55 protein-coding genes (1 of these 55 running past the window's edge) are annotated in these 57,671 nt (G+C 39.5%); 2 read left to right on the plus strand and 53 right to left on the minus strand.

Features of this window, described 5'->3' with window-relative positions; all coding sequences use genetic code 11:
* Nucleotides 1–559 precede the first annotated feature (559 nt).
* Nucleotides 560–1,042, plus strand: coding sequence for a DUF2621 family protein (locus DX933_RS04140; protein WP_223805871.1), 483 nt, complete (start codon nucleotides 560–562; stop codon nucleotides 1,040–1,042).
* A gap of 31 nt (nucleotides 1,043–1,073) precedes the next feature.
* Here the strand turns inward: DX933_RS04140 and DX933_RS04145 are convergent, their stop codons facing one another.
* The 6 genes from DX933_RS04145 to DX933_RS04170 form a co-directional block, all read right to left on the minus strand.
* Complete coding sequence (locus tag DX933_RS04145; protein ID WP_123315221.1) at nucleotides 1,074–1,559, minus strand: CcdC family protein; 486 nt, start codon at nucleotides 1,557–1,559, stop codon at nucleotides 1,074–1,076.
* A 32-nt stretch (nucleotides 1,560–1,591) separates the two neighbouring features.
* On the minus strand, nucleotides 1,592–2,296 hold the full coding sequence (locus DX933_RS04150; protein WP_123315222.1) for a cytochrome c biogenesis CcdA family protein: 705 nt from the start codon (nucleotides 2,294–2,296) through the stop codon (nucleotides 1,592–1,594).
* Nucleotides 2,297–2,513: 217 nt separating this feature from the next.
* Nucleotides 2,514–2,735 (minus strand): YneF family protein, encoded by a 222-nt coding sequence (locus tag DX933_RS04155; protein WP_123315223.1) that lies wholly within the window; start codon nucleotides 2,733–2,735, stop codon nucleotides 2,514–2,516.
* Nucleotides 2,736–2,975: 240 nt separating this feature from the next.
* Complete coding sequence (tkt, locus tag DX933_RS04160; protein ID WP_123315224.1) at nucleotides 2,976–4,979, minus strand: transketolase; 2,004 nt, start codon at nucleotides 4,977–4,979, stop codon at nucleotides 2,976–2,978.
* A 359-nt stretch (nucleotides 4,980–5,338) separates the two neighbouring features.
* Complete coding sequence (locus DX933_RS04165) at nucleotides 5,339–5,572, minus strand: DUF896 domain-containing protein (RefSeq protein WP_123315225.1); 234 nt, start codon at nucleotides 5,570–5,572, stop codon at nucleotides 5,339–5,341.
* 111 nt (nucleotides 5,573–5,683) lie between these two features.
* On the minus strand, nucleotides 5,684–6,334 hold the full coding sequence (locus DX933_RS04170) for a YneB family resolvase-like protein (protein WP_123315226.1): 651 nt from the start codon (nucleotides 6,332–6,334) through the stop codon (nucleotides 5,684–5,686).
* Nucleotides 6,335–6,611: 277 nt separating this feature from the next.
* On the opposite strand from DX933_RS04170, the gene lexA reads away from it, so the two are divergent.
* Nucleotides 6,612–7,235, plus strand: a complete 624-nt coding sequence (gene lexA, locus DX933_RS04175; protein WP_123315227.1) for a transcriptional repressor LexA — start codon at nucleotides 6,612–6,614, stop codon at nucleotides 7,233–7,235.
* 257 nt (nucleotides 7,236–7,492) lie between these two features.
* Here the strand turns inward: lexA and glnA are convergent, their stop codons facing one another.
* The 47 genes from glnA to infB all read right to left on the minus strand — a co-directional run.
* A complete protein-coding gene (gene glnA / locus DX933_RS04180) occupies nucleotides 7,493–8,830 on the minus strand; it encodes a type I glutamate--ammonia ligase (protein WP_123315228.1) in 1,338 nt (445 codons plus the stop codon).
* Between the two features lie 38 nt (nucleotides 8,831–8,868).
* Nucleotides 8,869–10,113, minus strand: coding sequence for a methionine gamma-lyase family protein (locus DX933_RS04185; protein WP_123315229.1), 1,245 nt, complete (start codon nucleotides 10,111–10,113; stop codon nucleotides 8,869–8,871).
* Between the two features lie 100 nt (nucleotides 10,114–10,213).
* On the minus strand, nucleotides 10,214–11,452 hold the full coding sequence (hflX, locus tag DX933_RS04190; RefSeq protein ID WP_123315230.1) for a GTPase HflX: 1,239 nt from the start codon (nucleotides 11,450–11,452) through the stop codon (nucleotides 10,214–10,216).
* Between the two features lie 78 nt (nucleotides 11,453–11,530).
* Nucleotides 11,531–12,448: an AAA family ATPase gene (locus tag DX933_RS04195; protein ID WP_123315231.1), complete on the minus strand. Its 918-nt coding sequence runs from the start codon at nucleotides 12,446–12,448 to the stop codon at nucleotides 11,531–11,533.
* A 147-nt stretch (nucleotides 12,449–12,595) separates the two neighbouring features.
* Nucleotides 12,596–12,820, minus strand: coding sequence for an RNA chaperone Hfq (gene hfq / locus DX933_RS04200; protein WP_123315232.1), 225 nt, complete (start codon nucleotides 12,818–12,820; stop codon nucleotides 12,596–12,598).
* Between the two features lie 55 nt (nucleotides 12,821–12,875).
* On the minus strand, nucleotides 12,876–13,811 hold the full coding sequence (gene miaA / locus DX933_RS04205; RefSeq protein ID WP_123315233.1) for a tRNA (adenosine(37)-N6)-dimethylallyltransferase MiaA: 936 nt from the start codon (nucleotides 13,809–13,811) through the stop codon (nucleotides 12,876–12,878).
* Between the two features lie 47 nt (nucleotides 13,812–13,858).
* Nucleotides 13,859–14,308, minus strand: coding sequence for a Dps family protein (locus DX933_RS04210; protein WP_123315234.1), 450 nt, complete (start codon nucleotides 14,306–14,308; stop codon nucleotides 13,859–13,861).
* A 73-nt stretch (nucleotides 14,309–14,381) separates the two neighbouring features.
* Nucleotides 14,382–16,247 (minus strand): DNA mismatch repair endonuclease MutL, encoded by a 1,866-nt coding sequence (gene mutL, locus DX933_RS04215; protein WP_123315235.1) that lies wholly within the window; start codon nucleotides 16,245–16,247, stop codon nucleotides 14,382–14,384.
* 24 nt (nucleotides 16,248–16,271) lie between these two features.
* On the minus strand, nucleotides 16,272–18,845 hold the full coding sequence (gene mutS, locus DX933_RS04220; protein ID WP_123315236.1) for a DNA mismatch repair protein MutS: 2,574 nt from the start codon (nucleotides 18,843–18,845) through the stop codon (nucleotides 16,272–16,274).
* 222 nt (nucleotides 18,846–19,067) lie between these two features.
* The gene (locus tag DX933_RS04225) at nucleotides 19,068–19,634 is read right to left on the minus strand and encodes an outer spore coat protein CotE (protein WP_123315237.1); all 567 of its coding nucleotides are present in this window, start codon (nucleotides 19,632–19,634) and stop codon (nucleotides 19,068–19,070) included.
* A gap of 155 nt (nucleotides 19,635–19,789) precedes the next feature.
* Nucleotides 19,790–20,224 carry a RicAFT regulatory complex protein RicA family protein gene (locus tag DX933_RS04230; RefSeq protein WP_123315238.1) on the minus strand — a complete coding sequence of 145 codons (435 nt, stop codon included), beginning with the start codon at nucleotides 20,222–20,224 and terminating at the stop codon, nucleotides 19,790–19,792.
* Nucleotide 20,225: 1 nt separating this feature from the next.
* On the minus strand, nucleotides 20,226–21,794 hold the full coding sequence (gene miaB / locus DX933_RS04235) for a tRNA (N6-isopentenyl adenosine(37)-C2)-methylthiotransferase MiaB (RefSeq protein ID WP_123315239.1): 1,569 nt from the start codon (nucleotides 21,792–21,794) through the stop codon (nucleotides 20,226–20,228).
* Nucleotides 21,795–22,053: 259 nt separating this feature from the next.
* A complete protein-coding gene (locus DX933_RS04240) occupies nucleotides 22,054–22,314 on the minus strand; it encodes a stage V sporulation protein S (protein WP_123315240.1) in 261 nt (86 codons plus the stop codon).
* A gap of 106 nt (nucleotides 22,315–22,420) precedes the next feature.
* The gene (locus DX933_RS04245; RefSeq protein WP_123315241.1) at nucleotides 22,421–23,218 is read right to left on the minus strand and encodes a TIGR00282 family metallophosphoesterase; all 798 of its coding nucleotides are present in this window, start codon (nucleotides 23,216–23,218) and stop codon (nucleotides 22,421–22,423) included.
* A 165-nt stretch (nucleotides 23,219–23,383) separates the two neighbouring features.
* Nucleotides 23,384–24,949: a ribonuclease Y gene (rny, locus tag DX933_RS04250; protein WP_123315242.1), complete on the minus strand. Its 1,566-nt coding sequence runs from the start codon at nucleotides 24,947–24,949 to the stop codon at nucleotides 23,384–23,386.
* Between the two features lie 252 nt (nucleotides 24,950–25,201).
* Nucleotides 25,202–26,245 carry a recombinase RecA gene (recA, locus tag DX933_RS04255; RefSeq protein ID WP_123315243.1) on the minus strand — a complete coding sequence of 348 codons (1,044 nt, stop codon included), beginning with the start codon at nucleotides 26,243–26,245 and terminating at the stop codon, nucleotides 25,202–25,204.
* 173 nt (nucleotides 26,246–26,418) lie between these two features.
* A complete protein-coding gene (locus DX933_RS04260; protein ID WP_123315244.1) occupies nucleotides 26,419–27,663 on the minus strand; it encodes a competence/damage-inducible protein A in 1,245 nt (414 codons plus the stop codon).
* Nucleotides 27,663–28,241 (minus strand): CDP-diacylglycerol--glycerol-3-phosphate 3-phosphatidyltransferase, encoded by a 579-nt coding sequence (gene pgsA / locus DX933_RS04265; protein ID WP_123315245.1) that lies wholly within the window; start codon nucleotides 28,239–28,241, stop codon nucleotides 27,663–27,665. The genes DX933_RS04260 and pgsA overlap by 1 nt, the downstream gene beginning before the upstream one ends.
* Before the next feature lie 224 nt (nucleotides 28,242–28,465).
* Nucleotides 28,466–29,374 carry a helix-turn-helix domain-containing protein gene (locus DX933_RS04270; RefSeq protein ID WP_123315246.1) on the minus strand — a complete coding sequence of 303 codons (909 nt, stop codon included), beginning with the start codon at nucleotides 29,372–29,374 and terminating at the stop codon, nucleotides 28,466–28,468.
* Nucleotides 29,375–29,391: 17 nt separating this feature from the next.
* Complete coding sequence (locus DX933_RS04275) at nucleotides 29,392–30,183, minus strand: DUF3388 domain-containing protein (RefSeq protein ID WP_123315247.1); 792 nt, start codon at nucleotides 30,181–30,183, stop codon at nucleotides 29,392–29,394.
* Nucleotides 30,184–30,529: 346 nt separating this feature from the next.
* Nucleotides 30,530–30,787 (minus strand): DUF3243 domain-containing protein, encoded by a 258-nt coding sequence (locus tag DX933_RS04280; RefSeq protein ID WP_123315248.1) that lies wholly within the window; start codon nucleotides 30,785–30,787, stop codon nucleotides 30,530–30,532.
* 87 nt (nucleotides 30,788–30,874) lie between these two features.
* Nucleotides 30,875–31,591 carry an elongation factor P 5-aminopentanone reductase gene (ymfI, locus tag DX933_RS04285; protein ID WP_123315249.1) on the minus strand — a complete coding sequence of 239 codons (717 nt, stop codon included), beginning with the start codon at nucleotides 31,589–31,591 and terminating at the stop codon, nucleotides 30,875–30,877.
* Nucleotides 31,592–31,599: 8 nt separating this feature from the next.
* On the minus strand, nucleotides 31,600–32,883 hold the full coding sequence (gene yfmH, locus DX933_RS04290) for an EF-P 5-aminopentanol modification-associated protein YfmH (RefSeq protein ID WP_123315250.1): 1,284 nt from the start codon (nucleotides 32,881–32,883) through the stop codon (nucleotides 31,600–31,602).
* Nucleotides 32,876–34,168: an EF-P 5-aminopentanol modification-associated protein YfmF gene (gene yfmF, locus DX933_RS04295; RefSeq protein ID WP_123315251.1), complete on the minus strand. Its 1,293-nt coding sequence runs from the start codon at nucleotides 34,166–34,168 to the stop codon at nucleotides 32,876–32,878. Before yfmF ends, yfmH begins: the two co-directional genes overlap by 8 nt.
* 243 nt (nucleotides 34,169–34,411) lie before the next feature.
* Complete coding sequence (locus DX933_RS04300) at nucleotides 34,412–35,365, minus strand: ABC transporter permease (protein ID WP_123315252.1); 954 nt, start codon at nucleotides 35,363–35,365, stop codon at nucleotides 34,412–34,414.
* Complete coding sequence (locus DX933_RS04305; protein ID WP_123315253.1) at nucleotides 35,366–36,412, minus strand: ABC transporter permease; 1,047 nt, start codon at nucleotides 36,410–36,412, stop codon at nucleotides 35,366–35,368. It abuts the gene before it with no gap.
* Nucleotides 36,399–37,940 (minus strand): ABC transporter ATP-binding protein, encoded by a 1,542-nt coding sequence (locus DX933_RS04310; RefSeq protein ID WP_123315254.1) that lies wholly within the window; start codon nucleotides 37,938–37,940, stop codon nucleotides 36,399–36,401. Before DX933_RS04310 ends, DX933_RS04305 begins: the two co-directional genes overlap by 14 nt.
* 151 nt (nucleotides 37,941–38,091) lie before the next feature.
* The gene (locus tag DX933_RS04315; protein ID WP_123315255.1) at nucleotides 38,092–39,201 is read right to left on the minus strand and encodes a BMP family lipoprotein; all 1,110 of its coding nucleotides are present in this window, start codon (nucleotides 39,199–39,201) and stop codon (nucleotides 38,092–38,094) included.
* A 102-nt stretch (nucleotides 39,202–39,303) separates the two neighbouring features.
* On the minus strand, nucleotides 39,304–40,029 hold the full coding sequence (locus tag DX933_RS04320) for a GntR family transcriptional regulator (RefSeq protein ID WP_123315256.1): 726 nt from the start codon (nucleotides 40,027–40,029) through the stop codon (nucleotides 39,304–39,306).
* A gap of 220 nt (nucleotides 40,030–40,249) precedes the next feature.
* On the minus strand, nucleotides 40,250–42,547 hold the full coding sequence (locus tag DX933_RS04325; protein ID WP_123315257.1) for an FtsK/SpoIIIE family DNA translocase: 2,298 nt from the start codon (nucleotides 42,545–42,547) through the stop codon (nucleotides 40,250–40,252).
* Between the two features lie 111 nt (nucleotides 42,548–42,658).
* Complete coding sequence (locus DX933_RS04330; protein ID WP_123315258.1) at nucleotides 42,659–42,880, minus strand: YlzJ-like family protein; 222 nt, start codon at nucleotides 42,878–42,880, stop codon at nucleotides 42,659–42,661.
* A complete protein-coding gene (locus DX933_RS04335; protein ID WP_123315259.1) occupies nucleotides 42,877–43,605 on the minus strand; it encodes a ClpP family protease in 729 nt (242 codons plus the stop codon). Before DX933_RS04335 ends, DX933_RS04330 begins: the two co-directional genes overlap by 4 nt.
* Before the next feature lie 156 nt (nucleotides 43,606–43,761).
* Nucleotides 43,762–44,649, minus strand: a complete 888-nt coding sequence (gene dapA / locus DX933_RS04340; RefSeq protein ID WP_223805872.1) for a 4-hydroxy-tetrahydrodipicolinate synthase — start codon at nucleotides 44,647–44,649, stop codon at nucleotides 43,762–43,764.
* Between the two features lie 37 nt (nucleotides 44,650–44,686).
* The gene (dapG, locus tag DX933_RS04345; RefSeq protein ID WP_123315260.1) at nucleotides 44,687–45,901 is read right to left on the minus strand and encodes an aspartate kinase; all 1,215 of its coding nucleotides are present in this window, start codon (nucleotides 45,899–45,901) and stop codon (nucleotides 44,687–44,689) included.
* A gap of 35 nt (nucleotides 45,902–45,936) precedes the next feature.
* Nucleotides 45,937–46,986, minus strand: a complete 1,050-nt coding sequence (locus DX933_RS04350; RefSeq protein ID WP_123315261.1) for an aspartate-semialdehyde dehydrogenase — start codon at nucleotides 46,984–46,986, stop codon at nucleotides 45,937–45,939.
* A 57-nt stretch (nucleotides 46,987–47,043) separates the two neighbouring features.
* Entirely contained in the window at nucleotides 47,044–47,649 is a 606-nt protein-coding gene (dpaB, locus tag DX933_RS04355; protein WP_123315262.1) for a dipicolinate synthase subunit B, read from the minus strand.
* A gap of 7 nt (nucleotides 47,650–47,656) precedes the next feature.
* Entirely contained in the window at nucleotides 47,657–48,535 is an 879-nt protein-coding gene (dpaA, locus tag DX933_RS04360) for a dipicolinic acid synthetase subunit A (RefSeq protein WP_123315263.1), read from the minus strand.
* 309 nt (nucleotides 48,536–48,844) lie between these two features.
* Entirely contained in the window at nucleotides 48,845–49,087 is a 243-nt protein-coding gene (locus tag DX933_RS04365) for a YlmC/YmxH family sporulation protein (RefSeq protein WP_123315264.1), read from the minus strand.
* A gap of 62 nt (nucleotides 49,088–49,149) precedes the next feature.
* Nucleotides 49,150–50,382: a M16 family metallopeptidase gene (locus DX933_RS04370; protein ID WP_123315265.1), complete on the minus strand. Its 1,233-nt coding sequence runs from the start codon at nucleotides 50,380–50,382 to the stop codon at nucleotides 49,150–49,152.
* A gap of 58 nt (nucleotides 50,383–50,440) precedes the next feature.
* The gene (locus DX933_RS04375; protein WP_123315266.1) at nucleotides 50,441–51,391 is read right to left on the minus strand and encodes a polysaccharide deacetylase family protein; all 951 of its coding nucleotides are present in this window, start codon (nucleotides 51,389–51,391) and stop codon (nucleotides 50,441–50,443) included.
* A 160-nt stretch (nucleotides 51,392–51,551) separates the two neighbouring features.
* Entirely contained in the window at nucleotides 51,552–53,663 is a 2,112-nt protein-coding gene (locus tag DX933_RS04380; RefSeq protein WP_123315267.1) for a polyribonucleotide nucleotidyltransferase, read from the minus strand.
* 179 nt (nucleotides 53,664–53,842) lie between these two features.
* Nucleotides 53,843–54,112, minus strand: a complete 270-nt coding sequence (gene rpsO, locus DX933_RS04385) for a 30S ribosomal protein S15 (RefSeq protein WP_123315268.1) — start codon at nucleotides 54,110–54,112, stop codon at nucleotides 53,843–53,845.
* A gap of 145 nt (nucleotides 54,113–54,257) precedes the next feature.
* Nucleotides 54,258–55,205: a bifunctional riboflavin kinase/FAD synthetase gene (locus DX933_RS04390; protein WP_123315613.1), complete on the minus strand. Its 948-nt coding sequence runs from the start codon at nucleotides 55,203–55,205 to the stop codon at nucleotides 54,258–54,260.
* 11 nt (nucleotides 55,206–55,216) lie between these two features.
* Nucleotides 55,217–56,119, minus strand: coding sequence for a tRNA pseudouridine(55) synthase TruB (gene truB, locus DX933_RS04395; RefSeq protein WP_123315269.1), 903 nt, complete (start codon nucleotides 56,117–56,119; stop codon nucleotides 55,217–55,219).
* A 123-nt stretch (nucleotides 56,120–56,242) separates the two neighbouring features.
* Complete coding sequence (gene rbfA / locus DX933_RS04400; RefSeq protein ID WP_123315270.1) at nucleotides 56,243–56,584, minus strand: 30S ribosome-binding factor RbfA; 342 nt, start codon at nucleotides 56,582–56,584, stop codon at nucleotides 56,243–56,245.
* A gap of 66 nt (nucleotides 56,585–56,650) precedes the next feature.
* The gene (locus DX933_RS04405) at nucleotides 56,651–56,929 is read right to left on the minus strand and encodes a DUF503 domain-containing protein (protein ID WP_123315271.1); all 279 of its coding nucleotides are present in this window, start codon (nucleotides 56,927–56,929) and stop codon (nucleotides 56,651–56,653) included.
* On the minus strand, nucleotides 56,926–57,671 hold the end of the coding sequence (gene infB, locus DX933_RS04410; RefSeq protein ID WP_123315272.1) for a translation initiation factor IF-2. Its footprint extends 1,492 nt past the window's final position; the window shows 746 of its 2,238 coding nt (coding positions 1,493–2,238); the start codon falls outside the window, past its right edge; the stop codon is at nucleotides 56,926–56,928. The genes DX933_RS04405 and infB overlap by 4 nt, the downstream gene beginning before the upstream one ends.

Below are 57,671 nucleotides of genomic sequence, written 5' to 3' on the forward strand. Positions count from 1 at the left end.
TCTAAGATACTTCTATAATAACATAGTACTAAATAGTACTCAATATTTTATTTTAAAATTTGACAAAAAAATAAAGCCATCACTGGCTCTAAGGGCAATTTATTATTAGTTAGGTGTCAAACTCCCGAATGTATATGTCATCAATTATTAAGATATGAAACTTGTTTATATGTATAATTCCTTTTATACTTATAGTAGCATAATAAATAATTAATAGTTATATGGGCGTATTGGGACAATTGATTCATTTAAACGGATTTCACTGTTATACATACTGTTAACGATTCACATCATCACTTTATTTGTAATATTACTATAAATTACTACAAATTAAAAATAATTATAAAGTGAAACTTCAATTAGTGGGATTTTTCACTTCCTCCACTGATTGTAAGTTGAACCAATCAGGCCTTTACCGGCTGTTGATCCACCACACTTACAATTCTTTTTTTCTACAAAAATGCTTGATGTGGGGGGCTTACAGCCAGTTAATCTGTGATATAGTAAATCTGCCTTTATTATTTCAAATAAGTGTAATGTTTTAGAAGGATGGTGAAATATGTCAATTTTAATGGATTATTTTATAATATTATGGGGATTTTTGCTGATTGGTTTAATGGCAATTGGTGGATCCTTCATGTTTCGAAAGTTTTTGAAGAAGTTGCCAAAAGCTGACGGAAAATCAGATATGGACTGGGAAGAATATTATATGGAAAAAACGCGTCATATGTGGGGACAGGAAGAAAAAGATTTACTTGAAAAGCTTGTCTCTCCTGTTCCAGAACTTTTTCGCGATGTAGCTAGACATAAAATCGCCAGTAAAATTGGTGAGGTTGCTTTAGCCAAACAAGAAGATAAAATCACCCGTGAAGCACTAATAGAAGGATATATTATTGCAACACCGAAACGAGATCATAATTTCCTTAGAAAGAAACTTCGCGAAGAAAAAATTGATGTGACACCCTATGAGCCTTTGTTTGAACTCTCTAAATCAAATTATGCTGAAGATTGGCGTAAAAAATATCATATGAATAAACAATAAATGCCCTGTATCCAAGAATACAGGGCATTTATTATGTTCTACTAGCCAATCTTCGCTGTAATTCAACTGTTAATTTCTTATATTGATATAACATGGCAAGTCGCCAGCTTATAATCATTGCAAAAGCAAGCAAAAAGAACATTCCACTTGTTTCGCCAAGGGTAATCGTACGACCAATAATCGATTTCGCAACCAGACGCACTACAAGTAATCCGACTAGAATGAATACAAACGCTTTGGATGGAATTAAATAGATTGCTTCATCACGAATTTCAAAACGCGAGCTCCGAATGAGGAAAACGGAGAAAAACACACCTACAATAATTGCCTCTGCTATTTCTGATCCACTCAATCTAAATTCAGGGAAAAGAAACATAAGCGCACCACTACTCATAAAAATTGGTGGTAAAATTATTTTTTTCACGGTTACAGGTTTTTTAGCGGCCTTCAAGCGGACAAAAATCATCGTCACGGCCATAAACGCTGCAACAACTGTACTTGCAATAACCCACATCAAACCATCACACTTTCAAACAGACTTGGATCCTGTTAAAATCCGTAGAAATTAAAGAATCCAGCCAAAAATGAAGTTAATTTTGTCATCCAGTCAAAAAACAAGGCTATACCAAGTAAGATCATCATATAGCCACCAACTTTAACAATGATTTGACTATGTTTCTTTATCCAATTCAGCTTCCCAACAAAGAAGGAAAGAACGAAGAATGGGATGGAGAATCCTAATACATAGCTAATCATTAACACCATACCCATCTCAGGTTGAGAGGCAGCCAATGTAATAACTATTCCCAAAATCGGTCCAGTACAAGGTGTCCAGCCAAGTGAAAATGCCAAGCCAATAATGAAGGAGCCGAAATACCCTGCAGGTCTATTTTTAAATGATATTTTTCTATTTTTCATTAGGAATTCGAAGTTCAATAAACCTACAATTACTAGTCCAAAGAATATGATTAAAATAGCACCTATCTGACGAATGAGTTCTTTATATGCTAGCATAAATTGTGAAATATACAAGCTGCCAAAGCCCATCATGATGAAGATAACGGAAAAACCGAGCAAGAAGAAAACGGTATGTGTCATACTCTTTCGATTTAGCATCTTGTTATCATCTTTTAGCTCACTGACACTCATTCCTGTTATATATGATAAGAAAGCAGGAAATAAGGGTAATACACATGGTGAGATAAAAGATAAAAACCCTGCCCCAAATGCTAGAAAAATGTTAACCTCGGACATATACACCCTCCTATATACAAGACTCCAACTATCATTTTAGCAGAATTAGGAAAGGCTGGTTACGTTGTTTATGACAATATACCAACAGTTCCAACGAAAACATCATATCACATTCACTTACTTAACACATATATGCTGCCCAAATCAAAAATACCCCTCTTGATGAAATCGTCAAGGGGTATCATGTGATGCTGTCCGAATATATAAGGAATAATTGCTATTTATCCGTTTGATTATTCATTGCACGCATCATTTGATTGATTTTCTTTTGCGATGGCTTTTGTCCCATCTGCATCATTAGCGTGCGCAGCATTTGTTCATTAATTGGTGGATTTTTTTTCAAGTAGTTCATCATATACTTACGAGCAATGAAAAATCCAAGTGCAACACCTGCAATGAGTGCTGCCAATGCAATTAAAACGACCCAAATCGTGCTCATGTAAAGATTTCCTCCTTCAACTTGTCTCTTATACAGTATAATAAATCATTGCCAGGAATACAATACGATTTCTTGCCGATCTTTTTACGAATCACGAAAAAAAGCAAGTCCAAATCCCTGAAATGGTAGCTCAAACAGTAGGAAGCCAGTGGAGAAGCCTTGTCTCCACTGGCTACATACAAAGATACTTGATTAAATGGACAATGATTGATTATTAAAATCAATCCACCCAACTGTCCTTTATTGTAATAAGGATTCTACATTTTTCACAACATTTTCAACAGTAAAGCCGTATTCCGCTATGACCTTGTCCCCATTTGCAGATGCACCGAACGTATCAATTCCCATGATAATTCCTTCAGTACCTGTATATCTTTCCCAGCCAAATGGTGAAGCCATTTCAATGGCAACCCGATTTTTCACTGCACTTGGAAGGACAGCTTCCTGATATGCTTTATCTTGCTGATGGAATCGATCCCAAGAAGGCATGCTGACTACACGTGTTTCAATTCCTTTTTCACGGAGTGCTTCATGCGCGCGCAAAGCAAGCTGTACTTCTGAACCCGTTGCAAGCAAAATGGCATCTGGTGTTTCTTTATCTGCATCACAAATCACATAGGCACCTTTTTTTACACCATCATAAGCTTTTTCCTGCGTACCATTTAACGTAGGTAAACCTTGTCTCGTTAACACCAATGCAGTCGGCTGGTCCGTTGATTCCATTGCCAATCTCCAAGCAGCTTGCACTTCATTCCCATCAGCAGGACGAATGACTGACAATCCTGGCATGGCACGGAATGCAGCTAAATGTTCCACTGGTTCATGTGTTGGACCATCTTCCCCAACTGCAATAGAATCATGTGTGAATACATAGGTTACCGGTGTTTTCATAATGGATGATAAGCGTACAGCAGGACGTAAATAATCACTAAAGACAAAGAACGTACCTGCATACACTTTTAACCCACCATGAAGTGCCATTCCGTTAAGTGCTGCTGCCATTGCATGCTCACGTACACCGAACCAAATATTTCTTCCTGCATATTGTTCGCGAGTGAAATCGTCATTGTCCTTCATCGTTGTATTATTAGAACCAGCTAAGTCAGCACTTCCTCCAAATAAGGTTGGTACTGTCTTGGCAATCGCATTTAACACTTCACCAGAAGATGCTCTAGTCGCCAATTTATCCTTACCGGCTTCATATACGGGCAAGTCCTTATCCCAATCAAGTGGAAGCTCTCCACGTATAGCTTGTTCCAGCTGAGCAGCTTCTTGTGGATACTTCTCTTTGTAATCTGCGAAAAGTTTATTCCATTCTTCTTCTGTTGCAGCCCCTTTGGAGATGATTTTTTCTTCAAAATCAGCATATACCTCTTCAGGAACATGAAATGGCTCATGTGACCAGTCATAAAATTCCTTCGTTAATACAACTTCATCTGTCCCTAGTGGTGCTCCGTGTGAAGCAGAGGAAGCGGATTTATTTGGGGAACCATATCCGATAATTGTTTTAATTTCAATAATAGTTGGCTGATCTTCATTTTCTTTTGCCTTTGCAATGGCTTGTCGAAGTTCATCAACATCATTTCCGTCTTCTACACGTAGGTATTGCCAGCCGTATGCCTGGAATCTTTCCTTTGTATTCTCAGAGAAAGAACGATCCAAATCTCCATCAAGCGAGATATCATTGGAATCATATAAAGCTATCAATTTACCAAGCCCCAAATGTCCAGCTAGAGATGCTGCTTCATGAGAGATTCCTTCCATTAAATCACCATCACTAATCAAAGCAAAAGTATGATGATCAACAACCTTAGCGTCTGCTTTATTAAATGTAGCTGCTAAGTGTGCTTCCGCCATTGCCATACCTACTGACATTGCGATACCTTGTCCAAGTGGACCAGTTGTAGCTTCTACACCATCTGTATGATGTACTTCCGGATGGCCAGGGGTTTTTGAATCCCACTGACGGAAGTTCTTTAAGTCCTCAAGTGTTACATCATAGCCTGATAAATGCAGCAAGCTATACAATAACATAGATCCATGACCAGCAGATAATACAAAACGGTCACGGTTGAACCATTTTGAATGCTTGGGGTTATGATTCATAAATTCTGTCCAAAGTGTATACGCCATGGGAGCGGCTCCCATTGGTAAACCGGGATGACCAGAATTAGCCTTTTCAATTGCATCAATAGCAAGCGTACGAATGGTATTAATGGAAAGCTGTTCAATATTTGTCGACATTGTGTATTCCCCTTCCTTCATCTCTTCTTTGGGATATATAATATTATTATTTTATCACAGATTAACTGGCTGTAAGACCCCCACATCAAGAATTTTTGTTGATAACCTGAATAGTCAGTGGGGGATCAACAGCCAGTAAAGGCCTGATTGGTTCAACTAACAATCAGTGGGGGAAGTACGCCCCCCCTGCTTGAAGTTTCACTTTATCACAGATTAACTGGCTGTAAGACCCATACTTCAAGAATTTTTATTGTTAACAAATATTGTAAGTGGGGGATCACCAGCCGGTCAAGGTCTGATTCACAAGTTATATGACAGGATTCAACCAGTTCCAATTTACTGTGTGATAAAGCATAATCTTATTGTTTCTTCTGCCTCGCTTGTAAATCTCTAACCTTCTGTGGTGTTACATCGTTACCTTCTGGATCTATAACTGTCATTTTCTTCAAGTGATTCGTAAAGGAGCTACGCACGTTTTTCAAGTATTCATCCCGAAGCGTCTGTTGTTCTTCTTTTTCTGCTTCAGTTAATCCTTCAGCTTTGGACTTTTTAGATAATTGATTGATGCGTTCCAGCTTTTCTTTTGATAGCATATTGCTCAACCTCCTATAAATGAAATCCAACACACCAAATAAAAAATGTAGGTGGTTCATGTTAAAAAAAGCAGGACCCGCGAAGGTTCCTGCTTGTTTATCTTACCTTTTCTATTTTCTATTTTCAAGTTTTTGATATTCTTGATACCTACGATGCACCGTAGCCTTTGAAACTTCATAACCAAAGCCGGTTAAAGTATGGGCAATTTCATCAAACGTAAGATTGCGATCCCGAAGCTTCAAGATTTCTTCTATTGGCAATTCTTTCCGTTCTCGTCCAGGAGACTGATTGATTCGCGATAAATTATTACCGGGAGTATAACCATTTGCCATAGCCTTTTTTATTCCTCGGGAGATCTTTGCATTATGAATTTTCCGCTGATATTCCTCCACAATCCCAACAATTTGCATGACCATTGAATCAGATTCCGATAACTCCAGCTCTCCATCATGCATGACTGTATAAATAGATATATTCATTCGCTCAAGTTGATGCAGTAAAGCGATTTTAGTATTTCCTCGCCCAAGCCGGGTCTCATCCTGAATCAATAGACAATCTGCTTTTCCATTCGAAAACAGTTCTAGTAATTCAAAAATACCATCTCGTTCTAATTCATATCCACTCGCTTTTTCCTCTATCGTCCTTACAATCGTTATATGATGACGAATGGCAAGCTTTCTCAATTCTTCCTGCTGTCTTTTCAAAGATGTTTCCTGTATTTGCTTATCTGTACTAACGCGACTATAAATAATTGCTTTCACTAGATGAACGCTCCATTTATTATATTTAGGCACCAATAAGTGAGAAGTAAATCATACCAATTGTTAGCATAAAGGCTACTAGATAAAACGCATCCGTCTTTGTAATTTTACCAAACATATGAATCCGTCCTTTCTCCCCAATGGGAACCTTTGTTCTGATATCATCTTACAACAGAACATATGGTCTGTCAACTGTTTTTTCGAACGAATGTTTGCATTATTATTTTCTTAATGATAAACTTATTACAATAAAACTTATGTGCGAGGTGTCCATGACATGACTAAATTATCAAATAGACAGCAAGCCATCGTCGAATTTATCAAACAAGAAGTTCGTGATAAAGGCTATCCACCTTCGGTAAGAGAAATCGCAGAAGCAGTTGGCCTTGCATCTAGTTCTACTGTTCACGGTCATTTATCCAGACTAGAGAAAAAAGGGATTCTGCGGAGAGATCCTACCAAGCCGCGTGCCATAGAAGTACTTGACCTATCAGAAGATACGGATGTCCCACGTGGAGAAGTTCGTTATGCGCCATTAATTGGTAAAGTTACTGCTGGTATTCCAATAACTGCTGTTGAGAATATTGAAGAATTTATTCCCATCCCGAGTTCCAGCGCATCAGCTGAAGACAATGTATTTGTATTGGTAATAGATGGTGAAAGTATGATTGAAGCGGGTATTTTGGATGGAGATATGGTTATTATTAAACAGCAAAACACTGCACAAAATGGGGAAATCGTCGTTGCGATGACCGAAGAAAATGAAGCAACGGTTAAACGCTTCTTTAAGGAGAAAGATCATATACGTTTACAGCCAGAAAATGCAACAATGGAACCACTGATTTACCGTGATGTGACCATTCTTGGTAAAGTAGTTGGCTTGTATCGTGATATTCATTAAAATCTCTTAATCTTGCATGGACGTTATCTAGTACTTTACAAAAGATACGAATACAGAAAAATGTTTCGCAATTGTATGTTATGCACCTACAATTTGCGAAACATTTTTTTATTTATGCTAATTGGGACACTTCATGCTGGGCATGCGTTACATACTTCTACATAAAAAGGCTTTAGTCCTCAAAATAGAGGGCTAAAGCCTTTTACATAATCAGGAGCTATGTCTGTTAATCACGTGTCTATTCTAAATTATCATCCTTAATAGGTTGCGAGATATTGCTCTCGTTCCCACGCGTGTACTCTCGCGTTAAACATGCCCCATTCAATTTCTTTTGCTTTCAGAAAATGTTTATATAGATGGGTACCCATCGCTTCTTTTACAACCGTATTATCTTTTAGTTTCTTTGTAGCTTCGATTAATGTTCCCGGCAGATCCTGAATACCAAGTTCTTGTCGTTTTGCCTCGGACATTTCGAATACATTTTCATTTACCGGTTCTGGTGGTGTCAAATCATTTTCCACGCCATCCAGTCCTGCAGCAAGTAACACTGCGGTAGCCAAATATGGATTTGCTGTCGGATCCACGCTTCGTAATTCCACCCGTGTACTTAATCCTCTTGCATAAGGAATTCGTACAAGCGGGCTCCGATTCTGAGCAGACCAAGCAACATAGCTTGGGGCTTCATAGCCTGGTACCAGTCGTTTATATGAATTAACAGTTGGATTCGTAACTGCAGTATAATCGATCGCATGCTTCATTAAACCAGCAATAAATTGATACGCATCCTTACTCAGTTCTGCATTTCCAGCAGGATCAAAAAACACATTTTCATCGTCGCGAAATAAAGACATATTCACATGCATTCCTGAACCTTGGACACCAAATAATGGCTTAGGCATAAAGGTTGCATGTAATTGATGACGTCTGGCAATCGTTTTTACGACTAGTTTAAACGTCTGAATATCATCACAATGTCTTAGGGCATCTGAATATTTAAAATCAATCTCATGCTGTCCAGGTGCACTTTCATGATGGGATGCTTCAATTTCAAATCCCATTTCTTCTAATTCCAGTACAATATCTCTGCGGCAGTTTTCCCCTTGATCAGCAGGACCCAGATCAAAATAACCGCCCTGGTCATTTACCTCCAGGGATGGCTCGCCTGTTTCATTTAATTTAAACAAGAAAAACTCAGGTTCAGTTCCTAAATTAAACGCAGTATATCCATGTTCCTTCAATTTTTTCAGGTTTTTTTTCAAATTATTTCTCGGACATCCAGCAAAAGGGGTACCGTCAGGATTGTGGATATCACAAATAAACCGCGCTACCTTTCCTTTATCTGATGTCCAGGGAAAAACGACAAAGGAATCTAAATCCGGATGCAAGTACATATCAGATTCTTCAATATGAACAAATCCATCTATTGATGAACCATCAAACATGATTGAATTATCCAAAGCTTTATCCAACTGACTTAATGGTATTTCAACGTTTTTAATGGTTCCTTGCATATCTGTAAATTGCAGCCGAATAAATCGTACATTTTCCTCCTTAATCGTTTGATAAATCTTTTCTTTCGTCAATTGCGAATACATTCAAATCCTCCTAATTTTCTTCCTCCCCTTCCTATTCCCTAATTTTTTAAAAGAAAACCCATTTCCTGCATCTTCTTCACTGTTTCCACAACAGCAATCTTCACATGCGCGTATGTTAATCCACCCTGAATAAATACCAAATACGGTTCCCTAATTGGTCCGTCTGCTGATAATTCAATACTTGAGCCTTGAATGAACGTTCCAGCAGCCATAATTACCTCGTCTTCATAGCCAGGCATATCACTTGGGTATGGGGTGAAATGTGAATTAACAGGAGAATATTCCTGAATAGCTTGGCAAAACGCAATCATTCTGTCTTTATCATGGAGCGCAACAGATTGTATTAAATCTGTCCGTTTTGCTTGATAATGTGGCGAGGTTTCATAGCCGCAAAGCTCTAAAAATCTTGATGAGAATACTGCACCCTTTAACGCTTCTCCAACAATCATTGGTGCAAGGAAGAATCCTTGGTACATTTCCTGCAGTAAGCTAAAGGTGGCTCCCATCTCTTTGCCAAGCCCTGGTGCTGTTAAACGATTTGCACATTGTAAAATAAGCTCTTCACGGCCTGCGATGTATCCCCCAGCCCGAACGATTCCGCCACCTGGATTCTTAATTAGCGAACCAGCTATCACATCAGCACCAACATGTAACGGCTCCCTTTCCTCTACAAACTCACCATAACAATTATCAACAAATACAATTAACTTTGGATCAATCGTTCGTATGTATTGAATCATATCTGCAATTGCTTCTATGGTAAAAGAAGGGCGATCATCGTAGCCTTTGGAACGCTGTATTCCAATCACCTTCGTATGTTCATTGATGGCTTTCCGAATCCCGTCATAATCAATTCCGCCATCAGGCTGTAGAGGGACTTCATTATAGTCTACTCCAAAATTTTTTAAAGAGCCGGTGTTATCTCCAGTTGTACCAATCACTTGCTCAAGCGTATCATAAGGTTTTCCAGTAATATAAAGTAATTCATCTCCTGGGCGTAGAAGTCCAAATAAAGCGGTAGATATGGCATGTGTTCCTGAGACAAGCTGTGGTCTTACTAATGCAGCTTCTCCACCAAATACATCTGCATACACTGCTTCTAAGGTATCTCTTCCCATATCATCATAGCCATATCCGCTCGTAGAATTAAAATGAGAATCGCTCACCCGATTCTCTTTAAACGCATCCAGTACGCGTTTTTGATTTAATTCAACTCGTTTATTAATGTCATGGTGAATAGACATGCAATCTGCTTCTGCCTGTTGTATCAATTGTTCAATCATTTTCTCTCTATACTCCTTTAAAATGGTGTGTCTGCTTTTAAATTCAGATCTACTAATACTGTCGAGGTATATCAAAGGTTACCATGTACACCATCCTTACTTAATCACGCTCTAGTACATGTCGCAATGGATGGTCTGTACGCATAAATCCTTTAACAGTATACACATTACCTGACTCATCATACTTTCTTTCTGTTGTAATTGTTTGCTGTTTAAGTTGTGTTAATAGCTTTCCTTCATCCGGATTAACGTGCACAATATAACGATCCCAATCTTCTATAAATACCGTTTCTAATGTTTGCAGTAATTGTTGTACATCTGCTGCATCTGTTGCATTTAACATCGCATATGGATGCTGCATCGGAATAAAATCTGCCGTCAATAAATCCTTTTTATTGTATACCGTTAACATAGGAATCTGATCAGCATCTAGGTCCTGTAATAATTTAATAACCGTTTCTTGATGCTGAGTTGCATCAATATGAGAACTATCCACAACATGTAAAATAAAATCTGCTTCTGCTACCTCTTCCAAGGTTGAACGGAATGCTGCAATTAGCGTTGTCGGGAGTTTTTGCAAAAAACCAACCGTATCCGTAATCAATGTTTGAAAGCCTGAAGGTAATTGTATATTTCTTGTAAGCGGGTCTAATGTAGCAAATAATTGATTTTCTGCAAGCGACTCACTATTCGTTAACTGATTAAATAATGTCGATTTTCCTGCGTTAGTATATCCAACAATCGCAATTTGGAATACATCATTCGTCTTCCGTCGTTTACGATATTGTTCTCGCTGTTGAACAATTGTTTTCAAGCGCCTGCGTATATCATAAATGCGATTTCGAATATGACGTTGATCCGTTTCCAGCTTCGTTTCTCCGGGTCCACGTGTTCCAATTCCAGCACCTAGCCTGGAAAGCTCTGTACCTTTTCCCCTTAATCTAGGTAATACATATTCCAATTGGGCAAGCTCAACCTGCAATTTTCCTTCTTTGGTTCTCGCACGCTGTGCAAAAATATCAAGAATAAGCTGACTTCGGTCAATGACACGAACATCTAGACGATTTCCAAGGTTCCTTAACTGTCCCGCTGAGAGTTCATCATTGGAAATCACCAAATCAATTTCTTCTTCATCAACCACTTGCTTCATTTCTTGTATTTTCCCTTCACCTATATATAAAGCAGGATGAATTCGAGTTCTATTTTGTGTAATCGTTTTAATTACTTCGCCACCTGCAGTTGTACCAAGTGATTCCAGCTCCGCTAATGAAGAATGAAATCGGTCGTCTTGTTCCATAGGCAGCTTTACTGCAATAATTATTATTTTTTCTTTTGCCATTTGATAACATCCTTTAAAGTCATCTTGGTTGCGCTTGTTCACATCTATCATAGCAAAGTATTGATAACGGTACAAAACTCAAGTCACATCATATGGTTGAATATCCGGCGCACGCAGATAAAATAAGTCATCTGCAGTAAAGCTTCCAGATTGCATCAATCGAAATGCATGCTGCCGGATTGCTTGCTCCATTATATTTCGAATGTAGCGTCCATTTGAAAAATTCCAATCTTCTTCGGCAAGCTTTTCATTTAATAGATATTTTAGTTTCCATTCAGCGTCTGTTGTTAGCTGGTATTCTTTTTTCGCTGCCATTTGCCTTGCCATTTCCATTAATTGCGTCGTATTATAATTTTCAAATTCTAAAATAAACGGAAATCGTGATTTTAATCCAGGGTTTAAAGCCAGAAACCGATCCATTTCAAGTGGATAACCAGCAAGAATAAGGACAAAATCATGCTGATGATCCTCCATATGCTTGACTAGTGTATCCACAGCTTCCTTACCAAAGTCTTTATTCCCACCTCTTGCAAGGGAATACGCCTCATCGATAAATAGGATTCCACCTAGGGCTTTTTGTATTAAAGCACGTGTTTTTTGAGCAGTCTGCCCAATATATTCCCCAACTAGATCAGCGCGTTCTGCTTCGATAAAATGTCCCTTGGATAGCAAATTACATTGATGATATAATTTGGCCAAACAACGGGCGACGGTTGTTTTCCCTGTGCCTGGATTCCCTTTAAATAACATGTGGAGAACCTGCTTACTCCCAGTCATACCTAATGCCCGTCTTTTCTCGTTTACCATAATGGTTGCATAGACCTCACGCATCGCCTGTTTCATGCGATGTAAGCCGATAAAAGGAGCAAATGCCTCATCAATAACAGAAAAATGGTCATTGGTAGACACGGATTGTTGCTCCTGGGTTCCAGACTTTCGATCGCGCAAAATGATATTAATTTTACCATTTTTATGTTGGATTTTTTGCGTTTCCATCTAGATCACTCCCCACTCACCACAGTATACGGAAACGATACAATAGTTGTGACAAATGCCTATAGAGATGGGGAGCAAATGCCCCTTTTCATAAAAATCACCCCATCACAGGTAAGTCCTGCAATGGGGTGCCGTCTTTCAGCGTTCTTATTCCTTATCCACTTTGACGTTTTTAACCGGAGCAAACGTAGAAATAGCATGTTTAAAGATTAATTGCTGTTTCCCATCGGTTTCCAATAGCACTGTAAAGTTATCAAATGCTTTAATCACACCTCGTAGCTGGAATCCATTTGTTAGAAAGACAGTTACCGAGATATGATCTTTCCTTAACTGATTTAGATAGTGATCTTGAATATTTACCGCTTGTGCCAATTGTTTTCCTCCTCTTTTCTATCTGTTGTCATAAGGACTTGCTATATTAATATTTCTACCTTTCTTTTAAAAATCCTGCTAAATCATTAATTATTATTCTAAATTTTTCATTAATTGTTTCTGGTTCAACTGAATACCAGTTTATATCTAGTTTATTTTTAAACCAAGTGTACTGACGTTTGGCATATCTACGGGAATTTTGTTTCAACGTTTCAATCGCTTCCTCCATGCTGCATTGACCCTCTATATAAGGTATCAATTCCTTGTAGCCTATTGCTTGCATGGATTGACATTCCCCATAGCCTTCAGCCACCAATTGCCTTACCTCTGAAACCAGACCCTTCTCAATCATTTCATCGACACGATTATTAATGCGGTCATATAGTAGCTGTCTTTCCATTTCCAAACCGACTAGCTGTACTTCAAATTGCAGTTCTTTCCTTTGATTCTTTTGAAGTTCTGTCATCGTTCCACCTGTCGCTTCATAGATTTCAAGTGCACGAACGACGCGTCGGTGGTTATTGGGGTGAATTTTTTTAGCTTGCTCTGGATCAACCTCTGTTAACCTTGTATACAGTGACATAATGCCCTCGAGTTCTATTTGCCGCTCCAATTTAGCCGTTATTGCTTCATTTCTTTCCTGCTTCGAGAAATGATAATCATATAGTACAGCTTGAATGTACAAACCGCTGCCACCGACCAAAATGGGTAATTTTCCACGGCTCGTTATATCGGTAACACAACGCTTCACTTCACTTTGGAAAGCTGCTGCTGAATATGCTTCATCTGGATTTTTAATATCCAGTAAATGATGTGGAATGCCTTCCATTTCCTCCACAGAGATCTTGGCTGTTCCAATATCCATGTTTCGATATACCTGCATGGAATCGCCACTAATAATCTCACCATGGACACGTTTGGCCATTTCAATACTTAATTTTGTTTTTCCTACCGCAGTAGGTCCAACGATGACAACTAGTTTTTCTTTCATGTTGATTCCCCTTGTAACCACTTTCGAATCCATCCATATGCAATAATTTATCTTTTGGTCTGATAAGCGTCAATCATCCAATTATACTTTTCAAACTGGCTGGTGAGACCAATTAGTAAATCCTTTGTCGGCTCATCCTGGGATTCATCTGCCAATCTCAACCCTTCATCCCGATTAGAGGCAATCATATGGTTAAAATCATCTCTTAGCTGATTCATCATTTCATCGACGGTATCATCAGCAGTCGCTTCCGCTATCGTTGCTTCTTTTACAAACTTTGACATCGTTGCGTAAGGCTGACCGTTGATCATTAAAATACGTTCCGCAATTCGATCAAGGTCACTGGCTGTTTGCTCGTACATCTCTTCAAATTGTGCATGGAGCTGGAAAAATTGTGGCCCTTGCACATACCAATGATAACGATGCAGCTTTACATACAACACAAAATGATTCGAAAGTAGCTCATTTAAATAATTTATCAATGGTTGATGTTTCATGATTATTTCTTCCCTTTCCTTAGCTAATCTATGACTAGGCTGTACGAAAGAGAATGAAATTATACCCTGCCGACTACATTACTCGTTTAAACATCTTTTCTAATTCATAAGATGAAAAATGTACAATAATCGGACGTCCATGTGGACAAGTAAATGGATCTGTTGTTTCCCGCAAATCTGTTAATAATCGAACCATATCTGCTTCATTTAAATGATGATTTGCTTTAATCGACCCTTTACAGGCCATCATAATTGCAGCGTCTTCACGAATCTTAGCGATATTTATTGTTCCTTTCTGGATGACCTGCTCAACCATCTCCCGAATGACTTCTTCTTCATAATGCTTGGGAAACCATCTTGGATGGGAAGTAACTCGGTACGTTTGTTCACCAAATGGCTCCAAATATAAACCGACCTTTTCCAGCTCTTCACGCGCATCTTCCATTAAGATCGTCTCTTGTTTGGTAAATTCAAATGTTAATGGGATCAATAGCTGTTGGGATTCATTAGCAGGTTTAGCAAGCTTGGCATAGAAAAATTCATATTTGATCCGCTCCTGTGCAGCATGCTGATCAATCATATACAAACCATTTTCATTTTGTGCCAAAATATATGTTCCATGTAATTGGCCGATTGGATACATGGTTGGAATCCTATCTTTATCTGTATGCTGTTCAGTCGCATATTCTGCATGTTCAATTGCTGCAGGTGTATATGATGTTTCAGCAGCTGAGTCCAATCCCTTGACATCCGCTGGAATAGACCATTGCTCTCTTTCGTTTGCTTGAGGCATTGGTTCATAGGCGCTTGCAGGAGCACGTTCAAACGCTTGCTCGCTAATCGTTGCATTGCCATATGCTGGCTGGGATTGTTGTCTATTCGGTGTGTCTAATGGCATAGCATACTGTTCTGAAACTGGTTTAACTGTTGGCTTTTGTTCCATTTCCGGAATTAAAGTAGTTTGCCGAAACACATCTCGAATCGTACGCTCCACTACATCCACCAGCTCTTTCTCCTTACTAAACCGTGCTTCCAGCTTCGTTGGATGTACGTTTACATCTACTAGAATAGGATCCATTTCTATGGACAATGCAACAATTGGATTTCTGCCGATTGGCAATAACGTATGATAAGCCCGTAAAATAGCATGAATAAGTGGCTGACTTCTTATGTATCTACCATTAATCATAGTAGATATATAGGATCTTGATGCCCTCGTTACCTCGGGCTTCGCTACATAACCTGTAATGGAGAAATCCAAGGTTTCTCCTTTTACAGGAAGCATTTTTTTAGCTGTCCCCATACCATAAATTTGGGCCAGCACCTGGAGTAAGTCATTTGAACCTGGAGTTTGGAATAAAGTTTTGCCTTGATGTACTGCCTCAAATCGAATTTCAGGATGGGAGAGTGCTAAACGATTCAATAAATCTGTAATATGTCCAAGCTCTGTATGGATGGTTTTCATGTATTTTAAGCGTGCAGGTGTATTAAAAAATAAATCACGAACAATAATTTCCGTCCCTTGCCGTGCATCACTTTTTCCACGTTCGACTAATTTACCACCTTCCAGCTTTAAGCTAGTTCCAGCCCGATCCCCTTCCGAAGTTTTAATTTCCAGCCGACTGACAGATGCGATACTTGCCAAAGCTTCACCACGAAAGCCTAAAGTTCTAACATGGAATAAATCTGTTTCTGTGCGTATTTTACTTGTTGCATGACGAAGAAAGGCTGTCTCCACATCTGCCTCACTCATACCCGTACCATTATCGGTTATTTTGATTTCCTGAAGTCCAGCCTCCAACAGTTCCAGTTTAATCCAAGTACTGTTCGCATCAATGCTATTCTCCATCAATTCCTTTACTACGGATGCTGGCCGTTCGACTACCTCACCAGCAGCGATTTTATTAGCAAGTGCATCAGGCATTTGTATGATTTTCATGCAGACATCCCTTTCTTATTGCTATTACGCCTTCGCCTGTTTTTGTAGCTTATACAATGCATTCATTGCTTCCAGTGGCGTCATTTCAAATAGGTTGAGTGTTTTTAATTCCTCTAACACTTTATGATCATGGGTTTGCAGCTTTTCCTTTTTGGATGATGCCTTTGTATCAACAAAGAAGGATAGTTGACCTGTTTCCATTTTTTCTTTCGTTGGTTGCGGACGATCCTGACCTTCTAATTGCTCTAAAATCGTTCTCGCTCTTTCAATCAATGGTTCCGGAAGCTCAGCAAGCTTTGCCACATGAATACCATAGCTTTCATCTGCTGCTCCCTCTTTTATTTGATGCAAGAATACAACATTTCCTTCATACTCCTCTGCTCGCACATGAATATTTTTCAATCGTGGAAGCGAGTTTTCCAAGGCTGTCAATTCGTGGTAATGGGTAGAAAATAATGTTTTTGCATGGATATTATTATGAATATATTCTACAATCGCTTGTGCCAGCGCCATCCCATCATATGTGCTTGTCCCACGTCCAATTTCATCCAATAGGATTAAACTATTTTCAGTTGCATGTGATAAAGCGTGATTTGCCTCCAGCATTTCCACCATAAAGGTACTTTGTCCAGATACCAAATCATCTGCTGCACCAATCCGGGTAAAAATTTGATCAAAAATGAACAACTCTGCCTCGTCACAAGGTACAAAACAGCCAATTTGTCCCATGATGGCCGTTAACGCGAGCTGACGCATATACGTACTTTTACCTGACATATTTGGTCCGGTAATCAGCAGGATATTCTTTTCTTTATCCAAAGCTACATCATTTGGTACGAATGAGCCGTCCTTCATCACCTGTTCAATAACTGGATGCCGGCCATTATTGATCCGCAATTTCTGATCAACAAAAACAGGTCGTTTGTAATTATTTTTCTCACTTACAGTTGCAAGTGACTGCAATACATCCATATGACTGATTGTATCAGCAATCTCCTGCAACAATGGTATATGTTCTTTTATTTCTTCGCGAATTTCTGTAAAGAGCTTATATTCCAGGTCGACACTTTTTTCCTGTGCCTCCAGAATTAATTGCTCTTTTTCCTTCAGTTCCGGTGTTACATAGCGCTCCGCATTTGTTAACGTTTGTTTCCGTTCATACCGACCTTCCGGCAACAAATGCAGATTAGCCTTTGTCACTTCAATATAGTATCCGAATACCCGATTATAACCAATTTTTAACGACCGAATATTCGTAGCTTCTTTTTCTTTTTGCTCCAACTCACTAATCCATTGCTTGCCATTGCGAGCTGCATCTCGATATAAATCCAATTGTTCATGAAAGCCATCTTTAATAAGAGAACCTTCCTTAATTGAAATAGGCGGCTCTTCCACCAGACTGGAATCTAGCAGTTCTACCAGATGTTCTGGATACTTGAGCTGTCCAGCTAATTCTGTTACTTGCTTTTGACCAAACTGCTGCAAAATAGATTGTAGTACTGGAATCTGCATTAAAGATTTTTTCAATTGCACCAGATCCCGGCCATTCACATTCCCAAATGAAATTCTGCCTGCCAGTCGCTCCATATCATAAACTGATTTCAGTGCTTCTCTTAATGCATCTCGTTCCATGAATCCACTATAAAATGCATCTACTATATCCAGACGCTTTTCAATTTCTACTTTATTTAACAATGGCCGCTCCAGCCATTTTTTCAGCATTCTAGATCCCATCGCGGTTGCAGTCTGATCCAAGACCCACAATAGGCTGCCATGTTTCCCTTTTCGCAGTATGGTTTCTGTCAGCTCCAAATTGCGCTTAGAATACATATCTAGGGCAAGATGATTCTTTAATTCTATAATCTCCGCTTTTTGCAAGTGATCTAGTGACCGCTTCTGTGTATGTTGTATGTAGTTTAATAGTCTGCTAAATGCCTTCATAAGCCGTTCATCATTCAAATTTTCACATAAATAGCGATATTCGGCATTGAAATTTACTTCATCCTGATAGGAAAGGGTAACATGTAAACGATCTTTTAATTCTGTTTGTTTTTCCTCTGGAAGCTTAGATGAAATAACGATTTCTCGGATTGGTTGATTATACAACTCATGAATCACTGCATCCCAACCAATTACAATTGCTGCTTTATTTTCACCTGTGGATAAATCATTATAAACGATTGCATGGGACCCATCTTGAAAGTGAGAAAGGCTGGCAATGTAATTATTATCCTGTTCGTTCAACATATTACTTTCCATAACAGTACCTGGCGTAATCAACTGCACAACTTCCCGTTTCACAACACCCTTGGCCAGTTTTGGATCTTCCACCTGTTCACAAATAGCTACTTTATAGCCCTTATCTACTAAATTTTTTATATAGCCTGATGCGGAGTGGTGTGGGACCCCACACATCGGTATCGGTTCCTTCTGGCCTGAATCCCTTTTAGTTAAAGTGATTTCCAGTTCTCTTGCAGCCTTCACTGCATCTTCATAAAACATTTCATAAAAATCACCTAAACGAAAGAAAAGAAAGGCATCTTTATGCTCTGCTTTTATCTTTAAATATTGCTTCATCATTGGTGTTTGATTTGACATCCTATATCCTCCAGAACCAGCATATTCTTTTGTAAGTATAGCATAAAGCATACGCTATCGCGACTAGGTAAACTACGATTCAGCATGGATAAATAAAAACCCGGTGCCTTGTCCCCTTTCACCTTTTACTTGGTATTGCCTATGGTGTTTCGCCGTGACCAGTCAATATCAATCGACATAAAATAAATAACCCGCAGGAGAACGAATCTCCCGCAGGTACAATTAGTCTTTGCCGCTATTTTTTAAAAAATGTGGATTTACTTGCTCCATTTCATCATCTGTCGCTGCAAAATCCCAATCATCATCATCATCATAGCTGTAGCCTTTTCGATCAACCCGTACAAAAAGCTTTGTATCACCAAGCACCTGAACGAGAAATTCGCGTTCGACATCTACATTGAGCTGATGACCTTTTCCTGTTATTTTGCACTCCAGGCAATTCGGCTGCTGCAGCACTTTACAAATCACATCATAATCATCATTTAAGCAGTGCTCATCTCGAACAGATAGTGGAATGATATCTGTATAGGTGACACGCTCTGTGACGACCTCTGTTTTGGTATTATCATTATAGGCATACCAAATGTTAATATCATACGAACCGCTAACCTCAACAGAATCCTTTGATTTCTTTTTAGCATGGTATAGATGATTTATCACCCAGCATCCCAAAATGCTTGTCGGGCGATGGGATGGTGAAATGGAATGGGTTGCCTGTGTAAACTTTTTGCCGCGGCCGCAAACGGCTTTCGTAATGATTTCTCTATAGTCTTTTTCTAGAAAACTCATAATAACGTTTACCTCCTCTTTTTTCATAGTCATTTTATGCAAGACAAATACCTAAAGTGCATCGGACTTCTATGAAAAGCAGCAGGTAACGCTTTAAAAGGAAAAAAAGCCGCGCTGGAATACAGTTTCCGCACGGCTTTTACCTCTTTATTAAATTAATGATCACAGCTGGTTGCTGGAGCATGCTTTCGTTTCGAACCGGTTTCACCAGAAAGTAAATCTCCACCAGTTGATTCAATTACATGATTGGTTACTTCTCTAGCGATTGTACCAGTTACTAGCTGAAGCACATCATTAACAAGAATTTGTGTTTCTTTAAATTCTTGTACAACCGGAATATCATCAATCTCTGCCTGTAAACGATCGATTTCTGCTTCTACCTTTTTCAATGCTTCTGTTTTTTCATATGCTTGTAGATTTACAGCTTGTTTTTGCAATGCTTTGATACGCTTAATCAGCTGTTGTACTTTTTGATTCTCATTAATCTTTGCTTCAACTTGTTTGAAACGGTCAATTTCTTCCGTGTTCGCAAGCATATTCGCTAAATTCTTAGCCTCATCCAATATTTGATTACGAGTATATTCCGCCATCTCAATTCACCTCAACTGTATTTTCTACCATGACGCCATCCAAAGACCACGTTTTGGCCTCGGTGATTTTCACTTCCACAATTTTTCCGACTGCTGATGCTGGTCCAACAAAATTAACCAGTTTATTTCTTTCCGTGTATCCGGCAAGTACGTCCGGGTTCTTCTTGCTTTCCCCTTCCACAAGCACCTTCACCGTTTTACCTTCATATGCTTTCATGGAAGCAGCCGATTGTTTATTAACTAGTTCATTTAAACGATATAGCCTTTGTTTCTTCACTTCCATCGGTACATCGTCTTTGCGGCGTGCTGCTGGTGTTCCTTCACGTGGAGAATAAATGAAGGTATAAGCAGCTTCAAAGCCCACTTCTTCCATTAATGTCATGGTTTCCTCAAATTGTTCATCTGTTTCATTCGGGAACCCTACAATAATATCAGTCGTTAACGTAGCATTCGGCATTGCTTTTTTGATTTTTGCAACAAGCTCCAGATAATCCTCCCGCGTATACTTACGGTTCATCCGCTTAAGCACTTCGCTGCTGCCAGATTGTACAGGCAAATGGATATGATCCAGTAAATTGCCGCCCTGTGCGAGTACTTCAATTAAACGATCATCGAAATCTCTTGGATGTGATGTCGTAAAGCGAATTCTTGGAATATCAATTTGATGCAGTGCATCCATTAAGTCTCCTAATCCATACTCCATGTCTTCAAAATCTTTCCCATATGCATTTACATTTTGCCCGAGTAATGTAATCTCCTGATAGCCATTAGCTGCGAGATGACGTACTTCTTGGATAATATCCTCTGGACGACGGCTTCTTTCTTTTCCGCGGGTCATCGGTACGATACAATACGTGCAAAACTTATCACAGCCATACATGATATTTACCCATGCTTTAATTTTCCCGTGGCGGACCTTTGGAAGGTTTTCAATGATATCTCCTTCCTTGGACCATACCTCAACTACATTCGCTTTGGAAAACATTGCTTCCTTTACCAAATGCGGCAAACGGTGAATGTTATGGGTGCCAAAAATCAAATCAACATGCTGGTGTTTTTTCAAGATACGATTCACGACAGACTCTTGCTGTGACATACAGCCACATACACCAAGAATCAGATCCGGTTTTTCAAGCTTCAATGGTTTTAAATGGCCAATTTCACCAAACACTTTGTTTTCCGCATTCTCACGGATGGCACATGTATTCAATAGAATAATATCTGCATCATTCGTATCATTAGTTGCTTCATATCCCATTTCCGTTAGTATACCTGCCATTACTTCTGTATCATGCTCATTCATTTGACAGCCATATGTACGTATAAGAAATTTTTTGCCTGCACCAATATCAGACATATCTTCTGGTATGTCAAAGTCATAATGAACATTTACCTTTTCACGACCGCGTTTTCTGGCTTTATTTATATTAGGAGGCTGATATGTCGTTTCGAAATACTTCGCAAAATCAGCACTTGTCTTTTCATGCAACGGTTTTTCTTTTGCAGGACCTTCGCCCGCATTATCTAAAGTATTGATTTGCGCTTGCTGCTTGCGCTGTTGTTCGTTCATGGTTATGCCCCTTTCCCTTCAATCATGCACGAAAGCATTATACATTATTACAGTATAAAGCCTTTCCCTCAATTAAACAATACATGACCCCTATGCGCAAACAGAAACCTTCCAATATATTGGAAGGTTACTAAATTTGTCATATTTATTGGAGAAACGTCACCAAGTAAAAACGTGTTGCGTTTGCACGCAACACGAATGATCAAGCGATTTCCCATCGATAAAGTCAGCAACAACCTCATTTAGAAGCAATTGTTCCCTATCTTGGCTCTATAATTAGTTTAATGGCAGTGCGTTCTTCATTTTCAATCATGATGTCGGTAAAGGCTGGGATGCATATTAAATCAACTCCACTCGGTGCCACAAATCCTCTGGCAATAGCAACTGCTTTCACGGATTGGTTTAATGCACCCGCACCGATTGCCTGAATTTCTGCTGTGCCGCGTTCCCGTAGTACATTTGCAAGTGCACCTGCTACTGAGTTTGGGTTTGATTTAGCTGAAACTTTTAATATTTCCACTGCTAGTACCTCCCTCATATCCTAATGTAGTGCTACTGCTACTATATTCCTTTGAATTGATGCTTATTCCTTTATTATGGAGGATGGTGCTTGGGAATTCAAATTGTCAGCCAAAGAAAGGATGGTCATCATTGATTAAAATTCGCTTGATTTCTTTCGCTTTACCTGTTTTTTGATCCATTTCTGCCACGACTCCGCTTAGTTGATTTCTTCCCTTTTCATCAATATCGAAACGTACTGGCAGTGCAGTTAAAAATCTTTTCATCACAGCGTCTCTTTGTACACCAAGGATACCATCGTATGGTCCCGTCATGCCGACATCAGTAATATAGGCTGTTCCTGCTGGTAAAATGCGTTCATCAGCAGTCTGTACATGTGTATGGGTACCGACAACACAACTCACCCTGCCATCTACATACCATCCCATTGCTTGCTTTTCACTCGTTGCCTCTGCATGAAAATCAAGAAAAATAAGATTAGTCCGTTTCTTTGCCTCTGTAATATAATGATCTACGGTTCGAAATGGATCATCGATGGCTGGTAAAAATGTGCGGCCTTGTAAATTGATGACTGCGATTTCAGTGCCATTCATCTGGATATAGGCAATACCATTTCCTGGTGTTCCTTCGGGAAAATTTGCTGGACGAATCATATATTTGGCATCGTCAATAAACTCAAATATTTCCCGCTTGTCCCACGCGTGATTTCCCAAGGTTACAACCTGTGCTCCCCATTCCAAAAACTGCTTATATATTTTTTCGGTTATTCCTTTTCCTGCAGCAGCATTTTCACCATTGATAATTACGACATGCGGCTTATACTTCTCTTTTAATTTTGGCAAATATTCTTGTACCATTTTTCTACCTGGGGAACCAACAACATCCCCAATAAATAAAATTTTCATTCCATCTTCATTCCTTATCTCTCTTATGTCATTCTTCCTATGTTCTATATTCCATCATACCACGTTTTACGGTTAGGTAAGCCTCTTTTCAGTTGAGAAATATGAAAATACATTTTGCAAAAGATGATCTTCAATATAAAAAAGCGGCCAAATTGACCGCTTTTCTTATTTTGCATATTCAACAGCTCTTGTTTCACGAATCACTGTAACTTTAATATGTCCAGGGTAATCTAATTCCCCTTCAATTCGCTTGCGAATATCTCTTGCAATACGAACAGATTCCATATCATCAATTTCATCAGGCTTTACAATGATACGAATTTCTCTACCAGCTTGGATCGCATATGATTTCTCAACGCCTGTAAAGGATTCAGAGATTTCTTCCAGCTTTTCCAAACGACGGATGTAATTCTCCAAGGTTTCACTTCTTGCGCCCGGCCGCGCTGCGGAAAGTGCATCTGCTGCTGCTACAAGTACAGCAATGACAGACGTGGCTTCCTCATCTCCGTGGTGTGACGCAATAGAGTTGATTACAACATCATGTTCCTTGTATTTCATTGCAAGCTCTTTACCGATTTCGACGTGGCTTCCTTCTACCTCATGATCAATTGCTTTACCGATATCATGAAGTAATCCCGCTCTTCTTGCTAATGACTCATCTTCGCCCAGTTCAGCAGCAAGCAATCCTGAGAGATACGCTACCTCAGTTGAATGCTTCAGTACATTTTGACCATAGCTTGTACGATATTTTAAGCGTCCAAGTATTTTGATTAAATCAGGATGTAGACCGTGTACATTTACCTCGAATGTTGTTTCTTCACCAACTTCACGAATATGCTCGTCTACTTCACGTCTAGCTTTATCCACCATTTCCTCAATTCTAGCTGGGTGGATTCTACCATCCTGCACTAGCTTCTCAAGTGCCATACGAGCTGTTTCTCTTCTTATTGGATCAAAACCAGATAAAATAACAGCTTCTGGTGTATCATCAATGATTAAATCAATTCCAGTCAACGTTTCCAACGTTCGGATATTACGACCTTCACGTCCGATGATCCGTCCCTTCATTTCATCGTTAGGAAGGTTAACAACCGATACAGTTGTTTCTGCAACGTGATCTGCAGCACAACGCTGCAAGGCTAATGAAAGAATGTTCTTCGCTTTTTTATCCGCTTCTTCCTTTGCACGGTTCTCCGCTTCTTTAATCATTAAAGCTGATTCATGTGCTACCTCTTTTTCGATCCGCTCCAAAATAATCTGTCGCGCCTGGTCAGTGGTATATCCTGAAATGCGTTCAAGCTCTGTCTGCTGTTCCTGCAGCATGGATTCCACTTTGCTTTCCATTTCTTCAATTTGTTGTTGTTTTTCCGTTAGAGACTGTTCTTTCTTCTCCAACATGAGCTCACGCTTATCAAGCGTCTCACTTCTTCTGTCCAGATTTTCTTCTTTTTGCATCAGGCGATTTTCTTGTTTTTGCATTTCCGTGCGACGTTCGCGCAATTCCTGCTCTGTCTGCTGGCGAAGCTTATGATTTTCTTCCTTCGCCTCAAGAAGTGCCTCTTTCTTAGCGGCATCTGCATTCCGACGTGCTTCTTCAACTATTTGCTTTGCTAAATTTTCCGCACTGGAAATTTTAGCTTCTGCAATAGATTTACGAATCAGATAACCAACAACAATACCGACGATTAGGAACAAGGCAAGCAAAATGGAGATGGTTATGGGATTGTCCATGATTTCACCTCCTATTGCTATAAAGTTTTTGAATTCATTATTGTCGGCATGTACCATATTCAATGAATAATAACCAAATGTATAATAAAATATAAAATTATACAACTTAATTTTAAATGTCTGTCATCTCAATGTCAAGGAAACGTCACAAGTATTATCGAATAAAAAGAACGAACTTTGAATTTTATGAACCTCTGATAAGCTTGTATGCAAAAAGGCTCCACTGTATTTATACAGCGGAACCTTTTTCAATCATACATCCAAAGTTTCTTGGCCCATTTCTTCGGCAGACTCTTCCGTTGCTGCTGTTTCATCTAATTGATAATGTGCCCGTATTGCTTGGTGAATCTCATTCATAATTGCTTCATTCTCTCGAAGGAAAATCTTTGCATTCTCCCGTCCTTGACCAAGACGCTCTCCTTCATACGAATACCATGCACCACTCTTTTGAACAATATCAAGCTCTGAACCAATATCTAGTATTTCACCTTCTTTGGAAATACCTTCTCCATACATAATATCGACTTCTGCTTGTTTAAATGGTGGAGCAACTTTATTTTTAACAACTTTAATTCTAGCCTTGTTTCCGACCATATCGTTACCAATTTTTAAGGTTTCTGCGCGACGGACCTCCAGACGGACAGAAGAATAGAATTTCAATGCCCGACCACCTGGTGTCGTTTCAGGATTACCAAACATTACGCCAACTTTTTCACGAATTTGGTTAATAAAGATAGCCGTTGTTTTTGATTTATTAATCGCACCAGATAGCTTTCTTAAAGCTTGAGACATCAAACGAGCTTGTAAACCGACGTGGGCATCTCCCATTTCTCCTTCTATCTCAGCCTTCGGAACAAGCGCAGCTACAGAGTCTACGACAATAATATCAACTGCACCACTACGTACAAGTGCCTCGGCAATTTCCAATGCTTGTTCCCCAGTGTCAGGTTGTGAGAGTAGGAGTTCTTCGATGTTTACACCCAATGCCCTGGCATAGTTCGGATCCAGTGCATGCTCGGCATCAATAAATGCAGCTTGTCCACCTTTTTTCTGCGCCTCTGCAATCGCATGCAAGGCAACAGTTGTTTTACCAGATGATTCTGGTCCATATATTTCAATTACACGCCCACGTGGATATCCACCTATTCCTAATGCAACATCCAATGCAAGTGAGCCACTTGGTATCGTTTCAATCTTTTGAATTTCTTGTTCTCCAAGTTTCATAATAGAACCTTTTCCAAATTGCTTCTCTATTTGTCTCAATGCCATATCTAAAGCCTGTTTTCTATCACTCAACGAGACTACCTCCTTTAATGAACTATTACCATCATACATGGTTTCTGTCTGTTTGCCAAGAAAAATCGAATAAACGTTCCCCTATTTTAGATTACTTTTTTATACCATTTTGGAAACTTTATATGAACAAGCTAGGATAAAATTAAATAATAGCCATTGATACCACGACAAAATTAATCCTCTAAGTACCTCATTAAAATTTCAAAGCCTTTTATCATCGCCCGCTTTCGAATAGTATTTCGGCCACCTTGAAGCAATAATTTTTCCACATGGTGACGGGTACCATTCGTTACGCAAATATATACCGTGCCAACTGGTTGTCCTTCCGACGTATCCGGACCTGCTACACCAGTAAAGCCAATCCCAATATCTGCTTGCAGTAATTCTCTTACCCGGCTTGCCATTTCAGTGGCACATGCAGCACTTATCGTTCCCTCGGCTTCAATTGTTTCTCTAGCCACACCTAAGACATCCCGTTTAATATCCTCCGCATAGCTAATGATGCCGCCCTTACAAATCATTGCTGCACCTGGAATCGAAATAAGCTGTTCGGTAAACATACCGCCTGTAAGGCTTTCAGCAGCTGCAATTGTTTGGTTTTTTGCTTTCAACAGACCTGCAACGCGGTGCTCCAATGTCTCTTCATCTGATCCATAAAAATAAGCACCTACACGTTCCAAAATCTTTTCCTTCGTATCATGTAGTAATTGTTCTGCCTGCTGCAACGATTCTGCTTTAGCAGTTAACCGTATAATCAGTCCAGTTTCCTGGGCGAGTGGCGCAATAGTCGGATTGGTTTGTGCATCAATTAAATCTTTCAATACATCCTCAAGCTTTGCCTCGCCAATCCCAGCAAAGCGTAGTACAGTTGATTTTATTAATACAGTACCGCCAATCCAGGTTTGAATTTGCGGAATAACAAATTGCTTCATCATCTGTTTCATTTCTCTAGGAACACCCGGAAGAAATATCCATGTTTTCCCTTGATAGGTTACAACCATTCCCGGTGCCATTCCGACTTCATTCGGAATCACTTCTGCTCCAGTAAAAACACGTGCTTGTCTCCGATTATTTTCTGTCATGTCCATACCACGTGACTGGAAAAATGTTGTAATATAATCCATGGAGGGTGTATGTATCTCCATGTCAAGCCCTGATAAGGATTGAAAAGCTTCTCGTGTTAAATCATCTTCTGTCGGACCAAGCCCTCCTGTTACAATAATAAGATCTGACCGCTCGGCAGCGAGGGAGAAAGCCGCCGTTACCCGAGCTAAATTATCCCCAACTACACTATGGTAAAATACGTTAACACCGCAGTCTGCTAGCTCACTTGATATCCACTGTGCATTCGTATTTGCAATTTGCCCAAGTAATAGTTCTGTACCTACAGCTATGATTTCGCCATTTATTTGCTTCATTATTTGGAATCCCTCATTACATGCCAGTTTTTAATAAAATATTCCAACCCTGATAAAACGGTAAAGAAAAGTGATACGTATAACATGATTGTTCCAAACGGAAAACCTAAATACGAAAACGGATAATTATGTAGTAACAAAGCAGCAATCGCCACCATCTGGGTTGCTGTTTTTAGTTTACCCATTTTACCAGCTGCAAGTACAATTCCTTCACCAGCTGCTACAAGTCGAAGCCCAGTAACTGCAAATTCTCTGCTAATAATCACAATAACAACCCAGGCTGGTGCCAGTCCAATTTCAATTAATAAAATTAAAGCTGCCGATACGAGTAGCTTATCTGCTAATGGATCCAAAAATTTCCCCAAATTGGTGACCAGATTATATTTACGGGCATAATATCCATCGACCCAATCTGTTGCTGCTGCGATGATAAAAATCATTGCCGCAACAAAATGTGCCACTGGAAGCGTAGCATTACCAATTTCCCATCCTCCCCATGAAAAAGGTACTGTCATTAAAACAATAAAAATTGGAATCAATAAAATACGTGACATGGTCAATCTATTAGGTATATTCATCATTTAAACCTCCAAGTTGTTATCTGGTTAAATCAAAAAGCACCAAGCTGCGGTCGTTGGGGATGCTAGATGGTTCCAACGAAACACGGTGGCACATAACGTTGCCCCTATCATTTGAATAGCATGTCCTGTAGTCCAGCTACTGCTAGCAAAGGACGCCACACCGGTTAACGCTCTAAGCTTTATGAACAAAACCCTTCCCTTAACTCGAAGGGAAGGGTTTCTTATTCATTATTTTCTTTTTGTATCACAAGCCAAAAACGTTGAACAGTTGCCTCAGAAGGATACGCTAATTCAGTACCGTTAACGGTCACCTTTAGCCCCGGTGTGCTACCAATGTTCAAATAAATTTTTTCAGCATCGTCGATTTTTAATTCCATCGGTGAATCATTGCTAGTGAAAACTGCACCATAATAGGAGTGACCTGCTTCATTCTTAACATCTAGCCACGTTTCACCATCTGTTTCAAATTCCAATACCACTTCTTCACCTGATTGTTTTACATTCACCGTGTGCTCCGGCTTACTGCCAGTTCCTGTCTCCACTAATTCCAATTCAGTGGTCTCGTTATCAGGTTCCTCAGCTGTCTCATCATCACTATTATTGTCAGTTTCGTCCCCTGATGCATTCTCATCTTCGGGATCATCTTCTACATCGCCTGGTTGCGATGTATCATTTTGATCCGGTCTGTTAATAACATTATCCTCTGTTTCCGGTTCGCCGTTATCGTCGGATGGAGCCCTTTCAGAAATAAACCACCAGGCAGCAAATAAAATACCAATAATTAAAATGACGACAATAATCGTTGGGATAATCGAAAATAATGCACTATTTTTTTGTGGATTACTATCTCTTCTTGAACGCTGAATTCTTGTGTATTGAGTCGTCTCTTCCTCTGCCTGATTTGGCAGCTCATCCTTATACGACTCTAGCAATTCATTTGCATCAAGTCCCACTGCAACGGCATATTCCTTAATAAAAGCCCGTGCGTAAAATTTCCCAGGCAAAATATTGAAGTTTCCTTCTTCAATGGCAATGAGATAACGTTTTTGTATTTTCGTTGTTTCTTGTAATGTATCTAAAGAAATACCCTTTGTTTCTCTAGCTTCTTTTAGTTTTGAGCCTATCTCCATAAATAACACCATCCATTTTAAAAATCAAACATGGAAAACCCGCTTCCCTGCTCAAACTGGTTCTTTTCAACTTGTTCGTAAGTAATTTCTTCGTCTTCATGACTGCGAAGCTCAATAATATAGTCAAAATCGTCTAAGTCATATTCGGTTGATTGAATAAAAATATCTGGATGCTCCACAACCTTTACGGCAGGAAGCTGCATAATTTCTCTAATGAGTTGCCAATGCTGGTCATTGGCACGTTGCTTCGAAACAACCCCATCGATGATAAAAATATTATCAGGACTATATTCACCAGCTATCAATTGACTTCGTACTGTTTGTTTTAATAGTGTACTGGATACGAATAACCAACGTTTATTAGCACATACACTTGCAGCAACGACTGATTCCGTCTTTCCCACACGTGGCATGCCTCTTACACCGATGAGCTTATGACCTTCATTTTTATACAGTTCGGCCATAAAATCCACGAGTAAACCAAGTTCATCCCGTACAAAACGCACCGTTTTGCGATCTTCACTGTCCCGATGGATATATTTACCATGGCGAACAGCCAATCGATCACGTAGTTTTGACTTACGTAGCTTTGTCAAACGTATCGTATCCATCGTTTCAAGGACAGAACGCAAGCGCAGGATTTGCTCTTCATGCTTGGCAAGCAAAAGCATTCCCCGTTTTGCGTTTTCCAAACCATTTATTGTAATAATATTTATGGATAGCATTCCCAACAAGGAAGATATATCTCCAAGTAATCCAGGCCGGTTCAGCTGAATTTCGTATTCGAGATACCATTCTGTTCTATCCATAACAATCTCCTTTGTTCATATATACTCTATTCATGTTACCCAATCATATATAGAAATGCAATATATCTATAATAATAAACGATTTTGTGTATAGTTGAAAGATAATTATCCTATTTTTTGTGATTCTACGAAAAAAATCGTGATTTTTAACACCATGTACATGCTAATGTATGCATATTCTCCATATATATGCCTAACTACCGGAAGTAAAGTAGTACTGTCATACACAAGAATGAAGCTTTTTGAAATCTATTTATAGGCTTGCTTAGATTAGCATGAAGCAAATCTAACTACTATTACCTATAAAAAAGAAGCTGCGTCTGTCTGCAGCTTCCTCTCTTGTGTCTTAATGTGTATTTCCTTTTTGAACAAGCTTCACCATGGTATTAGCAATTGCTTGTTGTTCTTCCTTTGAAGCAGCATTCCATAACTCTCTTAGCACAGCAGTTTCATCATTTTTGACCTCTACCGATTTAGCTAAGTAATCGCCTACTTCATAAGCAACATTTGATATCGTTTCCTGGGACATTCCTTCAGATTGAGCTTGTTCCAGTCGATTGGCAAGGAAATCTTTCCACGTTTCATAATTGTCCAATACAGACATATTCATTCCTCCTTCATTTTTACATGTATAGTATCTGAGGGAAAGCATCTGTTTATACATGATAAAAAAAGAAGATGATAAATATGTTTACCAACCACCGTTCATACCAATAATTTCACCATTAATATAACCGGCTTGCTCATGCATAAGAAAGCTGATAGTATGCGCCACTTCCTTACTTGTACCAGCACGATGCACGGGAATTTCAGCCAAAATACTATCTTTTTCCTCCGCTAGTAAATGCCCATTCATTTTAGTGTCAATATATCCGGGACTAACAGCATTTACCGTAATGCCGCTAGCACCCACTTCCTTTGCAAGAGCTTTTACAAATGTATTTTGTGCCCCCTTCAAAGCCGAATAAACGACCTCATTACTCGCACCAACCTCGCCCCAAATGGACGTAATAAAAATGATGCGACCCGATTTATTTCGAATCATTTCCGGTAATAAATGCTTCGTAATCATCATCGGTGCTTTAACGTGTATCGTTAACATTTCATCTATTTTTTCAATAGGCATTTCTTGAAATAAACCGTAATAAGCATTGCCACTAGCAAAAATAATAATATCCACCCGAAAAACAAGCGCTGCTAGTAGCTGTTTAACCGCCTCTATATTGGACATATCACATTGCAGTTCCGCCAAAATAGATTCCCGTTCGACTTGCTCACGAACCCTCACTAGCATGTCTCGATTCCGATTATAATGTAAGAGAAGCTGATAGCCTTCTTTTCCAAGCTGTATTGCTATTTCGCTCCCAATATCTCCACTTGCCCCAATAATCAAAGCTGTTTTCCTCATAAATCTATCTACCCCGCAGTTATTTTACATACCGTTAAACGTTCCTCATCAATCCAGTCCTGCACATATGCACGAATATCATCCGTAGTAAATGATTGTACCTGAGGAATTAAATCAAATAATTCCACCCCTGCCAACTGGTAATGGGTGTATTTATTGGTCAAATATTCAAGTGAATTCATGGAACGTAATAACTGACCAATCTTCTTACGTTTCATTAATTCCGCATCATGATCCGATATATCTATCTCTTTTGTGCTGAGCAACAGTTGCTTCACGCGGTCTGCAAATGCATCTGGTTGATCCGTATTGCTTCCAATCATGGAATAACCAAAATTACGATCTAAATTGGTTTCATAATAAAAACTATCGTCAATAAAATTTTCTTCATAAAGGGCCTGGTAAAAGGATCCGCCTTTTGAGAAGAAATGTGTCATCACCATATCCTGTAGCATATCCTTCTTTAAAAAAGTCTCTCCCGACAATCGTGTCCAAGCTTCTTTAATGCCTACCGTACATTTAGCTATCGAGACCGGCATATGAATTTCATGAACTGCCTTAGCAGCATTCGCAGGTTCGTCCGGCTCTTCACGAATAACCTCAGCCATTTTATCAAACTGTTTATTACGCTGGTTTTCTTTAATCAGCTCCATCATGGCTGCTTCATCAAAATTACCAGCGATAGAAAGTATCATATTTTCCGGATGATAAAACGTATGGTAGCACGTATATAAATCGTCCTTCGTAATCGATTGAATAGATTCTACTGTACCAGCAATATCAATGTTTACAGGATGATGCTGGAATAGACCTTGAATGGTCCCCATAAAAGAACGCCAATCCGCTTGATCATCATACATATTAATTTCTTGTGCAATAATACCTTTTTCCTTTTCAACCGATTGTTCCGAAAAGAAAGGATCCTGTACGAAATCAAGTAGTGTTTCTACGTTTTTTTCAATCTGGCTTGTTGCAGAAAAAAGATAAGCCGTTTTGGTAAAAGATGTATAAGCATTGGGGGATGCACCTTGCTTACCAAAATCAGCAAAGACGTCCCGATCTTCCTTCTCAAATAATTTATGCTCTAAAAAGTGAGCAATCCCTTCAGGTACGGTAATTTCTTCTGACTCACCAATGGGAACGAAGGTTTGATCAATGGATCCATAATTTGTTGTAAACAATGCAAAAGTCTTGGACATATCCCTACGCGGCATTAAACATACCGTTAGTCCATTCTCCAGTTTTTTTGTAAATACCGTTTCTTGTATGTCAGGATAGTTTTGTTTATTCAACTTCTGCACCCCCTTTGGTAGTCAATAAATAGACTGTGTCTTCTTGCATGCGATTTGCCACGTTTACTACCTCTTCTTTTGTAACGCTGCGAATTCCTGCTAAAAGTTGATCAGGTGATCGTCTTCTTTGCCCGATAACCTGCTGATATAATACTTCAATGATTCCTTGTGGATTATCTAAGGTTTCTAACAATTGGTTAATCGTTAAATCTTTAATTTCATTCATCTCTGTCTCTGAAAAATCGCCTTGCTTCATGGCCGTCATTTGTTCTTCAATGATATTGCGAGCTTTCTCATAGTCTGCAGGTGCAATACCGCTAAAGACCAACAATAATCCCTTATGGCTCTCCATTCTAGAAGAAGCATAATAAGCAAGGCTATTCTTTTCCCGTACATTTAAAAATAGCTTAGAGCTGGGGAACCCGCCAAACAAACCATTAAATACTTGTAACGCATCATAATCCTCATCCCGGTATGTACAATGTGTACGATAGCCAATATGAAGCTTTGCCTGCTGGATATCCTGGTGATCCAATACTTCCTGGACGGACTCTCTCTTTACGTCATGAGACGAAGCTTGTGTGGCTCCAGATTGATGACTACTATTCAATTCCATAGTCGAAGCGACTAATTTTTCCGCAGATGCTTCATCTAAATCGCCAAGCAAATAAAAGTCGATTTGGTCTTCCTCTAGCATTTTTTTATAATACTCGTAGACCGTCTTTTCATCTAATTGTTCCAGATCAGCCTCATCACCATATACATGTAATTGATAAGCTTCCTCTTTACACATTTCATCAATTAGTCGCATATTTGCGTATTGCATTTTATCATCAATGATGGCATGCATTTTCTTTTTTAAACCTTGTTTTTCCCGTGCGAATACATTTGGCTCAAAACCATCCTCTGTCACATTTGGATGACAGATAATTTCATTGAGCAATTTAATAGCTTCTTTCAAAATGCCATTTTCAGAAGGGATAAATTTATCATTGGCGATTTCCAGACGAAAGCTAATAATGTGATTTTCACCTTTTTTGGCGCCATCGATGGATAAAACGGCACCGTATAAGTAGTTAAGCTCTTTTTGAAATGCTGTGCGTGATGGATAATTTTTTGTACCCTGCTGAAGTAAGTACGGTAATAATGCCCGCATCGTGATGGTATCTTTTTCGAGGGGAGCTTTGAACTTCACAACCATACTAATGGTTTTAAATTTGGAATTGGGAACTACATGTAACTGATAACCATTCACCGGTATAATATCTTCTTGAATTGTTTTCATTCGTCATCCTCCAACAAAAATTCATCTAGACCGTAGTCAAAATGCCGTATCACATACTAATTAACATCCGTGCCAATTCACAGAACGTTTTAAAAAGTATATGCCAGTAATATTCTTAGTTTAACACCGTTTAATTATTGTATCCAATATAATCCAATTAGATGCTCGATTCGAATCCTCGTTTGAAAAAAGCTCAAAAAAACGGCCCTCCATTTGCTGGAAGGCCTTTGTAGTGACTCTACTTTATCTACTACCTTTAATATACGGCACACCATTTGCTTTCGGTGCATCTGCACGGCCAATAAACCCTGCCAATGCTAATATCGTTAGGACGTATGGTGCGATTAATAAAAACACCTGAGGCACATTTTCAAGGATTGGGATACCAGAGCCAACGACACTTAGACTTTGGGCAAAACCGAAGAATAATGCTGCGCCCATTGCCCCAAGCGGATGCCATTTTCCAAATATGACCGCCGCAAGCGACATAAAGCCCTGACCAACAATGGTGGAATGTGAAAAATTGGATACGATGGTTAACGCAAAGACGGAACCACCTAAACCACCAAGTGCACCAGATAAAATGACCGCAATATAACGCATTTTATATACATTAATCCCATTTGTGTCTGCAGCCATTGGATGCTCTCCTACTGCACGTAAACGTAAGCCGAAAGAAGTCTTATACAATACGTACCAAGCAATGAATGCTGCAATAATTGCTAGATAGGACGTAACGTAGATTCCTTTAAAAAAGATAGGGCCAATGAAAGGAATATCTGACAAGAATGGTACATTGGTTGTGAAAAAAGGCTGTGAAACCATGTCTGTTTGACCTTTTCCATACCATTGTTTGGTTAAATATACACCGATTCCAAGCGCTAAAAAGTTAATTGCAACGCCACTCACTACCTGATCAGCCCGAAATGAAATCGATGCAACCGCATGAATGACAGAGAAAATAGCGGATACGATGGTTGCAACAGCAATGGATACCCAAGGGGTCCATACGCCAAAGACATCTGCAAATGCCAGGTTAAACACAATACCGACAAAAGCACCCATTACCATTAAACCTTCCAGTCCAATATTCACGACACCTGAGCGTTCACTGAAAACGCCGCCCAGCGCTGTAAAGATAAGGGGGGCCGAAAAGAATAGTGTCGTAGGAATTACAGATTGTAATATTTCAATCATTTACTTCCCCTCCTTTTTAAAGCGGATCAAAGCCCATCTTATGATGTAACTAGAAGCTACAAAGAAAATAATTAATGCGATAATAATATCCACAAGCTCAGTCGGTACACCAGCACCTGTAGGCATTTCACCTGCACCTTCTTTTAGTACACCAAACAGGATGGCAGCAAGTACTACACCAAACGCGGTATTAGCACCTAATAGAGCTACTGCAATCCCATCAAAACCAAGATTGGTAAAACCGGACATGACAGAAATCGTACCATAGGTTCCAAGTCCTTCCATTGCACCAGCTAAGCCTGCAAATGCACCGGCAATAGCCATGGACAGAATAATATTTTTACTCACATTCATCCCTGCGTATTTGGAAGCATGCTGATTAAATCCTACTGCTTTCAGTTCATATCCAATAGTTGTGCGTTGAATCAAGAACCACATCACTGCAGCTGCAAATAAAGCGATTAAAAATCCGTAATGCAGTCTGGAAAAATAGGTAATACCTTGCAGCCATTCCGAAGCAAGCGATGCTGTCGGTGCAATAGCTTCGGTTGTTGTTGTGTGATCCGTTAATACATTTCTAATAATTTCATTGGTAATAAACAAAGCGATATAGTTCATCATAATGGTTACAATAACTTCATGTACTCCGAGCTTCGCTTTTAATATGCCAGGAACGAAGCCCCAAATCGCTCCAGCAAGGGCAGCAGCTGCGATAGCGAGTGGTAAATGAATATACATTGGAGCATCGATCGCTAGTCCAACCCACACTGCAGCTAACCAACCGACGATTACCTGTCCCTCTGCCCCAATATTGAATAACCCTGTACGGAAAGCAAAGGCAACAGCCAAACCGGTCAAAATAAGTGGGGTTGTTCTGCGGGCCGTCTCCCCTAAAGTAAAGGCGTCACCAAAGGCGCCATTCCAGAGTGCCCGATATCCCTCAATTGGATTATGACCGGATATTAACATGATAATTGCACCGGCAATCAATCCAAGTAGTACTGAAATAATCGGGATAAGGATATTAAAGATTCTATTTCTCGCCATGTGCGCCACCCGCCTTTTCTGCCTGACTTCCAGCCATTAACAATCCGAGCTCCTGTTCATTTGTTGTTTCCGGCTTCACATTTGCCACAATCTTGCCATCAAACATCACCGCGATTCGATCACTCACATCCATAATCTCATCCAGTTCAAATGACACGAGTAATACTGCTTTCCCTTTGTCTCGTTCTTCAATTAGTCTGCGATGGATAAACTCAATCGCACCCACGTCTAACCCACGCGTCGGCTGTGCAGCAATGAGTAAATCAGGAGAACGATCTACTTCCCGCCCAATAATTGCTTTCTGCTGATTTCCCCCAGATAGCGCACGCGCCATCGTATGTTCACTTGGTGTTCTAACGTCATATTCAGCAATAAGCTCTTTTGCCTTTTTAGAAATTGCTTTTTGATTTAATACAGTCTGTTTGGAATATGGTTTTTGATAATACGTTTGCAGCACCATATTGTCGCCGATGGAGTAATCAAGCACCAAACCATATTTATGTCTGTCCTGCGGAATATGACCAATACCACTTTCCGTTACTTTTCTCGGTTTTTTATTCGTAATATCTTTATTTTTTAGTTTAATGTGACCAGATTCTGATTTTCTTAACCCTGTAATGGCTTCAATTAATTCTGATTGTCCATTTCCATCCACACCGGCAATCCCAACAATTTCTCCCGCTCTTACATCTAAATTCAAGCCTTTCACGATGTCTACCTTGCGGGTATCTTTCACATGTAAATCAGATATATTTAACACAACCTCCTGTGGCTGTGCCTCTGCTTTGTCTGTCTTAAAGCTAATTTCACGACCTACCATCAATGAAGCGAGCTCAGATACATTTGTCTCAGCAACTTCTACCGTACCAATTCCCTTTCCTTTTCGGATGACGGTGCATCGATCACATACTTCCATAATTTCTTTTAACTTATGCGTGATTAAAATAATGGATTTTCCCTCTTTAATCAAGGAGCGCATGATACCAATAAGTTCATGAATCTCTTGTGGTGTTAAAACAGCGGTTGGCTCATCAAATATTAAAACCTCAGCACCACGGTATAACGTTTTTAAAATTTCTACACGCTGCTGCATACCAACAGAAATATCGCTTATTTTAGCAGTTGGATCAACTTTTAAACCGTAGCGGTCTGATAATTCCTGGATTTCTTTTTCTGCTTTCTTAATATTTATTTTACCTGTTTTTGTTTTAGGTTCTTTACCCAAAATAATGTTTTGTGTTACCGTAAACGGTTCTACAAGCATGAAGTGCTGATGTACCATCCCAATACCGAGTTCGTTTGCAATATTGGGGTTGGTAATGTTTACTTTTTCACCGTTTACACGTATTTCACCTTTTTCCGGTTGATACAGCCCAAAAAGTACGTTCATTAATGTGGATTTTCCAGCTCCGTTTTCACCAAGTAACGCATGAATTTCTCCCTTTTTCAATTGAATCGTAATGTTATCATTGGCTACAATCCCAGGAAATTCCTTCCGAATGTCTAGCATTTCAATTACATATTCCAAACCTCTCACCCCTTGTCCACTATTCATTTTACTTATTTACAAAAGCATAGGCTGCTTTATATTTGATTCGCCAACTAAAATGGGCGGACGCAAATACCGTCCACTTTAGTTGAAGATGGATAAAGCTGGCGAGCAGCTTTATCCACATCCCTTATAGGCCTTCAACGTATGCTTTCGTTTCTTCTCTTGTCTTTGGAACGTCTACATCACCATTCAAAATTTTCTCTTTCCATTCGTTTACCGCTTCAATGATATCATCTGTCATGGCCTCTTCATTTGTAGTTGCCACACTAATTGCATCCTCTTCGATACCATATTCCAGCAATTCTCCGCCATGGTGTTCCCCTTTCATGGCTTGATTGATCACATCTTCTACGGCAACATCAACACGCTTAACCATACTTGTGAATGTAACATTATGATCACCGATTTTACCTTCGTCGTGCTGGTCACGGTCAACACCAATTACCCATAGTTCACGGTCTGGGTCACTCTTTTTAATATCTTTTGCTTCGTTAAATACACCGTTTCCTGTACCACCAGAAGCATGATAAATGATATCAATACCACTGCTATACATATTAGAAGCAATGATTTTACCTTTAGCAGCATCACCAAAGGATTCAGCATATTCAACTTTCACATCAATATCAGGATTTACGGATTTGACACCCGCGATAAACCCAGATTCAAATTTATTAATAAGTGGGGAATCGATTCCACCAACAAAACCAACTTTATTTGTTTTGGTTTTCTTTGCTGCTGCCACACCAACTAGGAAGGAACCTTGATGTTCTTTAAATGTAATACTTGCCACGTTAGGCAACTCAATCACATCATCCACGATGGCGAAATGTGTATCCTTATACTGCTCTGCTATCTTTGTTAAATCCTCTTTTAATTCAAAACCAATACCGAAGATTAGATTATAATCATCACGTACCAAGCGTGTTAGGTTTGGAATGTAATCAGCCTTGTCATTAGACTGCGCATAGTCAAAGCCATTCCCCCTTGATAGACCATGCTCCGCTCCCCAGTTCTGCAAACCTTCCCAAGCAGATTGGTTAAATGATTTATCATCCACACCACCGATATCCGTAACCATTGCAGCACTAAAATCTGCACTTTCCTCTGTACCTTCTTTATCACCGGATGCATTGTCCTTGCCATTATCTTTATCTTTGTCGCTTGAACCACATGCAGCCAATACAAATCCAATTGTTAACATGAAAGCAATTAATAAAAATTTACGATTTTTCACTTTTATACCCTCCTTTTAATATGTCCATGCATGAATAAAAAAGATGTTTTATTAGATTCGTGCTGACACATCACCTCCCGAAATGCACCGTGGTGAAAACCCTTACACCCTTTTCCGCAATACATGAAAACGAAAAATATCTGGTCGAAAATAATTAGCGGAATATAGAACAGGCTCATCATCTTCCGTATAATGCATCTGTTTTAATAAAAATAATGGTTGGTTTTTATCACATTTTAAAACATGATGAATTCTTTCGTTATAACCAACAGGTTCTATGTATGCCACAGCATAGGTAATTCGTTTTTGCAAATGCTGTTCCATCATATGAAATATGGAATCACCAACTGGTTCTTTTTCAATCGGAATATACCCTTCAGGTACTTTATCCACACAAAAGACGACTGGTTCACCATCTGCGGTTCGAACCCGTTCGATTTTAGTCAATCGCTGTAAATGAATTTGATTAAATTTTTCCATTTCGTCCTTGGATGGATCAATCATTTCTGTGGACAAATAAATGGATCCTGGCTGTTTTCCTGCTTGTTCTATCATGTCCGTTACACTAGACAACTCTTCAATTCCTGACGAAAACATTGGTTTCGAATTAACGAATGTTCCTACACCATGTCTTCTTGTGACCGTTCCTTCTTCCTCCAAAATTCGAAGTGCCTCCCGTAATGTTGCACGAGATACTCCTAGTTGTTTCGACAGTAGGTATTCAGAAGGTAACTTTTCTTTTGCTTTATACGTATGGTTTTCGATACCCCGTTTAATTTCATCAATAACCTGCAAATACAAAAGACGTGAATCAGCTTTAATCGACACGTTTTCCCCCCTTTTCCGTCTCGAAGGTCAGACCTCTGACGTATGACGCTTACATACCGTTCATAATATATCATTTATTGTCCAATAAATAAACAGGTAATCGACAAAATAAATGGACAAATTATGAAAGCGTTACCAAATGGGTAGTTAAAAGAACAGTAGTCAGAATAAACATATCATTCATCATTGTCTACTGTTCTTTTATTCACGTGTTTATTATTTATTGGGATAGTTCCTCAGATTGCTGAGAAACTAGTACTGTTCTTGGTTTGCTTCCTTCATATGGACCAACAATTCCACGCAGTTCCATTGCATCAATTAATCGGGCTGCCCTTGTATAGCCAATCCGAAATCTTCGCTGCAGCATGGAAACACTAGCGCTTTGCATTTCGGTTACCAATTGAACCGCATCATCATATAATTCATCATCCACTTCCTCAGCTACCTCAGGATTATCCTCAGGAATCATTTCCTCCTGATAAGATGCTTTCTGTTGATCAATGCAATGATCCACAATCCTTTCCACTTCCTCATCGGATAAAAAAGCACCCTGGACGCGAGTTGGCTTGGAAGCACCTACAGGCATGAATAGCATATCGCCCCTGCCGAGCAGTTTTTCCGCACCGCCGGAATCTAATATGGTCCTTGAATCTGTTTGTGAAGAAACACTAAAGGCAATTCGAGATGGGATATTTGCTTTAATAACACCGGTAATGACATCTACAGAAGGACGCTGGGTAGCGATAATCAAATGAATACCTGCAGCACGTGCCATTTGTGCCAATCTGGTTATCGAATCCTCTACATCACCTGAGGCAACCATCATCAAGTCAGCGAGCTCATCCACCAATACGACAATATATGGAAGATGCGGCTGTGTATTTTCCCCATTCGCTTGATTATGTTTTCGAATATATTCGTTATACCCTTCGATATTTCTCGTGCCACTATCGGAAAACAAATCATATCTTCTTTCCATTTCCGCAACAACTTTCTTCAATGCCCGAGATGCTTTCTTAGGATCGGTAACGACTGGCGCCAATAAATGGGGAATACCATTATACACATTGAGCTCTACTTTTTTAGGGTCAATCATCATCATTTTAACTTCATGCGGCTTTGCTCGCATGAGGATGGTCGTAATAATTCCATTTACACAAACACTTTTACCACTACCTGTTGCTCCGGCAATTAATAGATGCGGCATCTTGTTTAATTCAGCTACAACGGAATCACCTGAAATATCCCGCCCAAGTGCGAATAACAATTTGGAGGATTGTTTCACAGTACTATCCATTACTTCGCGCAACGATACCATTGCTACTTCTTTATTTGGAACTTCAATACCTACCGCAGATTTACCAGGTATTGGGGCTTCAATCCGAATATCCTTTGCAGCAAGTGCAAGTGCCAAGTCATCATGCAAACTAACAATTCGGCTGACCTTCACACCTGCTTCTGGATAAACTTCGTATTTCGTTACTGCCGGTCCAACATGAACCTTCGTAACACGCGCCCTAACCCCAAAGCTTTGGAAGGTTCGTTCCAGCTTTCGTACCGTTGCTTGAATTAGTGATTTTTCTTGTTGTTGGGCATTATGTGTCGGCGGCTCCAATAAATCCAGTGATGGCAGCTCATAAGCTGGGTTTTCCGTTTCTGTAACAGTCATAGAATCATCCAATGCTGTCATGTCTGATTCAGTACTACTTTCGACAGTTTCTACTTCTGTTTTCTCCTGCTGCTTTGTTGGTTTTTCAGAAGCTTGTCCATCAAAGGAATAGGCCACATCAACAAAGTCCTGAATTTCCGGCCCGTCATCTGCTGGGCTATCCTCCAACTGTAGAGGTTCAGGTTCCACGATATCTTTTTGTTGTGCTTGCTCTTCCTTACGCGCTGCTCGTTTTTCATGCCAGTTTTTATAGATTACTTTTATTCTGGCGTATCCTTTGGAAACTAATTCACCAAATGATAAGTCCGTTAAAAAGACCAAGCCAATCATCATAGAAAATACAGCAACAATCTTTGCACCTGCTGCGGAAAACAAGTAATAGCTGCATGCAAAAAGGATCGCCCCGATCATTCCGCCGCCCGTCTGACCTGTCACCCTGCTACCCTCCAGATGGTCCATAAAATTATCCCAGGATGCCCGAATTATCGAAACGTCGTTTGACAGCAGCAGCATCCGTTCAAATGTCTGAATATGTGTAAAGAGTAATAATCCAGCTAATAGAATATAAAGTCCGACAAAACGACGGTGACCAAAATTCGGAAAACGGCGCTTTACAAGTAAGTAAACGCCTGTGGCAAATAAAAATAATGGTGCAGCGACATACCAAATACCAAGAAAGAATCGAAAAATATTTTCTAGACTACTTGGAAATGCGCCATCACTAATTGCACCTGCACCACTTCCAAAAATAGCCAGGAAAATAAATAGTAGGCCAAGCAATTCTACCTTTAGCTTTTGTTTCATATTTCTTTGTTTTTTAGTTGTTTTTTTTCTCTTTCTTTTCGCCATCCCTTTCACCTCTTTAAAGACAGGAAACCTTACATGAATAGTAAACCCCTGCCAAACAAATGGCAAGGGAATCACTAATTTTATTATAGCATAGTTCAAAGTGATGATAGGTTATTTTTGGTGTATATGGTGAATGATTCTTCCTGGTTGATAGTCTGCTTGAAAAAAATCATTCGGATCGGTTGACAGTAGCTGTGTTAATTGAAAGCTTCCATCTTCAAGCCTTCTTGCCTGACAAGTACGTCCACCAACAACAATGCTTTCATATTGTGCGTATTCATCAGCATTACTTGGAAAAATATCTGTTTCACTTAACGGCGTGTATAAGATCATTGAATGACATCTCCCTTAGGCTGTTCCTCTATCAGTTCATTCATTTTTAACATTGCATCATGCACACCGCCAACCTCATCGATTAATCCAATTTCCACTGCATCTGCACCAACTACGTTCGTCCCAATATCTCGTGTCAAATTACCTTTGGCAAACATCAATTCTTTAAAGGTTTCCTCCCGAATACCAGAATGACTTGTAACAAATTTGATGACGCGATCCTGCATTTTATCCAAATATTCAAAGGTTTGTGGAACACCAATTACCAAGCCTGTCAATCGTATCGGGTGAATGGTCATCGTTGCAGTTGGTACAATAAAAGAATAATCTGCAGCTACAGCAATTGGTACACCGATGGAATGTCCACCACCGAGCACAATGGATACAGTTGGTTTGGATATACTGGCTATCATTTCAGATAAGGCAAGTCCAGCTTCTACATCGCCTCCAACCGTATTCAGCAATATAACCAATCCTTCAATTTTCGGATTTTGTTCAATCGCTATCAGCTGAGGTAAAATATGCTCATATTTTGTAGTTTTATTTTGTGGCGGCAGCTGAATATGCCCTTCCACTTGGCCAATAATAGACAGAACATGAATATTGGAATCTGGTGCCTGTGGAATCGTTGTTTGGCCAAGCTGTTGAATTTTTTCGACGAGGGACGATTCAGCATTTCCTTCTTCTTGATTTGTATCTTCTTTTTTTTCTGGCTGCTGATCCATGGGTCAACACTTCCTTTACATCATAATGACTTCCTTTCCTTAGTATGGTCGAGAGTACTTGTTCCATGCGGAAAGTTTTCAAAATGAAACACCCCTTCGTTAGCGTTTTATCTAACGATAGGGGTGTTTCACATCACTACCTATTGGATAGGTTAATCAAGCATGTGGTGCTTTCATGGTCTGATTATATATGAGCTGTAGCTGTTGGTGTTCCTCATCTGTTAACTCCACCAATGGAAGTCGAACTGTTCCAGTATCAATTCCTGTCCATGAAAGTGCCTTTTTCACAGGAGTTGGTGAAGGTGCCATAAATAATCCACTCATCAAAGGAAGTAACCTACGATGAATAGCCGCCGCCTCTTGCACATTTCCCTGTTGAAATGCCTTTGTCATCTGCTGCATCTCATTCCCAATTACATGGGAAGCAACAGATACAACACCATTCGCACCAATAGCGAGCATTGGTAATGTTAAAGCGTCATCCCCACAGTATACAGAAAAGTCATTGGATGTTTGTGCAATAATTTCTGCTGCTTGTTCAAGGTTTCCACTTGCTTCTTTCACGGAAACAATATTCTTTATTTCACTCAATTTAATAATTGTGTCTGCATCGATGTGAACGACTGATCTGCCCGGAATATTATAGAGCATAACGGGTAATTTAGTTGCTTCGGCAATTGCCGAAAAATGAGCATATAATCCTGCTTGATTTGGCTTATTATAATAAGGCGCCACTAGCATGACTGCATCTACACCACAGGCTTCTGCTGCTTTTGTCATTTCAATGGATGAGTTGGTGTCGTTCGAAGATGTTCCTGCAATAACGGGAACACGTTTATCGACAACATTCACCACATGCTTAAATAAGTTTATTTTTTCATCATTTGATAATGTTGGCGATTCACCCGTTGTGCCCGCAATTACAAGACCATCTGTGCCATTTGCAAGTAAATACTCGATTAGTACAGTGGTTTGTGATAAATCTACATTGTTATCCGCATCAAACGGGGTGACCATCGCTGTTAGTACATTTCCAAAGTTCATTTCTATCACCCTTTCTTCATTCATCATTGAATCATTATTATACATTCACATGATCCAATTCAAAAATGGCATGCATCGCATTTACAGCACGATGTACATCCTTTCCATGAATAAGTACCCAAATGGTTGTATGGCTATCAGCAGCCTGTAATATTTGCACGCCTGCATCTGTTAGTGCAGATACAATCTTCGAGGCGACACCCGGGATATCTCGCATACCAGCTCCAACTGCTGAAACTTTTGCACAATCAGGAGTAACAGCAACTTTCATATCCAATGTTTGCAATATGTGGATTGCTTGATCTGCTACCCGCTCTGCAACTGTGAAAATAACCCGAGATGGTGAGATAGATATAAAATCTACGGATATTCCAGTCTCTGCCATTGCTTTAAAAATAGCTGGTTGGAGACGAAGTGGTTCTGCTTCTGTTTCAATACATAGTTGAACAATTGCAGGTGTATGTGCAATGCCCGTAACCAATCGTTCCGAAACATGCCAACGATTATTTCCTGCATCAATTCTTGTTCCCATGTCATCCATATAAACAGACCGAATTTGCATCGGAATACCAGCCTGCATGGCAATTTCAACCGCTCGCGGATGAATTACTTTTGCACCCTGGTATGCAAGATTACAAATCTCGGTATATGTTGCTGTCTTAATTGGTTTAGCCTGTTTCACCATTCGTGGATCAGCCGTCATAATTCCTTGTACATCTGTAAAAATCTCTATACGTTCAGCCTGAAACGCAGCACCAAGCGCCGCAGCAGTAGTATCACTGCCTCCTCTACCTAGAGTCGTTGTATCACCTGCACTGGTTTGCCCTTGAAATCCAGCAACAACGACCACATCATGGGTTTCTAACGTTTCTTTGATGCGCTGAGGCACAATCGCCTTAATTTTTGCTTGATTATAATCAGCGTTTGTGACGATACCTGCCTGTGCACCCGTTAATGCCATAGCTTTTACCTGTCGTTGCTGTAATTCCGCTGATAAAATGACAGCAGCGATTGTTTCACCGCAGGACATGAGTAAGTCTAACTCTCTTCTCGAAACCGCACCATGTGTATGCTGGACTAATTCAACAAGTGTGTCCGTAGCATAGGGATCTGGCTTTCTCCCAAGTGCTGACACAACAATTACAATTTTAAAACCTTCTTTTTTTGCTTTTTGAATATGTCGTATGACATGTTTTCTATTTTCCGCTGACTGAACAGATATACCTCCAAATTTTTGGACCAAAATCTGCAATGATGCCACCTCTTGCCGTATTAGCGGTTTTTATTTTAAGAGGACAAACCTTGTTCAATTAATTTTTCCGCAATTTGAACTGTATTTAATGCAGCGCCTTTAACTAAATTATCAGAAACAATCCATAGATGAAAGCCATTTGATTGGTCGAGGTCCTTTCTGACTCTACCAACAAACACATCATCTTTTTCAGCCGCACTAAGCGGTGTTGGATAGGTTTGTGTTGCAGGATCATCCTCTAAGACAATTCCTTCAGCTCCTTCTAATACCTGCCAAACATCCGCTACCGTTACTTCATCCTTTTCAACTTCTACATAAACACTTTCGGCATGAGAAGTGTAAAAAGGTAGTCGAACACAAGTAGCAGCTACAGATAAACCTGGAGCATGTAAAATCTTCTTTGTTTCATTAATCATTTTCATTTCTTCAAACGTATAGCCATTATCTTGAAATTTATCAATTTGTGGTAATGCATTGAAAGCAATTGGATAATGCTTTTCATCTGACTTAACAGGAAGTAGCTCCGCATGCATCGTTTCATCTTTTAAATGATTTTCAGTTTGTTGCTTTAATTCGTCGCATGCTGCAGCACCCGCTCCCGAAACAGCCTGATAAGTGGATACAATGACACGCTCCAAGCCAAATGCTTGTTGTATTGGCTTTAACGCAGCTACCATTTGTATCGTGGAGCAATTTGGATTTGCCAAAATACCTTGATGGTTCTTTATATCTGTTGCATTTACTTCAGGCACGATTAACGGCACATCCTCATCCATGCGAAATGCGCTCGTATTGTCAATCACAACACACCCTCGTTCTACTGCAGCAGGTGCTAATTGCTTCGATATCTCTCCTCCTGCCGAGAACAATGCGATATCAACACCATCAAAACTTTCTGGCTTTGCTTCCTGTATAACAATCTCCTGATCTCGGAAAGTTACTTTTTTACCTGCTGATCTGGAAGAAGACAATAGTGTTAATTGTTTAATTGGAAAATCACGTTTGTTTAATATTTGGACAATCTTCTGTCCTACTGCTCCTGTTGCTCCTACTACTGCTACATGATATGCCGTTTTTCCTGCCATTTTTCTTTTTCTCCCTTCCCCACCGACATGATTCGTCGGTAACAAGCTTTTAATTTACTATTTTAACACATTATTCTCAACATAAGGAATTATTATTGGCTGAAGTTGATTAAATTCTAATGCAGCCTCCACCGTTTCCGCTAATTGTCCCATATGAGCCACAAGCGAATTGGGTTTATCAAATGGATTATCCTGACCAAAAGGAATGAAATAAATAAATTTGCTTGCCATTAATCGCATGATATTTACGCCATTTAAACCCAATGCATCATTGGTAGAAATACCAATAACGACAGGACGACGATTTCGCATGGTTGCTTTGGCTGCCATAAGTGGAGGAGAATCTGTTAAAGCGTTTGCTAGCTTACTCGTGGAATTCCCTGTCAGCGGGGCAAGCACCATAATATCCAATGGATGCTTGGGGCCAAGTGGTTCAGCCTCAGGCATTGTCGATATAACCCTTTTACCTGTAATGAACTCTATTTTTTCAATATGATCCTCTGCTTTTCCAAACTTTGTATCGGTATTTCGGACCGTATAAGAAACAATTGGCACAACATCAGCACCTAAGTCAACCAATCGTTGCAGCTGCGGAAATACATCATCATACGTACAATGTGACCCAGTGAAACCAAATCCAATCCGCTTACCTTTTAAGTCCATCTTGCTATCACACCTCTTCTAATATTTGTTTTATGACTTCTGCCAAAATTTTTCCAGCTGTTTTTGGCGCAACGACACCTGGAAGGCTTTTGGCTAAAATCGCCTTAATACCACGTTGCTCTGCATATTTGAAATCTGTTCCACCTGGTTCAGAAGCCAAGTCGAATATGAGGGCATGTGAAGGTAACTGGCTAATCGAATCTTTTTTAATAACAGGGGCAGGAATCGTGTTGATGAGAATATCACACTGGCCCGCATATTCTTGGAGATTGTGGAGCGGTACAGCTGTTAATCCCATTTCGGTAATTCTAGCTAAATCGTGCAGACTGCTTGCTGCAACAGACACCTTGGCACCAAGTGCGGCAAATTTATTAGCCACTGTATGCCCTACTCTGCCGAATCCAGCTACAATGACCCTAGACGAATGAATGGTATAATCTGTATTGGTGATCGCCATCATAATCGTTCCTTCAGCAGTTGGAATAGAATTATAAATTGCTACATCATCCCGATTCAATAATGGGATGAGCTTTTTATTCGTTTTCCCGGCAAGTTCTGTTAAATAGTCATTGGAAATTCCAGTAAATATAATGGTTGTTTCTTTTAACTGTGTCATCCAATCCTCGGTCAATTGAATGGCTTCTTTTGAAAAAGTAGACGTAATGTGTCCTTCCTGATTTGTGCCTGTAATAGGAAGAATAACTGCATCCAGCTGCTTAGGCTCTAATTCATTAAAGTCTAACTGTCTAGAGCTGGTAAAGCTTTGCTCCAATCGGTCATAACCAACTAAAAACAGCTGCACATTTGGTATATGCTGAAGCTGCCTAATTAACTCAATATATCTTGCATCCCCACCTAAAATCGCTATTCGCATGTCTTTATCCATACACATCCCCCAACCCATTCATTTCAAGCTTACATTTGATTCATATATAGCTTATGTGTTTATAGGCGGAGAGTGCCTGCAATTACAAAGAAAATCTAAAAAAAGGCGAGTAACCCATGAATAGAATCATCAAATGACAATATTAAACGGAAATGCGAATGGAAATGAGTAGACAGAGCATCTATCAAACAAAACCAATTGATTTTATTATCTAATCGTGACAAAAAAATAAGCTATCACCCACATCAAAATGGGTGATAGCCAATTGTAAACAAAAATATATTCCTTCAAATGACGGAAACAGTTATTTTAAGAGGAGGGATCCGCTTCAATTAAAATCATGTCTTCCCCAATTTTTTTTATTGCATTCCATTTAATGGTAGCTTCTTCTCCTTCTTTTTTAAGACCAAACCATTTATAGTTAGGGATAATGAAAGCCTTTATTTGTCCCGTCCTTCGATCAATTTCCAAATCCGTTTGGCCTAGAATACCAAGCCGAGTTCCCTGACTAATATCAACAATTTCCTTTCCACTAATCTCCTTATACCGCATTTTATCCGCCTCCTTTTTTTTCGGTCTATTACATTCTATGTAGCAAAAAACCAACCTATGTTTTATAGGTTGGTCTCATCATTTTTTGGTGCGATAACAGCAGTGGAAGGTTCAGATTGAAAAGTAGATTCTATCACTTGCTGTATGGATTCATGTGTTACAGCATCAATTTCTTCAATCATTTCGTCTAAGGAACGATGACGTTCAAGTAACAGCTCATTCTTACCATTTCTACTCATACGACTGCTCGTACTTTCAAGACCCAGCATGAAATTACCTTTCAATTGTTCCTTGCTGTTCTTGAGCTCTTTATCTGTCAAACCATCCTTCATAAAGGACAATATCGTTTGCTGAATGGTTTCCTCCAGTAAAGGAAGCTGCTCTCTTCCTGTTCCTGCATAAATTGTTAACATGCCACTGTCTAGAAAGGAAGAGTGATAGGAGAAAACAGAATATGCTAGACCTTGTTTCTCTCTTACCTCCTGAAATAACCTGGAGCTCATACTACCGCCTAATACATTATTCATGATCACAAGACTGTAGATTTGATGATCTAATACCGATAATCCGTTATATCCTAGACAAAGATGTGCTTGCTCTGTATCCTTGTGACGATGAATCGATTGTGCAAGAAATGTTGGTTTCGAGATTTCATTTTGATTTTTATCGGATGTGTAGTCACCAAATAATTGCTCGATTTGATCGATAAACGTTTCATCTACATTACCAGCAACAGATATGACAATATTTTTTGGTGCATATTGTGCAGCGATATAGTCGCGTAAGTCATTAGATGTAAAGGAATGAAGATTCGTTTCCGTGCCAAGTATTGGATAGCCCAGTGGATGTGTTCCATACGATGCACGTGCTAATAAATCATGCACCATATCATCTGGTGTATCCTCATACATTTTAATTTCTTCAAGCACTACTTTTTTTTCACGTTCCAGTTCATTTTCATCAAAAGTAGAATGAAAGAACATATCGCTTAAAATATCCAAAGCCTGTTCTTTATGGCTATCAAGTACTTTTGCATAAAAGCATGTATATTCTTTAGATGTAAACGCATTTACTTGACCGCCAATGGCATCAAATGATTCTGCTATTTGTTGTGCAGTTCTAGATTTCGTTCCTTTGAAAAACATATGCTCTAAAAAATGTGACAACCCATTGTTTGCCTCTGTTTCATTTCTCGAACCAGTTAAAACCCAAATACCAATTGTTACAGATCGCACTGCTGGAATTTCCTCCAAAACAATCCGCAATCCATTCTTACACGTGTGCTTAATAACCAAGCTGCTGCCTCCAAACCTATGCTGAAAATAACATATAAGTATTTTATTAATAATTTAATTATCTTTCTTCGCTTAACAGCTGTTGGATCGTCCCTAACCGATAACCTTTATCCGAAATATCGTCGATTAACTGTGGCAATCCTTTTTCAATAGCAGCTGTTGGATGCATAAGAATCGTTGCACCTGGATGAAGCTTGCTCATCACTCGATTTATCATAACAGATACAGATGGTTTCTTCCAATCAATCGTATCCACCGTCCATAAAATGGTTTCCATCTTCAATTGGTGTGCAAGCTCAACAACATGGTCTGTATAGCTTCCACTTGGAGGAGCAAAATAAACAGGTTGTTTTCCAGTAATGGCTTTTAATATATTATTTGTTTGTGTTAATTGATCAAGGGCAGCTTGATTGGAGATCCTCGCCATATCAGGATGATTATACGCATGGCTGCCAATCACATGCCCTTCCTCTTCCATCATTTGCACATAGCTGGCATTTTCCTTTGCCCATTTCCCTTCAATGAAGAATGTAGCTTTTACATTTTTCTCCTTTAATGTACGTAAAATAGATGGAATATATTCCGTTCCCCAAGAAACATTGATTAATAATGCAACCATTTGCTTTTTTGGATGGCCACGATAAATTGGCGCTGCTGGAAGATCCTTCAGCGTAACATCGGGAGTAATTTGATCAAACACTAGTAAATCTTCTTGGAATTCGCCTTTTTTCTTCATTTTTTGGTAAGACTTATCTACGTTCACCTGTAATCCATTCAAACCAGGAGTCTTCTTCCAAACACGGTCAATGACCGCATCTTCAGCCTTTATGGCATAATCATCACGCTTTGCCTCAATTTCCTTATAAAGCCCTGACTCCATTTTAGATGCTTGCATAAAAAAGTCGGCTTCAAGACTTTGGCCTGTAAATGGATTGTAGGTTTGATTCATTGCTAAAAATACCAAAATCACTAATAAACACACATTCACTAAAGTTCGATAAGACCGCATTCGTGTTCCCTCCCCATACAACATATGCCGATATGGGACAAGATATGCGATGCTCCTACGTCAGAGATTCAATCCATTTAAAAAGCTAGAATGGATAAGTACACCGAAAGCTATTTCTATAAACAGCTATGTGTATCATTATCAGCATTCCAGCTTTTGGTTAGTCTTGTTTCTTTTCTTTTTCCTTCTGTTCCATCAATACAGCTTTACGAGATAAATTTACTCGACCTTGATGATCAATTTCTTTCACCTTCACGAGGACTTCGTCACCAATTTTGACAACGTCTTCTACTTTATTTGTACGTGTCTCTTGTAGCTCGGAAATGTGGACAAGTCCATCTTTTCCTTTAAATAACTCTACAAAAGCACCGAATTTCTCAATTCTTTTTACTTTACCAAGGTAGATCTGACCAACCTCTACTTCACGTACAAGGTCCTCAATAATACTTTTTGCTTTTTCATTCATTTCCGCATCTGTGGAGGAAATATAGACGCTACCATCTTGTTCAATATCAATCTTCACGCCGGTTTCGTCAATAATTTTATTGATTTGTTTACCACTTGGTCCAATGACATCGCGAATTTTATCGGGATGAATTGACATCGTTAAGATTTTCGGAGCATATGGAGATAGCTCTGATTTTGGCTCTGCAATCGTAGCAATCATGGAATCTAAAATATGCATACGACCTGTTTTCGCTTGACTCATTGCTTCTTCCAGAATTTCTTTAGACAATCCGTCAATCTTAATATCCATCTGTAAAGCAGTAATCCCTTTAGCAGTACCAGCTACTTTAAAGTCCATGTCACCTAATGCATCTTCCATTCCTTGAATGTCAGATAGAATAGAGTATTCGTCTCCGGATTTAATCAGTCCCATGGCAATCCCTGCTACCGGTGATTTGATTGGTACTCCTGCATCCATCATAGCTAGCGTACTCGCACAAATACTTGCTTGTGAGGAGGAACCATTAGATTCGAGCACCTCTGAAACGAGTCGAATGGTGTACGGGAATTCATTATCGCCAGGTACAACAGGCTCCAAGGCACGCTCTCCCAGTGCACCATGGCCAATTTCACGACGACCTGGTCCACGAATTGGTCCAGTCTCCCCAACACTGTACTGAGGGAAATTATAATGGTGCATGAAACGTTTCGATTCTTCCAAGCCAAGACCATCCAAAATTTGCACGTCACCCAATGCACCTAACGTACAAATACTTAACACCTGTGTTTGCCCCCGGGTGAATAATCCCGAACCATGTGTTCTTGGTAACACACCAATACGAGAGGATAATGGTCGAATCTCATCAATCTTCCGACCATCCGGACGAATTTTTTCAATTGTAATTAAGCGGCGAACTTCTTCCTTCACCATATGATCAAGGATTGATTTTACTTGCTTGATTGTTTCTGGTTCTGCTTCTTCATAATTTGCAAGTACTTCCGCCTTTACTTCCGCAATCGCATCTTCACGCGCATGCTTTTCCTTCACTTGAATAGCAGCTAGTAGCTTGTCCTTTGCAGTGCCTTCGATCTCTTGGGTAAGCTCCTCATCCAATTGGAATAAAGCTACCTCTGATTTAACTACCTCTACGGATTCAATGATTTCCTCTTGGAAAGCAACCAATCGTTTAATTTCTTCATGACCAAACAAAATCGCTTCTAGCATGGTTTCCTCGGAAACCTCCAGCGCACCCGCTTCTACCATGTTAACCGCATCTTTTGTTCCAGCAACAGTTAAACTGATATCACTTTTTTCTTGTTGCTCGATTGTTGGGTTGATTATAAATTCTCCATCAACACGTCCAACATGAACACCTGCAATTGGCTGTTCAAATGGAATATCTGAAATACAAAGTGCTACAGATGATCCAATCATTGCCGCCATTTCTGATGAACAATCCTGATCCACACTCATCACAGTGCTAATCACTTGAACTTCATTACGGAAGCCATCTGGGAAAAGCGGACGAATCGGGCGATCAATCAATCGAGAAGATAAAATGGCTTTTTCACTCGGTCTTCCCTCACGTTTAATAAATCCTCCAGGTATTTTACCTACAGCATATAAACGTTCTTCATAATTTACTGTGAGTGGAAAGAATGGTAGGTCTTTTGGTTCTTTTGATGCAGTAGCAGCAGATAACACAGCCGTATCACCATAGTGAACCATGCAAGCGCCATTTGCTTGTTTTGCAACTTCTCCTATTTCAATCGTAAATTTAGTTCCAGATATTTCAGTGGAGAATACTTTTTTCTCTTCTGCCATTAGTAGTGTTACTCCTTTCAAAAAACATGCTGACTCTATTTTATATTGTTTTATCATGAATGTACATGTTATGTAGTCCAAAAGTTGGAATGAATATGATAGCATGCAAAAATAAAGCCTAAACAGCAGTAATAAACATTAGAAAAAAAGCAGGATTTCTCCTGCTTTTTCCTGAATGTCTATCGACGTAATCCAAGCTTTTGAATCAATTCACGATAGCGTGTAACATCTTTGTTACGTAGGTAGTTTAACAAGTTACGACGTTTACCTACCATTTTCAATAGACCGCGACGTGAATGGTGGTCTTTCGTATGAACACGTAAATGTTCGTTTAATGTTGTAATTTCTTCAGTAAGTACAGCAATTTGTACCTCTGGAGAACCAGTGTCCTGCTCATGAACCTTGTATTCGTTGATAATTTCATTCTTACGTTCTTTTGTGATAGCCATCTGGCTCACCTCCTAATTTTTTTGAAATCCCCATTCCCCTAGCAAACGTCGGAGTTACAATTTGCCAAGCGAAGGTTTTTACGTTTTTAAGCGTAACTCTTTTTCAGGAAAAATGCAAGTGAAAATAAGCATCTGACAAGCAATCTTATTTTAATTTGGCAAATAATGCCCGTATTTTCCGCTCATCATCTTCTATTTGTCGAATAAGCTCCTCCACCTGATTAAACTTTTCCTCTGGTCGAATAAAATCATGCCATTCCAGCTGCAATTCTTCGCCATATAAATCATTATTATAATCTAAAATATGAACCTCTAATGATAAATCCAGTCTATCCTCTGTAAAGGTAGGATTAGTACCAAGACTAGCCATTCCTTCGTATATTTGCTGCTTATAGATTACTTTTACCGCGTAAATACCTGAACGAGGAAGCAAAGCAGCCTCATTCACGTCTAAATTAGCGGTTGGATATCCTAATACCCTACCACGTTTGGCTCCTTCGACAACAACGCCCGAAATGGTTAATGGACGTCCTAATAGTCGTTTCACTTCTGCTACATCGCCTTCCTGCAGCAAGCCTCTAATTCTTGTAGAGCTTATTTTTTCATTTTCGAGCTCTACTTTATCAATAACCGAGTAGGTAAATCGTCCTTGCGCATGCTTTCCTATTTCTGTCATGTTGCCTTGTCCTTTATGACCATATGTAAAATCGAACCCAGCAACAACATGTTTTATATGGAGACCTACGACAAAATGATCAATAAAATCCTGTGGTGACAGACCTGCTAATTCCATATTAAATGTAATAATATAAAGCCGATCCACATCCATCCGACGTAAAATTTCTTCTTTTTCTTTTAAAGGCGTAATATATTGAACATCTTTATTTCCATTTTTTCGTAAAACGACAGAAGGATGCGGATGAAATGTAATGACTGCACTTGCCATATTTCTCCGTTTTGCTTCCGCAACTGCTGTACGAATCACCTTTTGATGACCTTGATGGATACCATCAAAAAAACCAAGCGCACAAACACTTTCCGGTAGATCTTGTTCCTTTAATATATGGGGATATGTTAATTCAATTGTCTTCATGGCTTTCACCTTCATTCTCTTTCTCCGAATACTCGAACAGGTTTAATCTGATCATCATGGTCCGGATGTTTTTGATAAATTGCCAACAGCTCGTCCTGATACATGACAGCAAAAGGATTCGTTTTTAATGGCTGTTTTGGCTGCATAAGCTTTTGACCATATTGTACGCGTTTTCGTAAGTCCGTGTCTACATAAAGGACATCTAAATGGGTAATTCCCATCGTCATTGGTAATAATAGCTGCGCTAAACCATCGGTAGTTGTTACGGCTTCTACTTCTTCCAAACGAATGGTATCCTCAGCGTGAATGGCTCCTGTTTTTGTCCGAACCAAATCAGACATATGGGCGGGATAACCAAGTGCTTTCCCAATATCAACACAAAGCGTTCGGATATAGGTTCCCTTTGAACATTCTACTTCAAATCGACAAGCGGTTGTTGTCCACCTTGATGAATCCTTCGGGGTGATTCGAAATATAGTTACTTGACGTTGTGGTCGCTCGACAGTCTGATTTGCCCTCGCATATTCGTACAGCTTCTTACCGTTTACCTTCACAGCAGAGTACATTGGTGGAATCTGGGTGATTTCACCAACAAAAGACTTCAATACTTCCTCAACCTCATGCTTTGCAGGTGGATGATCCACTGGTACGACCTCAATTGTTGCGCCATGTTTATCCTCTGTTTCTGTTGCTGTACCAAGTGTTAATTCCGCTTCATATGTTTTGGTTGTAGCTGTTAGAAAAGGCACAATTTTGGTTGCTTGACCAATACAAATTGGGAGTACGCCTTCTACCTCTGGATCGAGTGTGCCTGTATGTCCTACTTTTTTTGTTTTAAAAATACGTCTCATGCGCATGACACAATCATGGGAGGTCATGCCTTTTGGTTTCCATAATGGCAGAATACCGTTCATTATTCAATCCCCCAATACAAGCTTTGACTATATCATCGTCATATGATCATTCTATTAGATGTTAAAATAACGGTAAAAAACCTGGCTCATCTACATCTTAAATGAGCCAGGCAGCAAATACCATTATTTATTTAAATCTCTAAGAATGGATTCAATCTTGTTGCCATAAGCTAATGCTTCATCAAATTCAAAAGTAAGCTCTGGCGTTTTTCGCAAACGAATTCGTTGACCAATTTCTGAGCGAATAAACCCCTTGGCTTTCGCCAGTCCGAGCAGTGTTTCTTCTTTTTCCTTTTGATCACCAAGGATGGAAACAAACACTTTCGCCTGTTGCAAATCTCCAGTCACCTGAACATCTGTTATCGTTACAAAACCAACACGCGGATCCTTCAATTTTCTAGTAAGGATTTCACCCAGCTCTTTTTTCATTTGCTCTGCAACACGATTTGCTCTTACATTACTCATATTCTTCACCTCTTTAATGAAAACCATGTACCAGCTGTGTGCTATTTAAACGAAACTTTTAAATCACTAGCATTTTTCAACATGTGTGATGGTCCGCTCCAATTCCGGGAAGGAATCAATGATTCGCAATGCCTCCTGAATTACCTGCTCAGCATGGACACTTTCATTCGAAATGGTTACCAGCCCAATTTTCGTTCGTTGCCATAAATCATGGAAATCTAATTCCGTTACAGCAACATTTAAATTACGCTGTAGCTTTGTATGCACTTTTTTGATTAGCGAGCGCTTCTGCTTCAGCGAATGACCATCATACATCATACATTCTACCTCAGCATAAACGATCATACGCGTTCGATTTCTTCCATTACGAACGCTTCGATAATGTCGCCTTCTTTAATATCATTGTAATTTTTAATAGTAATACCACATTCGTAGTTTTGGGCTACTTCTTTGACGTCATCTTTAAAACGTTTCAATGCATCAATCTCGCCTTCAAACAAAACGATACCATTACGAATTAATCTTACACCAGCATCTCTCGTAATTTTACCATCTGTCACATAGCTACCAGCAATTGTACCAATACGAGATACTTTAAATGTTTCACGAACCTCTGCTTGGCCAATTACCTTTTCTTCATATTCCGGATCTAGTAAGCCTTTCATAGCTGCTTCCATTTCCTCAATAGCTTTGTAAATGACGCGATGCAGACGAACGTCTACTTTCTCTGATTCGGCTGCTTTTTGTGCATTCACATCAGGACGCACATTAAAGCCGATTACAATGGCATTTGATGCAGACGCAAGAATAATATCTGATTCCGTAATTGCCCCTACACCAGAATGAATAATCTTAATGTTTACTCCCTCTACTTCAATTTTACGTAGAGAGGAAGCTAATGCCTCTGCAGAACCTTGAACATCAGCCTTTAAGATCAGTTTAATTTCTTTTAACTCACCTTGTTTAATATGTTCAAATAGGTCTTCCAAGCTAACCTTTGTTTGTTCACTTCTTGTTTCCTGGATATGCTTCTGCTGTCTAGCTTCTCCAATTTGTCTTGCCTTTTTCTCATCTTGGAAAACCAGGA

The sequence above is a fragment of the Ornithinibacillus gellani genome (assembly GCF_003730295.1).
Taxonomy (GTDB): Bacteria; Bacillota; Bacilli; order Bacillales; family Amphibacillaceae; genus Ornithinibacillus_A; species Ornithinibacillus_A gellani.

Excerpts from the sequence above, each read along its gene's own strand:
- DX933_RS04140 (WP_223805871.1), top strand. The coding sequence starts at position 560 with ATGTCAATTTTAATGGATTATTTTATAATATTATGGGGATTTTTGCTG.
- DX933_RS04150 (WP_123315222.1), bottom strand. The coding sequence starts at position 2,296 with ATGTCCGAGGTTAACATTTTTCTAGCATTTGGGGCAGGGTTTTTATCT.
- DX933_RS04155 (WP_123315223.1), bottom strand. The coding sequence starts at position 2,735 with ATGAGCACGATTTGGGTCGTTTTAATTGCATTGGCAGCACTCATTGCA.
- tkt (WP_123315224.1), bottom strand. The coding sequence starts at position 4,979 with ATGTCGACAAATATTGAACAGCTTTCCATTAATACCATTCGTACGCTT.
- DX933_RS04165 (WP_123315225.1), bottom strand. The coding sequence starts at position 5,572 with ATGCTATCAAAAGAAAAGCTGGAACGCATCAATCAATTATCTAAAAAG.
- lexA (WP_123315227.1), top strand. The coding sequence starts at position 6,612 with ATGACTAAATTATCAAATAGACAGCAAGCCATCGTCGAATTTATCAAA.
- glnA (WP_123315228.1), bottom strand. The coding sequence starts at position 8,830 with ATGTATTCGCAATTGACGAAAGAAAAGATTTATCAAACGATTAAGGAG.
- DX933_RS04185 (WP_123315229.1), bottom strand. The coding sequence starts at position 10,113 with ATGATTGAACAATTGATACAACAGGCAGAAGCAGATTGCATGTCTATT.
- hflX (WP_123315230.1), bottom strand. The coding sequence starts at position 11,452 with ATGGCAAAAGAAAAAATAATAATTATTGCAGTAAAGCTGCCTATGGAA.
- DX933_RS04195 (WP_123315231.1), bottom strand. The coding sequence starts at position 12,448 with ATGGAAACGCAAAAAATCCAACATAAAAATGGTAAAATTAATATCATT.
- miaA (WP_123315233.1), bottom strand. The coding sequence starts at position 13,811 with ATGAAAGAAAAACTAGTTGTCATCGTTGGACCTACTGCGGTAGGAAAA.
- DX933_RS04210 (WP_123315234.1), bottom strand. The coding sequence starts at position 14,308 with ATGAAACATCAACCATTGATAAATTATTTAAATGAGCTACTTTCGAAT.
- mutL (WP_123315235.1), bottom strand. The coding sequence starts at position 16,247 with ATGAAAATCATACAAATGCCTGATGCACTTGCTAATAAAATCGCTGCT.
- mutS (WP_123315236.1), bottom strand. The coding sequence starts at position 18,845 with ATGTCAAATCAAACACCAATGATGAAGCAATATTTAAAGATAAAAGCA.
- DX933_RS04225 (WP_123315237.1), bottom strand. The coding sequence starts at position 19,634 with ATGAGTTTTCTAGAAAAAGACTATAGAGAAATCATTACGAAAGCCGTT.
- DX933_RS04230 (WP_123315238.1), bottom strand. The coding sequence starts at position 20,224 with ATGGCGGAATATACTCGTAATCAAATATTGGATGAGGCTAAGAATTTA.
- miaB (WP_123315239.1), bottom strand. The coding sequence starts at position 21,794 with ATGAACGAACAACAGCGCAAGCAGCAAGCGCAAATCAATACTTTAGAT.
- DX933_RS04245 (WP_123315241.1), bottom strand. The coding sequence starts at position 23,218 with ATGAAAATTTTATTTATTGGGGATGTTGTTGGTTCCCCAGGTAGAAAA.
- rny (WP_123315242.1), bottom strand. The coding sequence starts at position 24,949 with ATGGACAATCCCATAACCATCTCCATTTTGCTTGCCTTGTTCCTAATC.
- DX933_RS04260 (WP_123315244.1), bottom strand. The coding sequence starts at position 27,663 with ATGAAGCAAATAAATGGCGAAATCATAGCTGTAGGTACAGAACTATTA.
- pgsA (WP_123315245.1), bottom strand. The coding sequence starts at position 28,241 with ATGAATATACCTAATAGATTGACCATGTCACGTATTTTATTGATTCCA.
- DX933_RS04270 (WP_123315246.1), bottom strand. The coding sequence starts at position 29,374 with ATGGAGATAGGCTCAAAACTAAAAGAAGCTAGAGAAACAAAGGGTATT.
- DX933_RS04275 (WP_123315247.1), bottom strand. The coding sequence starts at position 30,183 with ATGGATAGAACAGAATGGTATCTCGAATACGAAATTCAGCTGAACCGG.
- DX933_RS04280 (WP_123315248.1), bottom strand. The coding sequence starts at position 30,787 with ATGTCTGTATTGGACAATTATGAAACGTGGAAAGATTTCCTTGCCAAT.
- ymfI (WP_123315249.1), bottom strand. The coding sequence starts at position 31,591 with ATGAGGAAAACAGCTTTGATTATTGGGGCAAGTGGAGATATTGGGAGC.
- yfmF (WP_123315251.1), bottom strand. The coding sequence starts at position 34,168 with ATGAAAACAATTCAAGAAGATATTATACCGGTGAATGGTTATCAGTTA.
- DX933_RS04300 (WP_123315252.1), bottom strand. The coding sequence starts at position 35,365 with ATGATTGAAATATTACAATCTGTAATTCCTACGACACTATTCTTTTCG.
- DX933_RS04305 (WP_123315253.1), bottom strand. The coding sequence starts at position 36,412 with ATGGCGAGAAATAGAATCTTTAATATCCTTATCCCGATTATTTCAGTA.
- DX933_RS04325 (WP_123315257.1), bottom strand. The coding sequence starts at position 42,547 with ATGGCGAAAAGAAAGAGAAAAAAAACAACTAAAAAACAAAGAAATATG.
- DX933_RS04330 (WP_123315258.1), bottom strand. The coding sequence starts at position 42,880 with ATGATCTTATACACGCCGTTAAGTGAAACAGATATTTTTCCAAGTAAT.
- DX933_RS04335 (WP_123315259.1), bottom strand. The coding sequence starts at position 43,605 with ATGGATCAGCAGCCAGAAAAAAAAGAAGATACAAATCAAGAAGAAGGA.
- dapA (WP_223805872.1), bottom strand. The coding sequence starts at position 44,649 with ATGAACTTTGGAAATGTACTAACAGCGATGGTCACCCCGTTTGATGCG.
- DX933_RS04350 (WP_123315261.1), bottom strand. The coding sequence starts at position 46,986 with ATGGCAGGAAAAACGGCATATCATGTAGCAGTAGTAGGAGCAACAGGA.
- dpaB (WP_123315262.1), bottom strand. The coding sequence starts at position 47,649 with ATGGACTTAAAAGGTAAGCGGATTGGATTTGGTTTCACTGGGTCACAT.
- dpaA (WP_123315263.1), bottom strand. The coding sequence starts at position 48,535 with ATGGATAAAGACATGCGAATAGCGATTTTAGGTGGGGATGCAAGATAT.
- DX933_RS04365 (WP_123315264.1), bottom strand. The coding sequence starts at position 49,087 with ATGCGGTATAAGGAGATTAGTGGAAAGGAAATTGTTGATATTAGTCAG.
- DX933_RS04375 (WP_123315266.1), bottom strand. The coding sequence starts at position 51,391 with ATGCGGTCTTATCGAACTTTAGTGAATGTGTGTTTATTAGTGATTTTG.
- DX933_RS04380 (WP_123315267.1), bottom strand. The coding sequence starts at position 53,663 with ATGGCAGAAGAGAAAAAAGTATTCTCCACTGAAATATCTGGAACTAAA.
- rpsO (WP_123315268.1), bottom strand. The coding sequence starts at position 54,112 with ATGGCTATCACAAAAGAACGTAAGAATGAAATTATCAACGAATACAAG.
- DX933_RS04390 (WP_123315613.1), bottom strand. The coding sequence starts at position 55,205 with ATGAAGACAATTGAATTAACATATCCCCATATATTAAAGGAACAAGAT.
- truB (WP_123315269.1), bottom strand. The coding sequence starts at position 56,119 with ATGAACGGTATTCTGCCATTATGGAAACCAAAAGGCATGACCTCCCAT.
- rbfA (WP_123315270.1), bottom strand. The coding sequence starts at position 56,584 with ATGAGTAATGTAAGAGCAAATCGTGTTGCAGAGCAAATGAAAAAAGAG.
- DX933_RS04405 (WP_123315271.1), bottom strand. The coding sequence starts at position 56,929 with ATGATCGTTTATGCTGAGGTAGAATGTATGATGTATGATGGTCATTCG.